This window comes from Campylobacter concisus (assembly GCF_002165815.1).
GTDB lineage: Bacteria > Campylobacterota > Campylobacteria > Campylobacterales > Campylobacteraceae > Campylobacter_A > Campylobacter_A concisus_BH.
The window spans coordinates 112299-169969 of the sequence record NZ_NDYN01000001.1; the positions used below are offsets into that span (position 1 = coordinate 112299).

Consider the following 57671-nt stretch of genomic DNA (forward strand, 5'->3'; position numbering starts at 1 on the left):
ACTCAAACTCTCTATGCGAAATTTCAAGCTCGTTTAGCGCCTTGTTTATGAGCTCTCCGCCAAGCTCCCTGCCCTCGCAGTGGTAGTGATAAAGCAGCACGTCCTCAATGGCTGGCTTTAGAGCTGCTAAAACTGCCTTGAAATCTTTATCTAAAAATGAGTTATAAACTAGCGTTAGTTTCTTGCCACTAAACTCTTCTTGGCTAAATTTCTTAGCCACAGCCTTAGCGCCAAGCTCGTTGTGACCGACATCCACATATAAATTTGAAGCGATCTTTTCACATCTGCCACGAAGCGATAAAGCACCAAGCCTTTTGATATCTATGCTACTATCTAAAATTTTAGCCGCGGCGTAGGCTAGAGTTAAATTTGAGCGCAAAAACTCTGGTAGATTAAATTTATCTGCGTAGTTTGCGATCTCGTTTAAATTCTCTCTGGTTAAAATTTCTCTTGGGAAGCTCAGAGTTGCGCCTTTTTCGCTTGCGATCTCTTTTGCGATAGCCACACTTATCTCGTTCATCTCATCATTTAAAATAGCTCTTTTGCCCATGGCTTCAAATTTCGTGCGTGAAATTTCTTCTAAGCTATTGCCTAATATCGCAGTGTGGTCAAAACCGATCGGAGTAAATATGCTTAGCTCTTTTTCAAAGACATTTGTCGCGTCCAGCACGCCGCCCATGCCAGCCTCACAGACAAAGTAGTCACAACCCTCAAAAAGCACCGCAGAAAGCAGCGTCATATACTCAAAATAGCTCGTTTTTATCTTGTATTCATCGCTCAAAAGAGCTTGCAAACGCTCGTGAGCTCTCTCTAAAATTTCATCGCTAGCAACCTCGCCATTTAGCCAAAATCGCTCATTAAATTTAAATATATGTGGGCTCGTGTAGTGGCCTACTTTTGCGCCTTTTTGGCTTAAAATTTGCGCTAAAAAGCGGCCTGTGCTACCTTTGCCATTTGTGCCGATGATGTGGATTATCTTAAAAGGCTTTAGATGGCCTTTGATCGTATCATAAGCCCTTATGATCCTGCCATAGTCGATCTCTTTGTAGTAAAGTGGCTTGCCGTCAAGAAATTTCGCTAGGCTCATTTTTCCTCGATTATCTTTGGCATGACTTGGTTTCTGCCGCCCTCTTTTGAAAGATAGAGCATCTTATCAGCGCCCTCAAGCGTCATCGTATCGCTTAAATTTGCGCTTCTTGTCGCCACACCAGAGCTAATGGTAACTTTGATGCGCTCGTTTTTATAGATAAATTTGAAATTCTCGATCATGCTTCTTAGCTTCTCGCCAAATCTAACTCCATCTTTTAGGCTCGTACTTGGTAGCAAAATGACAAATTCCTCACCGCCATATCTACCGACAAAATCAACCTTTCTAGCATTTTTCTTAAGCACCTGAGCCACGGCTGAAAGGATCACGTCACCAGCTTCGTGTCCGTAGGTGTCATTTATCTTTTTAAAGAAGTCAATATCAACAAAGCAGATCGAATAGTCCGTGCCGTAACGTTTATAAGCCTCTTCTATACGCTGAATTTCACTCATTAAAGCTCTTTTTGTAGCCACTTTTGTCAAAAAGTCCTCTTTGCTCTCAAGCTTAGCAGCTTCAAGCTCTTTTTCTAGGCTTGTGACCCTGTTTTGAAGCTCAGAAATGGTAGCTTGCTTGCTATTCATCTCAAGGCCAAGCTCCTTGCTCTCGATCTCCAAGGCACCTGCGATCTCGATAAGCATGCTCTTTACATGATCGATGCTATTTGCATTTAAATTTACATTTTTAAGATCATTTTTGATGCTTTGCACCTTAGCTGAGCTACTTTGAGAGCTAGCTGCGATATCTGAAATCCTCTCGCCTATGCTTTGCAAGATGTTGTTTAATGAGCCAACTTTTTCGATGATCTCAGTTCTATCTTCTTCGATCCTGCGATCGACAAAACCCTTTATCTTATCTTGAAATTCTTTGCTGTTTAGGCTTTGTGGATTTTGCTTTAAAACGCTTCTAATAGTACTAAGCTCGTCGCCAAGTTCTTTTGTTATAGAAGGCTCAAGGGCAAAATTTAAAAGCTCCACTAAAGCGTTTTCTTCTGCATTTTCATTTTTTTGAGATAAAAATTTCTCAAGCTCAGCGCTCATAGTCTTTAGATCGTCAAAGTCTCTCACGCCGTAATATTTCAAAAAGTCCAAAAATTCAGTATCGTAAGAGCTTACAAAGTCAAACCATTTAAGGCACATCTCTTCAAGATTTTTCTCATCATATCTTCTAGCAAGTAGCTGCATGCCTTGCTCTGCTAGAGCTTTTGCATCTTTGTTGTGAAGCATAGAGATGGCTTGGAGGATTCTTCTTGCAAAGGCATTTAGTGACTTTAACTTTTTATCATCGACCACTTGTGCTGTGCCATTTTTAGCACCATGAGAGAGCCTAGCGGTCATAAAAGCTACAAACTCATCAACCGTTTTTATATGAAGGCTTATAGCTTGCGCTTTATAGTCATCACCAAGCCTTGAGATATATTTTTCTATCTTTTTGCTCTCTTCAGTTGTAAAGCCATATTTTTTAGAAATTTCATTATAAACTTCGGTGTAATTTTCTGGCGTTAGCATCAAATGGCGATCTTTTATCTCGCTTAAGGCTTCCTTGACTATTTGACTAACGGTTACTGCTGCCATTTTTGTATCCTTTTACAGCTAAATTTGCGATGTACTCATCAAACGCCTCTTTTGAGGCCTCTTTTATAGCTTCATATTTTTGAGTATCACTAAGAACGCTATCTGCAAATCTTACATCTTTTTGACGTCTTGCCACGCTAAAATCATACTCGCCAGTAGCAGGTATATCTACGACACGACCATCTTTAAATTTGGTTTTATAGTTTAGAGTTAAAAGAGCTTTATAAGATGTGATATAGCCGTATTCATCATAGATGATCGCCTCGTAATTTAAACTTTTTACCGAAACTATTATCGAAGTATCAGCACTATCTTTGCTTGATAGTGATTTATGTAGCCTTGCGACCATGCCCTCTTTTACGGCGTCTTTTATCCAGACACTATTTTTTGGCTCTTCTTTGCTGATGATAACATCAACATAAACTCTATCTCCAACCAAATCCTGCGAGATCTTTGAAACTGGTTTATAGCCACATCCGCAGATAAATATAGCAATAAAAAACGCTAAAAAATATCTCAAAATTTATCCTTTAATGACAAAATTTACTAATTTGCCTTTTATATAAATCTCTTTTAAAATTTCTTTTCCTTCAAGCCATTTAGCCACATTTTGCTTAGCTTGTTTTAAAATTTCACTCTCACTCTCACTTGCTGCTACTTCAAACTCAGCCCTTTTTTTGCCATTAACTGTAACTGCAAGAGCGATGCTATCTTTTACAAAGACCTCTTCTTTTACAGCTATCTTTGTGAAATTTTTTCTGCCAAAAAGCTCTTCGCTAAGCTCATTTGCAATATGCGGCACGATAGGCTCTAGTAAATTTAAGATGATGAAAAAGCCCTCAGCATTTACATTCTCATTATCCTGCGCATTTATAGCGTTTAGTGCCTCCATACAAGCAGCGATTAAAGTGTTAAAAGCAAACGTATCGCCAAAAACCTCAGTTGATTTTTTAAGCGCTTCATAAATTTTAAGCCTTGCAAATTTCTCATCTTTGCTTAAGCTTTCGTGATCTATCTCAGGTAGTTTATCTATCTTTTTGATAGTTTGCGCCTTCTCCCAAAGCCTATTTAAAAACCTAAATGCACCTTCAACTGCGCTGTCGTTCCACTCAAGCTCTTTTTGAGGAGGAGCGGCAAATAGGATAAATAGCCTTGCCGTATCGGCGCCATATCTATTTATGATATCATCAGGGTCTACGACGTTGCCCTTACTTTTACTCATCTTTTTGCCATCTTTTAAGACCATGCCTTGAGTTAGTAAATTTTCAAACGGCTCATCGTCTCTTAGATAGCCAAGGTCTCTTAAGACCTTTTGGAAAAATCTAGCGTATAAAAGGTGCAAGATCGCATGCTCGATACCGCCGATGTACTGATCTACATTCATCCAATAATTCACGCTCTTTTCATCAAGCGCTTTTTGCTCCCAACTCTTCTCATCGCTTGCAAATCTAGCAAAATACCAGCTACTCTCTACGAATGTATCCATCGTATCAGTCTCTCTGATCGCGTCTTGGCCGCATTTTGGACACTTTGTAAATTTCCAAGTTGGATGTTTATCCAAAGGATTGCCCTCGCCTGTGATCTCGACATCTTCGGGTAGCGCGATAGGTAAATTTTCCTCTTTTTCTGGCACTACGCCGCAGCATTTGCAGTGCACGATAGGTATCGGCGCACCCCAGTATCTTTGGCGAGAAATTCCCCAGTCTCTTAGTTTGTAGTTTGTGATCCTTTTGCCAAGACTATCTTTTTCAAATTTCTCTATTATAAAGCTTTTGGCATCCTCTGAGTTAAGGCCGTTTATAAGCTCAGAATTTATAGCAACTCCGTATTCCGAATATGCTTTTGAGCCCTCACTCTCGCCCTCAAGTGGCTTTACGACATGTTTTATAGGCAGATTAAATTTGCTTGCAAACTCGAAGTCCCTTTGATCATGCGCAGGAACAGCCATGATAGCGCCACTGCCATAGTCAGCTAGTATGAAATTTGCAACCCAAACTGGGACCTTTTCATTTGTGAGTGGATGAACGACGTAAATTCCTAAAAATTCTCCATCTTTATCGCTTGCTTGACGCTCTCTTGGGCTTTGATTAAGTATTGCTTTTATCTTTGCCTTCTTGCTTTCATCAAATTTATCACTTTCAAGAAGCGCTTTTACGATAGGATGCTCTGGCGCAAGGGCTGTGTAGCTAACGCCATAAATCGTATCAGGTCTTGTTGTAAATACCTCAAAGCCGTCAAATTTACCACCTAAAGTCTCTTTTGAAGCCTCATCAAGGCTAAATTTAAACTCCAAGCCGTAGCTTCTGCCGATCCAGTTTTCTTGCATTGTGATGACTTGATTTGGCCACTTACCTTCAAGAAGTTTTAGATCTTCAAGTAGCTCGCTAGCGTATTTTGTGATGTTGAAGTAATATCCTGGAAGCTCTTTTTGCACAACATCATTACCGCATCTCCAGCATTTGCCGTCTTCAACCTGCTCGTTTGCAAGCACGGTTTGATCGTACTCACACCAATTTACGATGGCATTTTTTCTATAAACAAGCCCTTTTTCAAACATCTTTATAAAAAAGCTTTGCTCCCACTTTGTGTAAAGCGGGTCAGATGTAGCTAAAATTCTCTTTTTAGAAAATGAAAAGCCAAGGCTTGCAAGCTCCTTTTTCATATAGTCGATGTTTTCGTAAGTCCAAATTTTAGGGTGAATTTTATGTTTTATGGCTGCATTTTCAGCTGGCATACCAAAGCTATCAAAGCCGATAGGATGAAGCACATTGTAGCCGCTTTTTCTATATGATCTAGCCAGCGCATCGCCGATAGAGTAGTTTCTCACATGCCCCATGTGTATGCGTCCGCTTGGATATGGAAACATACTTAGGATATATTTTTTTGGCAAGCTTAGATCGTCTTTTGGTTCAAATTCTTCATTTTTATCCCAAATTTCCTGCCACTTTTTTTCTATCTTTAAAGGCTCATATTTTCTCTTCTCAGCCATTTTTTCTCCTAAAATTCTTCTTGTGATTTGCTTGATTCTATTAGTACCAAGGCTAGTGAAAAGATATTTGCAATAACCGCTCCAATAGCTAATGAATAGCTAAGCGTTGCATTTTCAGATACTTGCAAAATAACAAAAGCTGGTATAAGGTGCAAATCAGCAACCAGCGAGCTAGCAAAAAGCTCAGCTGATAGTAAATTTTTAACACCGATCTTAAGTAAAGTTGAAACCAAATTTATACTAGCTGCCACAAAAAGGGCGATCTCGTTTTTATCATATAAAAACTCCGCCGTAGTCGTAAGACTCATCAGCGCAAAAAATATGTAGATAACTTTTCCCCAGTTCATTATCTCTCCTTACACAACGCCTTTTTCAAACATAGCACGCTCTTTATCACGCTCTTTTTTGATCCTTTGCTTCTCAGCCTCTCTAGCTCTAAAATGCTCGATGCTAAATTTAAACCAGATAAGAAATGGTGATGAGATGTAGATCGAGCTGATCGTTCCTATAACGATACCAACGATAAGGATAAATGAAAATCCATGTATCATATCTCCACCAAATAAAAATAACACAACAACAGTCATCATCGTAGTGGCTGAAGTTAGGATAGTCCTTGAAAGTGTAGCTGAGACTGACTCGTTGATAACGCCCTCGATATCGGTTCTCTTGCTCTCTTTTATGCCTTCTCTTATCCTGTCAAAAATGATGATCGTATCGTTTAGCGAGTAGCCAAGCACCGTTAATACAGCAGCTAGCGTGTCCAAATTTACATCTATATCAAATAGCGAAATAGCACCAACAGTTATAACGATATCGTGAATTTCAGTTGCGATCGCAGCTAGCGCAAATCGCCATTCAAATCTAAATGTGATATAAAGAAGCACGCCAATTAGTGAAATTCCAAGAGCCATCAGACCCTTTTGCCTAAGCTCGTCACCAACCTTTGGACCAACGATATCAACACGTCTTACTTCAAAATTTCCAGTATCTTTTAAAATTTGCTTTATCTCAGTGCCGATGTCACCAGTTAAATTTGAACTTGATCCTGAAAATCTAATAACAGCCTCATCTTCGCTTCCAAACTCAGTAACAGAGGCGTTTTTAAGCACTTCATTTGCGCCAAAAGCGTCGCGAATTTTATCAAGTGGCGCTTTGGTGTCGTATTTTAACTGGATAAGCGTACCACCAGAGAAGTCGATGCCGTAGTTTAAACCCTTTGTTGCAAGCAAAAAGATCGAACCAACAAATAAAAATATAGAAAGTGCGAGTGACACAAATCTAAACCGCATAAAATCATAAACTTTTGCCTTAGTGAAAATTTGCATCCCTAGCTCCTTTTATAACCAAACCAAAGTCTGGTATTTCCGCTTTTTTCTATCTTATCCATGACTGCATCAAACATACCATGTGTGCCTAAAATGGCCGTTAGCATCGAAGCCATGATACCTATCGCCATAGTTACTGCAAAGCCTTTAACTGGGCCAGTACCATAAGCATAAAGCACTGCAACTGTGATGATAGTAGTTAAATTTGAGTCGATGATAGCACTCATAGCGTGCTCATAGCCCTTTTGAACGGCTGTCCTTATCGCCACGCCTTCACGTAAAAGCTCACGTATACGCTCATTTATGATGACGTTTGCATCAACCGCCATACCAATCGTTAGCACGATACCAGCCATACCTGGCAAGGTAAGCGTCGCTCCAAAAAGTGCCATGACGGCTACTAATATAACAACATCCGCAACCAGCGCGATATTTGCAAAAATTCCAGAAATTCCATAATAAACTAGCATAAATAGTACGACTAAAATAGATCCAGCAGCAAGCGCTACCATACTTTGATTGATGCTCTCTTGTCCTAAAGATGGACCAACGCTTCTTTTTTCTAGCATCTTAACAGGTGCTAAAAGTGCGCCACTTCTAAGCGCGATCGCTACGTCGTGAGCCTCATCAAGTGTAAAGCCACCGCTGATCTGACCACTGCCACCACCTATTCTTTCATTTATAACTGGAGCTGAATAGACCTTGCCATCAAGCACGATAGCAAGCCTTTTGCCGACATTTGCACCAGTAAAATCGCCAAAAATTCTAGCACCTTCTGAATTTAGTGTGAAATTTATGATCGGTAGGTTATTTTGCTGAGAAAATGCAACCTTTGCGTCAGTTAGCATCGAGCCATCAAGCACAGGGATATTTTTAACGACATATTTTACGCGGTCGTTTTTAGCATCCTTAAAGATCACGTCACCATAGCTTTCAGCCTCGGCCTCGCTCATGGTATTAGCCTGATCTTGTCTTTTATCATCAACTGCCATAAGCTGTAAGTGAGCAGCCTTTGCGATAAGATCTCTCGCTCTTTGCTCATCCTCTTCGGTTTTTATGCCAGGAAGCTCGACTAGGATATTGTCTTTGCCTTGTCTAGCGACTGTTGGCTCAGCTAGACCAAACTGATCAAGCCTGTTTCTAATGGTCTCAACAGCTTGTGAGATCGCATACTCGATCGTATCAAGCCTCTCTTGCTCTGTAAGAGTGATATGATAGTTTAGACCATCTTTTTTGATATCAAGCCCTTTTATCTCAGCAAGCGCCTTATCAACCTTTGGAGCCTCGTCACTATCAAGTAGCGCAAAATCAACACTATCTTCTTTTATCTTAAATTTATCAATAAGCACATCTTCTTTTTTGGCATAATAATTTATGCTTCCAGCGATTGACTTGATCTTAGAGTGGATGGCTTCGTTGGTTTCAACACCAAGAAGCATATGAAGACCGCCTTGAAGGTCAAGTCCTAGCGAAATTTTAGCTCCGCTTTGAGTCTGGAAAAAAGATGGCACCGAAAAGCCAAAACCAAAAACCAAGGCTAATATTAATATAATCAGCCTATATGTAACTCTTGCGTTACGCATTATTTATCTTCGATCTTTTTAGCTACAAACTCGCGTGCTATACGAACGATTACATCATCGTTAAGTTTAACTTTGATAAAATCATTTTCGGCTTTAATCACTTCACATATAAGTCCGCCATTAGTTACTATTTTATCGCCTTTGTCAAGAGCTGCAAGCATTGCTGCGTGGGCTTTTTGTTGTTTTTGTTGAGGTCTGATAACCAAAAAGTAAAATATGGCGAAAAGCACAACAAGAGGTAGTAATGATGTTAAAAAATCAGCGTTTTGCATGGATTTCCTTATTTGTAAGATTTTTAAACGGACATTTTAGCACTAAAATTATAATAAAAGCCTTTGTCGGTGCTTTTTTGCTTTCTAATTTCATTTTTTTAGCCATGGCTGAAAATCAAATTTTAAATTTCATCTCACCTTTTCTCACGCTAGCTGGAATTTACATAGTCATAAATTTAAGCAGGGCTGGATTTTTCGCGGCTGGATTTTTCACTGGAATTTTGTGGTTTTATTGGATCAGTTTTAGTTTTATCTACTATGAGCTTGTCTGGCTTATCCCATTTGTCATCCTCTTTGTAGCCCTTGTTTATGGACTTTTGTTTTGGATAGCCTCTTTTCCAAGCTTTGTGGCACTAAGAGCCGTTTTGCTATTTTTAATAAGCTACGTGCACCCATTTGGCTTTAACTGGTTTAACCTTGAGGCAACGCTTGTTTTAGGCGCTTTTGAGCCAAATACTAGAGGGCTTATATTTATATTTTTAGCAGCCATTTCTTTTAGTTTAAAAGGTAAAATTTTAAAATTTATCCTAGCTTTTATCTGCCTCATCGCCGCCTTGCAGTTTAAAAGTAACGAGGCAAAGACTCTGCCATTTGACGTGGAGCTAGTAAATACTAATGTCGCTCAAAGAGTGCGCTGGGATAAAAACTTGCGTATGAAATTTACAAATGAAAATTTAGACATGATAAATAGCGCTATCGCCGAGCAAAAGCGTCTCATCGTGCTTCCAGAGAGTGCGTTTCCACTATTTATGACAAATGAGCCACTGCTTGTTGATGAGCTAAAAGAGCTTTCAAAGCAGATAACTATCGTAGCTGGCGCGCTTGCTTATGAAAATAAGCAAATTTATAACTCTGCATTTTTGTTTCAAGATGGCACTCTTAGACGAATGGATAAGAAATTTTTAGTGCCATTTGGAGAAGAAATTCCTCTGCCAAAATTTATGCAAGATGCAGTAAATAAGCTATTTTTTGGCGGAGCTAGTGACTTTAAAAAGGCTGAAAATTTTAGCGACTACGAGATAGACGGGATTAAAATCAGAAATGCTATCTGCTACGAGGCGACAAGAGAGGAGCTTTATAAGGGCGAATTTGACGTGGTCGTGGCTATCACAAATAACGGTTGGTTTGTGCCAAGTAGCGAACCTGTGCTTCAAAAAGTGTTGATAAAACACCTTGCTACAAAGTATAATAAAGCGGTCTATCACAGCGTAAATGGCTCAAAAAGTGAGATCATTTTGCCTAAAAAAGCGTTTTGGGATGAGTTTTAAAAGAAATTTAAAGTGGCTTTTAGATAAAGCCACTTTTTTGATTATTTTTTCAGTAAAGCCTTGAAAGTATCGACTGCATCAAGCTTTTCCCAAGGGTATTTTGCATTTCCCACTTGACCTTTTGCAGCTACTTTTGCATATAAAAATGTCTCTTTACTTGGCTTATCAAGACCAAATTTATTTGTTATCCAGCGAGGTGTTAGAGAAAAATGCTCGCTTACAAAATTTGAAAGCATATCGTCATTTACGCCGTTTGCGTGAGTTCCCATAGTATCAACGCTAACTGAAGTTGGCTTTGCAACGCCGATCGCGTAGCTTATCTGAACGATACATTTTTTAGCAAGGCCAGCTGCAACTATATTTTTAGCTATCCAGCGCGCTGCGTAAAGTCCGCTTCTATCAACCTTTGTGTAGTCCTTACTTGACTGAGCACCACCACCTATCGGGCTATATCCACCAAAACTATCGACGATTAGTTTTCTGCCTGTTAGTCCGCTATCATGAAGTGAGCTATGATTTACATATCTGCCTGTTGGGTTTATATAGATGATCGTTTTTTCTTTATTATATAGCTCTTTTGGAAGGCCAGTTTCGTCTATTAAATTTTGTATTAGTGCGCGAAGCTCTTCTATCTTCATGCTCTCCACGCAAGGTGCAGAGACGACGATAGTGTGGATACTTTGCGGTTTGCAGTTTTCAAAGTTGTCCTTACTGCCGTAATCAATCGTAACCTGCGTTTTTATATCAACACCAAGTTTATCAGGGTTTGCTTTGGCAAATTTATATACTTTTTCACAAAGCATTCTTGCGTAAGTTATAGCTGCTGGCATAAATTCTTTCGCTTCGCAGCTTGCAAAGCCAAACATGATGCCTTGATCACCTGCTCCGATCTCACCATCACTTTGATCAACGCCTTGATTTATATCTGGGCTTTGTTGATTTAAGCAGACTTTGACCTCGATATCGTCTGGGTGCAAGCACTGCTCTTTTGTAAAGTTGCTCTTTCCGTCATATCCGATATGCGCAAGAGCGTCTTTTACGATCTTTTCGTAGTCTTTATAAGAGAGTTTTACTTTTGAGTTTATCTCTCCGCCTATTACTATGTTTTTTCCAGCTACAAAAACTTCGCTTGCGACGCGTCCATTTGGATCTTGCGTTAAGATAGTATCAACAATGCTATCAGCGATGATATCAGCGCATTTATCTGGATGACCTGGACTTACAACTTCAGAAGTAAATAGATACATTTTCGTCCTTTTCCTTGGTTAAATTTTCGTGCAATTGTAACAAATCTATATAAAAAACGAATTAATCTTTTTAAATTTCTTTATATTTAAAAATCATTTAGCTAAAATCAACAAAAAACTAATTTATTAAGGTGTCAAATGAATATGTTTAAAAACATTGCAAGAAGATACGCCGATGGAAATTTGATCGTTCAAATTTTAGTTGGTATCATCCTAGGTGCCCTAGTTGGCTTTTACACACATTATCAAGCAGCTCCTTACAACCAACTCTCAGCTAAAATTCAAACCATCCAAAAAGAGAGTGGCTTAAGCGTAGATGAAGTCATAAAAACTCACCTTAGCCAAGATGAAGCAAAACAGTTTGATGAGGTCAAAGCAAAGGCTAGTTCGGCTGATTCTATCGCTGCTTCAGCCTCAGTTTTAGGAGATTTGTTTAAAGGCGCTCTAAAAGCGATCGCACCTATTCTTGTATTTGTTTTAGTTGCAACCTCTATCATTTTAAAAGATTTTGGACACACAAAAGGCATGCAAAAGATCATCACACTCTACCTTGTTGGCACCTTTTTAGCAGCTGTTGTGGCGGTTATTGCTAGCTTTTTATTTCCTATCGAGATACCGCTAAAAGGTCTGCAAAGCGCTGATATGTCAGCACCTCAAGGCATCACAAACGTGCTAAAAGACCTTATCTATAAAATGGTAGAAAATCCGATAACCGCCCTAGCAAACGGCAACTATATAGGCATCATCACTTGGGCGATAGGCGGTGGCATCGCTATGAGATACGCTACACCTGAGACCAAAAAGGTATTTAAGGATATAAGCGACGGCGTAACTCACATCGTTAAATTTATCATTAGATTAGCTCCGTTTGGTATCTTTGGTATGGTTGCTATCAGCATTCATGACACTGGATTTGAGGCACTTGCAGGATATCTAAAACTGATCTTAGTTCTTGTTGGAGCGATGCTTGTAGTGGCATTTATCGTCTATCCAGCGATGGTTTTTGCACTAACTAAGAAAAATCCTTATCCACTTGTGATGATCTGCTTAAAAGAGAGCGCGATCTCAGCGTTTTTTACAAGAAGCTCAGCTGCAAACATCCCTGTAAATATGGCGCTTTGCAAAAAGCTTGGACTAAAAGAGGAGCTCTACTCGATCTCTATCCCACTAGGAGCCACCATAAACATGGGCGGTGCAGCTGTTACCATTAGCATCCTAGCGCTTACTGCGGTAAATTCTATCCCATCTATCACAGTTACATTTGGCGATGCGCTTCTTCTTTGCTTCATCTCAGCCCTTGGCGCGTGCGGCGCATCTGGCGTGGCTGGCGGATCACTACTTCTAGTGCCATTAGCGTGCGGTCTTTTTGGCATTGGCAACGATATCGCTATGCAGTTTGTCACAGTTGGCTTTACGATAGGCGTCATCCAAGACTCAGTTGAAACTGCGCTAAATAGCTCATCAGACGTGCTTTTTACAGCCGTAGCCTCGGAGACTTCAAACTAATCTTCATAAAATTTCAGCTAAATTTTGGCTGAAATTTTACTTTTATCCATTTTTTTGTAAAATGTCCCAAAAATTTAAAGGATAAATATGCAAATTTGGGATCTAAAAGCACTTTTTGCAAACGAAAAAGAGTGCGAGCAAAGCGCACTAAATTTACAAAAAGAGTGCGAGAAATTTAAAGATAAATACCTTGAAAATTATGAAAATTTAAAAACAGACCAGTTTTTAAAGGCATTTGGCGAATATGAAAATTTGATAGCTAAAATTTCAAAGGTAATGACTTACGCTTTTTTAAATTTTGCCAAAGATACAAGCAAAGGCGCATTTTACGCAAAGATCGATGAGATCGCGACAAAAGCAAATGAAAATTTGATATTTTTTGAGATCAAATTTAATGAATTTGCCCCTAAAAAACAAGAAGAGATCATCAAAAGCTCTAAAAAATATGGCTACTATCTAAGCAATCTCGCCAAAGCAAAACCGCACCAACTTAGCGTTGCCGAAGAGAGAGTGCTACTTCGCACGGCAAGCACCGGAGCCGAGGGCTTTTCAAGGCTTTTTGATGAGAGCATGAGCAAGATGAGGTTTAAATTTAAAGGCGAGCTTTTAAGTGAAGAAGAGATTTTAGCCAAGCTTCATGAGAGCAACCAAAGCGTGCGAAAACTAGCCGCCAAAAGCCTTTCAAACGAGCTTAGCAAGCACCAGCACCTTCTTGGCTACATATATAATATGATAAAAACTGATCTAAAAACGAGTTGCGAGTTGCGAAATTTCAAGCTTCCTGAAGAGCCAAGACACCTTGAAAATCAAATCAGTAAAAAAAGCGTTGATTCGCTCATCGCTGTAACTGAGAAAAATTTTGATTTAGTCTCTAAATTTTACGAGCGCAAAAGAGAGATTTTAGGCCTTAAAAAGCTTTATGACTACGATAGATACGCGCCTCTTAGCAGTGAGGGGGAGTATAAATTTGATGAGTGCAAAAAGATAGTTTTAAAGGCGTTTGGGACATTTTCACCTAAATTTGGCGATATAGCAAAAAGCGCCTTTAATGACGGCTGGATCGACGTTTATCCAGCGCAAAACAAGCGAGGCGGCGCATTTTCTCACTCAGGATCAAGCGACACGCACCCTTATGTTTTGCTAAATCACACAAACCAGCGAAGAGACCTTTTTACGCTAGCTCACGAACTTGGCCACGCTGTGCATCAAAAGCTCTCATATAGCGTAAGCTACCTAAACTCAGACACTCCGCTAACCACGGCTGAGACGGCTTCAGTCTTTTGCGAGATGCTAGTTTTTGACCACGTAAAAGACGGCCTTAGCAAAAAAGAGAAAATTTCACTGCTTGCTGGCAAGATCGAGGATATATTTGCCACGCTTTACCGCCAGATAAATTTCACCACCTTTGAAAGGGCCGTGCACGCACATGAGGGCGAGATCAGCCTAGATGAGCTAAATAAAATTTGGCTAAGAGAGAGCAAAAAGATGTTTGGCAAAAGCGTCACGCTAAATGACTACTACAAAATTTGGTGGAGCTACATCCCGCACTTCATTCACACGCCATTTTACTGCTACGCCTACTCTTACGCGCAGCTTCTTGTGCTTGCACTTTTTGGGCTTTATAAAAGCGGCAAATGCAAAAATTTTGTCGAAATTTACACCGAGTTTTTGAGCCTTGGCGGGAGCCTTAGCCCAAGGGAGCTTGTGGGTAAATTTGGCTTTGATATAGATGATAAAAATTTCTGGCAGATCGGCATAAACGAGGTCAAAAAACTAGTAGATGAGTTTTTAGAAATTTCAAAAGGAATAAAATGTTAGACGAAATTTTAGACGATGAGAAATTTGCACTTTTGATGAAGATGCACGTCTATGAGTGCATTGATTTTTTGCTTGAAAAGGGGATAAATTTCTCAGTTATGGCAAATTTGCCACTAGTTAGCTTCGAGCCTAGCTTGCCAGATGAGATAAGTGGCAGCTTTAGCATGCCAGTCATTATTTTCTCACTTGGTGGCTACACGCTTGAGAGTGCTAGGCTAACGCAAGATGAGCTTAGCTTTGAGGCTGGCTTTGGTAGTGAAAATTTCGCCTCAATGGTCTCTTTCCCACTTGGAGCGGTGGTTCAAATTTTGGTTGAGAATAGCCCGATCCTTGTAAATTTCTCTATCTACAAGCCAAAAGAGAAGCAAGTCGATCACGCTAAAAAATCAGCCTCAGTCTTTTTGCAAAACCCAAAAAATAAAGATATATTTAAGAAAAAATAGTAATTTTAAGCATTTTTGGCTAAAATCAAAAGAAAATTTAAAAAGCGAAAAATGGAAAATTTACTATCAAATTTAAACGAAGCCCAGCGCGAAGCGGCCACCCACATAGATGGCCCGATGCTCATCCTTGCAGGTGCTGGCAGTGGCAAGACAAAAACGATCACGACTAGGCTTGCCTATCTCATCGGCGAGGTCGGCATAGACGCGGCAAACACGCTAACTCTTACTTTCACAAACAAAGCCGCCAACGAGATGCGCAGCAGAGCCATGGCGATGCTAAGCCAAAGCGGCAAAAACTACTCGCCGCTACTTTGCACATTTCACAAATTTGGACTTTTGTTTTTAAAGCTCTATATAGAAAAGCTTGGCAGAAAAAATAACTTCGTCATCATCGACACAGACGATAAAAAACGCATCATCAAAAGCTTTGAAAGTCCAGTCGCCACGGCTATTTTGTCAAGTGAAATTTCAAACTATAAAAACTCACTTTTGAGCGTTGAAGAGGTCTATAAAAATGCAAATTTCTCTTCATTTGACAAGAGCAAGGACAACTTTTACAAGCAAGCAGCGCAAATTTATGAAAAGTACGAGGACTATTTAAAGGCGAACAACCTTGTTGATTTTGACGACCTGCTAGGACTTACATATAAAATTTTAGACGAAAACGAAGATCTTGCAAGAGAAATTTCAAACCGCTACAAATACATAATGGTCGATGAGTATCAAGACACAAACGATCTTCAGTATAAACTGCTAAAAAAACTCTGTCTATGCCACGAAAACATCTGCGTAGTGGGCGATGATGACCAGAGTATTTATGGCTGGCGCGGTGCAAAGATAGATAATATCTTAAATTTTAAAGATCAGTTTAAAGATGTAAAGATCATCAGACTTGAGAAAAACTACCGCTCGAGCGAGGCTATACTAAAGGCTGCAAACGAGCTAATAGATCATAACCGCAACCGCCTTGGCAAGAAGCTTGTGGGCACAAAGGGCGAAGGCGAGGCTGTAAATTTGATAGAGAGCTTTGATGAGAGTGTCGAGGCTGGCAAGATCGCAAAAAATATAAAAGAGCTTTTAATTAAAGGCGTGCAAGCAAAAGATATAGCGATCTTATACCGCATAAACGCGCTTTCTCGCTCGCTTGAAGATGGGCTAAACAAAGAGCAGATCGCTTATAAAATGGTTGGCGGAGTTAAATTTTATGAAAGAGCCGAGATCAAAGATATCATAAGCTACTTAAGGCTTATAAACAATCCAAACGATGACTTTTCAATAAGGCGCATCATCAACCGCCCAAAGCGAGGATTAGGCAAAGTAAGCCTTGATAAGCTAGAGAAAATGGCCTTTGAGGGCAAAATTTCCATTTTTGAAGCAATCTCAAACATCTCTGATAACGACGAAGCCTTTAGTAAAAAGGTAAAATCAGCCCTTCTTGAGTTTGCAAACAACCTAAAAGAGCTTCAAGAAAGCAGCTCAGTTTTTGACCTCATAGATAAATTTGAAGCTAAATTTGGCGTGAAAAAATACTACGAGAGCTTGCCAGATGGCGCTGAAAGAGCAGCGAACATCGACGAGTTTTACGCTGTTTTAAAAGATCAGATCAAGCAAAATCCAAGCTTTGATCTGGAGGAGTTTTTAAATGAGATCACGCTAACAAGCGAGCAAGACGGCATTAGCGACGAGGCTATTAGCATCATGAGCGTGCACGCGAGCAAGGGACTTGAGTTTGAGCACCTTTTTGTGATCGGCCTTGAAGAGGGATTTTTCCCGCTCATTGGCGATGGTAGCGACATCGAAGAGGAGCGCAGGCTCGCTTATGTGGCGATAACAAGAGCTAAAAGGACACTTAGCCTAAGCTTTGCAAATTCGCGCTTTTACAAAGGTCAGCGCACGAGGCTAAATAAGAGTAGATTTTTAAGCGAGAGCGGTATCACGCATGGCTCGCTAGTTATCGAACAGAGCAATGAATTTAAAAAAGGCGACCTTGTTAAACATAAAATTTTTGGTATCGGCCGCGTGAGTGCGGTTAGCAAGATCAAAAAAGAGTTTAAACTTACTATAAATTTTGGTGGCAATGTAAGAGAGATCATGTCAAGCTTCGTGGAAAAGGCCGTATGAACGCCATTTTCGTGGCAAACAAGCCTGCTGGCATGAGCTCAAACCACTTTTTAGGACGACTAAAGAGAAAGTATGGCGTTAAAAAGGCTGGATTTTCAGGCACGCTTGATCCATTTGCAAGTGGCTGTCTGATAGTCGCTTTTGGCTCGTATACGAAATTTTTTAGATTTTTAGACAAAAGCCCAAAGGTCTATGAGGCGACGATCTGGCTTGGGGCGAGTAGTCCTAGCATGGATAATGAAAATATCACTGAAATTTCAAATGTAAAAGAGCTAAATTTAGAAAAGCTTGAAGCCATAAGAGGCGAGCTAACTGGTAAGATAAGCTATATCCCGCCAAAATTTAGCGCCAAACATATAAATGGCACAAGGGCATATAAACTAGCAAGAAGTGGCGAAGAATTTGAGCTAAAGCCAGAGACAATGGAAATTTATGAGAGTGAAATTTTGAATTATTCACACCCTTTTTTGACACTTCGTTTAAGCGTAAGTGAGGGGAGTTACATCCGCTCTTATGCAGAAATTTTTGGGCAAAAAGTTGGTTATAATGTAACTTTAAGCTCATTAAAGAGGGTAAGCGAGGGTAAATTTCGCTATGAAAATGAAAAATTTTTAAATATTTGCAATTTTTTAAATATTGAGCAAAACACGTATTTTGGGGATATTAATAACATACTAGATGGCAAGAAATTAAAAATTAACGATTTTGAAACACAAACACAAGGAATTTATTTGCTAAATTATGATAAATTTATGAGCGTAATCCAAATCATGGATGATACTATAAATTACACTTTAAACAAGGTAGAAAAATGTTAATCTTAGCAAGAAAAGAAAACGAAGAAATTTTACTAGGTAACGACATAAAAGTCGTCGTAGTAAGTATCTCAAAAAGCACCGTTAAGCTTGGTATCGAGGCCCCGCGCAACACAATGATACTAAGAAGCGAGCTGGCAAACGATATCAAAAACGAAAATATCCACGCCACCAAAAAAGCAAGCGAAGCCGATATCCACGAGCTTGCGAAAAAAATCGAGAAATGAAAAGCTTTGCAAAGATCAACGTATTTTTGAAGGTAGTTGGTACCAGAGGCAACTACCACGAAATTTTGTCACGTTTTGTTCTTTGCGAGCAGCTTTTTGATGAAATTTATTTTGAGAGGTCAAATTCTTTTGCTATCGAATGCGACAACAAAGAGATAAAAGAAAACATCATCCAAAAAGCGATAGACGAGCTAAAAAAAGCTGGCTTTTCAAACGAGCTAGATGAGTTTTTTAGCTCTCATAAAATCATCATCAACAAACAAATCCCAATAGGTGCTGGTCTAGGAGGAGGTAGTTCAAACGCCGCCACCTTTTTACTTATGGTAAATGACGAGCTAAATTTAAATATAAAACGCGAAAATTTGATGCAAATAGCTTCCAAAATCGGCGCAGATGTGGCCTTTTTTGTAAGTGGCTACAAGGCAGCAAATGTAAGCGGCATAGGCGAGATCATAAAAGATTTTGACGATGAAGTGCCAAATTTAAATATCTTCACGCCAAATGTTTTTTGCTCCACACCGATGGTTTATCAAGAATTTAGAAGCAATTTCTTACAATACATAGACGTTAATGCTGCAAAAAAGATGCAAAATTTAAAGAGCAAAGAGCTACTTGAAATTTATAAAAACGAGGAGCTAAACGATCTTTTTGCCCCATGCTTTAAGCTCTATCCACAGATGAACGAGTTTAGGGATAAATTTCTAAGCGGCAGCGGCAGTAGCGTATTTAGCGTAAAATAAAAGGTAAAATTTTGATAAAAGATCTAGCAAAAAACAAAAAAGCTTTGCACGACTTTAGCATACTTGAGACCTTTGAAGCTGGCATCGTTTTAAAAGGCAGCGAGGTCAAGGCTCTAAGGGCTGGCAGAGCAAATTTAAAAGATAGCTTTGTGCGCGTCATAAAGGGCGAGCTTTTCTTACTAAACGCCCATATCAGCTATCTTGAGACTACACACAGCGCATTTCGCCCAAACGAGCGAGCAGCCAGAAAACTTTTGATGCATAGAAAGCAGATCGATAAAATTTTCGGTCAAGTCTCGCAAGATGGGCTTACTTTAGTCGTTTTGGCACTTTATCTAAGCGACAAAAATATCGTAAAAGCAAGGCTTGCGCTTGCAAAAGGTAAAAATTTACACGATAAGCGCGAGACTTTAAAAAGGCGCGAGGCAGACAAAGAGGCAAGAGCTGCTATAAAAAGATATGTTTAAGGGATAAGATGAAGAATTTACTCGTTTTAATAATCGCTTTATTTGCTTTTTTTGGTTGCGGCGATGACGAGAGCAGCAGCGTAAATTTTAAAGAATTTAGTCTAAATGAAGAGGTCAAACTTGTAGATGTAAGCGGCAAGGAGCTTACTTTGGTTAGAAAAGATCACGGCTTTGCTATCAAAAATGATGAAAATAAGGTTTTAATGATCGACATTTTTGGCACATTTTGCCCGCCTTGCCAAAAAGAGGCAGCTGAACTTACAAAATATCAGCTTGAAAACAAAGATAAATTTACACTAATCGGACTAACTCACTTTGAAAATGTCACAAATGAGTATGTTTTGCATGAATTTATGCAAAAATTTAATGCCTACTACTTCATAACAAACGACCAAAAGATAAATGACAGACTTTCCGAGCAGATCGTAAGAGATATTGAATACAAACATGAGATCGCACTACCTTTTAAGGTGGTGATAAAAAATGGCGAATATCAAATTTTAACAGACGTAGATAGCGTACAATACGGAGTAAAATACTATCTTGGCGGCATAAAAGTCACAAAAATGAAAGAAGATTTGGCAAAAATCTATGAAACAAAATAAATTTGCCTTATATTTGGAACATCATTTGCTTATAAATGTGTGAAATTTTAGAAGGACTTTAAATGTTTGTTTTAGATAGATCAAAATCTAGCCCACTCGTCGAATCAGCCCTTGCAGGCAGAGAGCTACGCCAAAAGCTCATCTCTGGCAACCTTGCAAATGTTGATACGCCATTTTACAAGGCTAGAGATGTAAGATTTGAAGATGTTTTAAGAGAAAAAGCAAATGAAATTTACAACGTTTCAGAGAGCAAAAAACTAAATTTAGCTAAAACAAACGAAGCGCACATGGCTGCGGTTGATTTTCCAAAAAGCGACACAGCTCAAATTTTCTTGCGCGATGGTCACATGGCTAGAAACGATGCAAACACAGTCGATCTTGATGTTGAGACAACAGAAATGGGTAAAAACACAGTTATGATAAACGCCCTTGATAGCGCCTACAAGGCTCAGGGCAATATCTTTAAAAGCGTAATAGACGCAAGTGCTAAGAACTAGGAGAGATGATGTCATACTTAAATGATTTTGATATTAGCGGATATGGACTAAGCGCGCAACGCTTCAGGATGAATGTCATCAGCTCAAACATAGCAAACGCTCAAACCACAAGAACAGCCGAAGGTGGTCCTTACAGAAGACAAGAGGTCATCTTTAAAGAGATGAACTTTGATAAAATTTTAAACGATCAGCTTAAAAACTCACAAAGTCTGCTTGACTATGAAAATCCACTCGATGATCCAAGCTCGCCTAAAAACGCTCACCCTGCCCTAACTAGCGTGATCGTAGATAAAGTGGTGCGTGATGATAAGGACTTTCAACTAAAATACGATCCTAGCCACCCAGATGCAAATGCAAATGGCTATGTCGCATTTCCAAATATAAACCCAGTCATCGAGATGGCTGACTTGCTCGAGGCGACAAGGGCTTATCAAGCAAATGTAGCGTCATTTCAAAACGCAAAAACAATAGCACAAAGTGCGATATCACTTATTTCAGGACAAGCATAATGATAAATAGCATAAATTTAGATAAGTTAAACAAAAGCGAAAATTCAAACAAAATAGCAAAAGCAGGCGAAGAAGGCGGCTTTGAAAACGCACTAAACGACTCTTTAAAAGAGCTAAACAAGGTTCAAATAAATGCCGATAAAGCCATAGCTGATCTCGCAACTGGCGAGGTAAAAGACTTGCACCAAGCAGCTATCGCCATAGGCAAGGCGGAGACCAGCATGAAGCTTATGCTAGAGATTCGCAACAAAGCACTAAGCGCATACAAAGAAATTTCAAGAACGCAAATTTAAGCCATTGAATGAATTCCAGAAAATCAAAAATAACCATACTTTTTTTATTAATTACTTTTGGAATTTCAATCTTTGTGCTTGTTATATTTTATAGAGCAAGCATCGAGCGAAAGCTTCCTAAGCTTCAAACAAGCGACGTAAATACCGCAATCCGAGGTAATATCGTCACGAAAGACGGCTTTAGCATCTCATCAAGCCAAAAACTCTACAAAGTGATGCTTGACACCAGAAACATTGATCCAAACAAAAAAGAGATGTTCATCAAGCTCTACTCGCTTTATAGCGGTGACGATCCAAACAAAGTAAGAAAGATCATAAACGGCACAAAAGGCCTTGTCACGCTCTCTTACAGCATCGACGCAAAGGGCGCTACCTATCTTCAAGAGCTCTCTAGAAAGCTAAACCGCAAGGGCATTTTGATCTCGTACCTTGATCCAAAGACTGGCCTTGCCTCATTTCAAGGTATGCGCGTGATGGAGAGCGGTCAAAACCGTAAATTTATGTCAAAAGACGCTCTCACGCCAGCTATTGGCTACGTGAGCAAAACAGAGAGCGACGCACTTACCAAAAGCAAAGGCGTAAAAGGGCTTGAGAGATACTACGAGGACTACCTAGCTCCGATACAAAATGCCAAAATCCTTGGCCCACGCGATATTGGCAACAATATAATTTTAACCAGCGATTCAAATTTAGCAACGAGGGTTGATGGCTACAACGCAGTGCTTTCTGTACCGCTTAAATTTCAAACCAAGTTAGAGCAAATTTTAGATGAAAAACGTGAATTTCTAGATGCAAAAGAGCTAATCATCTGCATAATGAATAGCAAAAATGGAGAAATTCTAGCCCTAGCTTCTAGCTCAAGATATGATCCATCAAATATAAGAAAGCAAGATTACAGCGCGCTAAATTCAAGCGCAAGCGAGTATGCATACGAGGTTGGATCGGTTTTTAAGCCATTTATCTTCTCCATACTGCTTCAAGAAAAAAAGGTAAATCCTTTTGAGCTAGTAAATACCTATAACGGTCGCTATCAGCTAGGAAAAAGAATCATCAAAGATACCCACCCAGAGCCATTTATGAGCGCTGAAGACATCATCGTACACAGCTCAAACATCGGTATGATCCAGCTAGTAGAACGCCTAAATGGTCCGCAAATTTATCAAGGGCTTTTAAATTTTGGCTTTTCAAGAAAGACTGGCATCGACCTGCCATACGAGCAAGTAGGCATGATGCCAACGGTTACAAAGCTAAATTCATCGACTTATAAGGCAACAGTTAGCTACGGATACGGCCTTCAAGCGACATTTATGCAGCTTTTAAAAGCCTATAACACCTTTAACAACAAAGGCATCGAGGTGACGCCGCACATGGTGGCATATCTTGAGCGAAACGGCAAGCGCTACGATCTGCCAAAAGCAGAGCCAGCACAGGTCATCTCGCAAGAGACCGCAAAGATAATGAAGAGAATTTTGATAAAAACAGTTGAAAAAGGTACTGGCTTAAAGGCATTTACGCCAGGTCTTGAGATAGGCGGTAAAACTGGCACCGCGCACATCGCTTCTGGAAAAGGCGGATATAGCAACACCTATAACGGCTCGTTTTTTGGCTTCGTAAATGACACAAGAGGCAACAGCTACACCATAGGCGTTTTGGCAAGAGATCCTAAAAAACCTTACTACTACTTTGGTGCGCAAAGTGCGTTGCCGACATTTAAAAAGGCCGTTGATCTAATGGTTGAAGATGGCTATTTATTCCCAGATCCTAATGTCATAGCTGAGTTTGAAGCTAAAAAAGACAAGCTCAAAAACGACAAAGCAAAACAAAAACCAGCGCTAGATTAAATTTAACTTTTAAGATATAAATATTAAATTCAAATTTAGAGTTTAAAGTAGAAATTTGGATCTAGGCAAGCGGCCTAAATCCAGAATTTATGCAAGTCCAAGTTCATTTAAGACAGAGCTTAAATTTACAGAATTATTTGTATTTTTGCCAAGGCTATTTTGCTTCTCAAGCAGTGTTTGGCTTGTAAGCGCCATGTTTAGCTCTTTGCGGTAGTCACTTAAAATTTTATCCATGATTTTAAGTAGCTCATTTTTTTGATCCTGCGTTTTGGTCGGATCATTTATGCTTAAAAGCTCAGTTAGCTCCTCTTTTTTCTGAGCTATTTTCTCTTCTATTTTGTTTGAATTTAGCTCATTCACAAAGCCAGCAGCACCGATCTCTGTAAGCCTTTTCTTAAACTGCTCAAGCTTGTCTGAAACCTTTGCCTCGCTTGTGATCTTATCAAGCGTTAGACTTAAAATTTCATCAAAACTATTTTTTTTATCTTTAGCTTTGCTTGAGCCTGACTGCAACAAATAATCGATAATATCGTTATTTTGAACCTTCATACATCTCCTTTTAAATTTGAGATGCTTTTTATAAGCAAGATTTATTCCTAAAGGCTAAATTCTCTAGCGTTTTTTGACTTTTCTAGGATAAAACTAGCAAATTCATCGCTAAAATTTGGACACTCTACCACTTTGTAAAAGCTAAAATTTAGCTCTTTTGCAAGCTTGGCGTACTCGATAACTAGCTCAAAAATGGTCTCAGAGTTATCTATGCAAAAAGATAGCGGATAGATAAGCGCTTTTTTATTTTTGCACTTTGCTAAAGCCTCATTTAGAGATGGCTCTAGCCATTTAACTGGGCCAAGACGCGACTGATAAGCAAGGCTCACATCTTTAAAATTTAGCCCCTGCTCTTTTAGCATTTTGCTTAAAATTTGCACATGTTCGTTTATGTGTTTTTCGTAGATATCGCCATTCTCTATGATCTTGCGAGGCAAAGAGTGAGCTGAAAAGATGAGGCTAACGTTGCTTATATCGGTATCTTTTACCGCTCCCTGGATATGAGAGATAATGATCTGATTGTAAGTGTCATCATCATAAAATGGCTCGCAAAGTGAAATTTTAGCTTTAAAATTAAGCTCCTCTTTTGCCTTTTTAAAATCAGCTAAGCTCGAAGTTATCGTAGTTTGTGAGTGATGAGGATAGAGCGGCAAAAGCACTATCTCATCAAATTTTTCATACTTTTTAAGCACATCTTTTACAAATGGCGAAGTGTAGTTCATCGCAAAATCAACCGCGTCAAATTCGCTTTTAAGGCTTGAAATTTTCTCACAAAGCTTAGCTGTAAGCTCACAAAGTGGAGACTTGCCACCTATTTGCTCGTAGTTGTGCTTCGCAGTTTTTAGCCTACCTTTTGTGATCATGAAAGCTACAAATTTTCTTAAAAATTTATTTTTTATACCCAAAATATATGGGTCATTAAACATATTTGTTAAGAAAATTTCGACATCATCAAGGCTGTTTGCACCGCCCATATTTAAAAGCAAAAGAGCTTTTTTCATTAAAATAGCTCTTTAATCTTTATAGCGTCATCGATGTTTGAAAGTTCGCTACTCTCGCCACTTTGGCAAAGATCGTAAAAGGCCTCGTATTGCGCTTTTAGCTCGCTATTATTAGTATCTATCTTTAAATTCATCTGTCCATTTTCGCTCACTTGATGAAGTTTGTGATCGATAAGATCGCCAAAATAGACGCCATTTTTCGCATTTACCTCTATCTTAAAGCGCTCTAGTGAGCCACAAAATGAGTCAGTGATATGCACTAGAATTTGATTTTTACTTTTAAAGCTTATCGCCACGTTATCGGCACTTTTGGCATTTGTCTTGTTTGTTTGAGTGTAGTAAAAGTCGCTGACTTCAGAATTTATGATATTTTTTGCTAGGTCGATGTCAGAAACTGAGAGCTCATTTATGATATTTCCGTCGCAAAGTGGCTTAAAATGTGCGATAGAAATGCTATAAATTTCCTCTTCTTTTAAAAGTGCTTTTTTAAGTGACAAGATAGTTGGATTAAAACGCTCTGAAATGCCTGTGCAAACCCTAGTTTTGTTTGTTTTGGCGGCATATTTTATCTCTTTAAGATCGGCGATACTTTTAAAAACTGGACGTGAGATGAGGATATTTTGGCAATATTTTGCACACTGGCAAAATGCCTCCACCATCTCCTCTCTTGGCGAGCAAAGCACGACTGCTTGAGGCTGGGCAACCTCTATAAATTCTTTAAAATCAGTATAAAAATCAGCTCTGCAAAACTCATCAACATTGTCTTTGTCAAAAATGCCACAAATTTCAAACTCGTTTGAGCGTCTAAGCTCTAAATAATGTTTTTTACCTGTGCTGCAATAGCCGATAATGCCGATTTTTAGCTTCACATTCACCCTTTAAAACTTTAGAAATTTTTAATTATTTTATTTACAAATCGCTTTTAAATAGATAAAACAAGAGATAGTTTTCAAAATATCACTATTTTTTCTCTTTTTAGAATTTCGCAAACGAATTTTGGCTAAAATCAAGCAAAATTTTAAAACTAACGAGGATAAAAATGCAAAATTTAGATATAAGAAAGGCATATCTTGATTTTTTTAAATCAAAAGGTCACGAAGTAGTAGCTTCTGCACCACTCGTGCCAAACGATGCAACACTACTTTTTACAAATGCTGGCATGGTGCCATTTAAGAGCATTTTTACAGGCGAAGTTCCACGCCCAACACCACCTATCCGCACTAGCTGTCAGACCTGCATAAGAGCTGGTGGTAAGCACAATGACCTTGATAACGTCGGCTACACAGCGCGCCACCACACATTTTTTGAGATGCTTGGCAACTTTAGCTTTGGCGAATACTTCAAAAAAGAGGCGATCTCTTACGCTTGGGAATTTGTCACAGAGGTGCTAAAACTGCCAAAAGATAAGCTTTATGTGACCGTTCACGAAAGCGATGATGAGGCGTTTGAAATTTGGAGTACTCACATCGCAAAAGAGAGAATTTACCGCTTTGGCGACCACGATAACTTCTGGCAGATGGGCGATACTGGACCATGCGGCCCTTGCAGTGAAATTTTTTACGATCAAGGCGCTGAGCACTTTAACACATCAGAAGATTACATGGGCGGCGATGGAGATAGATTTTTAGAGATCTGGAACCTTGTCTTCATGCAGTATGAAAGAAGCGCGGATGGCAAGCTAAGCCCACTACCAAAGCCAAGCATCGATACAGGCATGGGGCTAGAGCGCGTTACTGCCATTTTACAGGGTAAATTTAGCAACTACGACAGCACACTTTTTATGCCGCTAATTAGCGAAGTGGCAAAGCTTTGCGGCAAGCCATACGTCTATGAAAGTGGCGCTAGCTACCGCGTCATAAGCGATCACATCCGCTCAGTCACATTTTTGCTAGCTCAAGGCACGACGTTTGACAAAGAAGGCCGTGGCTACGTGCTTCGCCGTATCTTACGCCGTGCGATCCGCCATGGATACTTGCTAGGCATAAAAGAGCCGTTTATGTATAAGCTTGTCGATAAAGTTTGCGAGCTTATGGGCGGACACTACACCTATCTAAACGATAAAAAAGCGGCTGTAAAAGAGCAGATAAAACTTGAAGAAGAGAGATTTTTAGCGACTATCGCAAGCGGACTTGAGCTATTTGAGAGTGAGCTTAAAAATACAAAAGAAATTTTTAGCGGAGAGGCTGCGTTTAAGCTCTATGACACATTTGGCTTCCCACTTGATCTAACGGCTGATATGCTTAGAGAAAAGGGCTTAAAGGTCGATGAGGCAAGGTTTGATGAGCTTATGAGTGAGCAAAAAGCACGTGCAAAAGCTGCTTGGAAAGGCAGTGGCGACAAGAGTGCGAAGGGCGACTTTAAAGAGCTGCTTGAGAAATTTGGCGAGAATAAATTTATAGGCTACGAAGAGCTTAAGAGTAAAAGTAAAATTCTAGCCCTACTTGATGAGGAATTTAAAAATGTAGATAGCCTAGACGCTGGCAAAGAGGGCTGGGTGATGTTTGATGTCACTCCATTTTACGCTCAAAGTGGCGGTCAGTGCGGCGATAGCGGTAAGATAGCAGGCAAAGCAAATGTGCTTGATACGCAAAAATTCCATGGGCTAAATTTATCTTTAGTAAAAACTAGCGCGGTGCTAAAAGTTGGCGACGAAGTAGAGCTTGAAGTGGGCAGCGACAGAGCGGAGACTGCGCGACATCACAGTGCTACACACTTGCTTCACGCAGCCCTTAGAAGCGTGCTTGGCACACACATCGCTCAAGCTGGCTCAAACGTCGAGGCAGATAGGCTAAGATTTGACTTCTCTCATCCAAAGGCGCTTACTAGCGAAGAAATTTCAAAGGTTGAAAACATTGTAAATGAGTGGATCTTAAACGGTGCAAATGCAAAAACGCAGGTTATGGAGCTTGAAGAGGCTAAAAAAAGCGGAGCGATCGCACTATTTAACGAAAAATATGCCGACAAAGTAAGAGTTGTGAGCTTTGGCGATGTCAGCAAAGAGCTTTGTGGCGGCACACACGTGAAAAATATAGATGAGATCGGCTCATTTTTCATCACAAAAGAGAGTGGCGTAAGTGCTGGCGTTAGGCGTATAGAGGCTGTTTGCTCAAGGGCTGCGCTAAATTTAGCAAGATCATTTAGAACTGAGCTTGAAGAGCTAAAAGATGAGCTAAAAAGCACCGAGCCGCTAAATGCTATTAAAAAGCTAAAAGGCGAGATAAAAGGCTTAAAAGATAAGTTAAAAAACGCTAAAAGCTCTGGGGAGCTAGCCTTTATAAATGTAAATGATACCAAGCTTTGTGTGGCACACATCGATGGTGGCGACATAAAAACTTTGATAGATGAGTTTAAAAATGGGCACGAAAAGGCTGCTATTTTGCTGATCCAAACAGATGAAGAGGGTAAAATTTCTCTTGCAGCTGGCGTGAAAAATGCCTCACTAAAAGCTGGCGCTTGGGTTAAATTTGCAGCGCAAATCCTTGGCGGCAATGGCGGCGGCAAAGACGACTTTGCAACAGCTGGCGGCAAAAACGCTCTAGCCATCGAAGATGCCATAAAAAGCTCACTTGAGTATGCAAGGCAAGCTTTAGAAAAATGATTCATCAAGAGATCGCTTTTTTTAAATTTGATCAACTAATCATCTTCTTGCACATTAGCTTCGTAGCTCTTTTTATAGGGCTACAAGCTGGTTTGGTGCTTGCTGGAAGCTATTTTATAAAAAATAAATTTGAAGATAAAGAGCGCTATCACATCTTGCTTCACATCATAAGACGCTTTGGACTAGCTATCTTTGCGCTAATTCTTGGCATCGCGCTAACTAGCCTGATAATGATCTTTTTCTTTGATGATGGCAAAATGCAAAATCCTATGACAAGTGCGATAGTAGCGACCAAATGGGCGATAGAGCTATTTTTACTCTTGAATTTAAGCTATATCTTTTATAGATACAAAAAGGCTTTAAAAACTCTAAGATCACACGAGATGATCGAGCTAAACGAAAGCCTAATCGTCATCATCTACTACTTCACGCCGCTAAATTTACTAGCCTCGCTTGCGGCTGTCTATCTTGGCGTAAGCTATAGGAGCTTTTGATGATCACTCTTGCTTCTAGCTCGCCAACAAGGGCAAATTTACTAAAAAATGCTGGGATAGAATTTAAACAAATTTCTTGCAGCTTTGATGAGAGCATGATAGCAAAGAGCCTAAAACCAGAAATTTACGTCCAAAGCGTCGTAAAAGCTAAAAAAGAGCAGTTTTTAAAGGCAAATGGCAAGCTTTTAAATTTACTCTTTGCAGATAGCTGCGTGGCTTGTGGAGATAAAATTTTAGGCAAGGCAAAGGATGAAAACGAAGCACTTGCTATGTTAAATTTACAAAGTGACAATGAGTGTAGCGTCTATACGGCGATGATATTTTTAGGCGAATTTGAGCTTATAAATGTGAGCAAGACTACATATAAATTTGCTAAATTTAACGAGCAAGATCTAAAAAGCTACCTAGAAAGTGGCGAGTGGCGAGGCAAGGCTGGAGCCATGACGATAGAAAATTTTAATAAAAAATACATCACCTCCCAGCACGGCGAGACAAGCACGGCAATGGGGCTAAATTTAAAAATATTAAAGGCATTTTTATGAAATATATCTTGGCATTTATCTTTGTAGTTGCCATCGCACTTGGTGGAGCGTTTTTATACTTTTATTCGCAGGTGAGATTTGACGCTTATACCATCATCGACTACAAGCCAAAGCTTGCGACACAAATTTTTGATAGAAACAACGAGCTTATCGCAAATATCTTTGAAGAAAATAGAATTTACGTCAAATATAACGACATCCCGCCACGTGTCATCGAAGCACTCGTGGCTATCGAGGATACGAGCTACTTTGAGCATGGTGGTATCAACGTCGAAGCCATGGCAAGAGCGGCGATAAAGGACATCAAAGCTAGAAAGCTAGTCGAGGGCGCATCTACGCTAACTCAGCAGCTCATAAAAAACCTAGCCCTAAGCCGCGAGAAGAAATTTACAAGAAAGATAAAAGAGGTCGTGCTTGCTATGAAGCTTGAAAGCGAGCTTAGCAAAGAGGATATCATCGAAAGATACCTAAATCACGTATATTTTGGGCATGGCTACTACGGCATCAAAACTGCTGCAGAGGGCTACTTTAGAAAAGAGCTAAATGAGCTAAGTATAAAAGAGATAGCGATGCTAGTTGGCATGCCAAAAGCGCCAAGCACTTATGATCCTACAAAGCACCTCGACCTCTCTCTTAGCCGCGCAAACAGGGTTCTTGAGAGGATGTATAGCATCGGCTGGATAAACGAAGATGAGTACCGAAAGGGCGTGCTTGAAGAGCCAGCAGTCTTTGACGATACGCTCACACGCAACAAAGCCCCTTACGTGGTCGATGAGATCATAAAAGAGGCTTCAAAGAAATTTGACGATATAAAAACTGGCGGTTACAAGATACAAAGCACAGTCGATCTAAACGTGCAAAAGATCGCTCAGGACGCCCTAGTCTATGGCTACAATGAAATTTTAAAAAGAGATAAAAAGGCAAATCCAGAGATGCTAAATGGCGCTATCGTCGTCACTCATCCACAAAGCGGACAAATTTTAGCTCTAATTGGCGGCATCGACTACGCAAAAAGCAGCTACAACAGAGCGACACAAAGCAAACGACAGCCAGGATCAAGCTTTAAGCCATTTATCTATCAAATAGCCCTTGATAGCGGCTACTCTGTCGTCTCTCAAGTAGCTGACATCGCTAGGACGTTTGATATGGGCAATGGCAAAGAGTGGACGCCAAAGAACTATAGCGGCGGCTTTCAAGGCTACATCACGATAAAATCAGCCTTAACCCAGTCTCGCAACCTCGCAACCATAAATTTACTAAACGATCTTGGTCTTAGCTCGGTTCGCAAACAGCTTACAGATATGGGCTTTAACGACATCCCTGAAAATTTATCAATCGCACTTGGTAGCTTTGGTATTTCGCCACTTGACTTTGCGAAATTTTACTCGATGTTTCCAAACGATGGCGAAGTGGTCGAGCCTACGCTCATTAAGCATATAGAAAATAGCTTTGGCGCGTCGATGGACTATGAGCCTCAAAAGAAGCAGGTGCTAAAACCTGAGCAGGCATTTTTGATGACTACCTTGCTTCAAAATGTCGTAAATAACGGCACTGGGCGCAACGCAAAGGTAAATGGCATCCAGATCGCTGGCAAAACTGGCACGACAAACAACAACATCGATGCTTGGTTTTGTGGCTATTCGCCTGATATCGAGGCCATCATCTGGTACGGAAACGACGATAACAGCCCTATGAAAAAGGTCGAGGGCGGCGGCAGGACAGCTGCACCTGTCTTTAAGAAATTTATGGAGGGCTACATCAAGCTCTACCCTACCCTAAGACGTGCGTTTGAGCAGCCTGATGGCGTCTATAAAGGATACTACAACGGCGCTGATGAGTACTACACAAACGACTCGCCGTTGCCGCAAAATACGCCAACAAATGACATCATTCAAGATCAAGAAAACGATGGATTATTATTTTAGGAGATAAGATGAAAAGTTTAAAAATTTTACTTTGTCTAGCGCTTGCAAGCCTTGCGTATGGCGCTGATCTAAACACAGCTAGCAAGAGCGAGCTAATGAGCCTTGGACTAAACAAAAGTCAAGCACTAAACGTCATAAAGTATAGAAAAGCTCATAAATTTACAAGTGTCGAGGAGCTTGAGAAGGTTCAAGGCATCGGCTTTAACGACATGCAAAAGGTCAAAGAAAAACTTAGTGTAAAAGATAGCCAAAAGGCGAAAAAAGCTGAACCTAAAAAGAAGTCAAAAAGCAAAAAGCTAAAAAGTAAGAAAAAGAAAAAATAGTTTTTCTCTTATAAATTTCTAGCCATTTACATTTTAGCTCTATCATTACGCCCCTGAAAGAAGGTGGCTAGAAATGCTAAACATCGACAAAATAAGACATATAAGCTTTTTGTAATTTTTAATTTTATTTGTAGCTTATATGTTTTTCATAAACTACATATGCTCTTTGCTGGAGTTTTTTGCATTTTGCTTGTGCCATTTTTGTTAAAACCTCTTGTTATCTTTTTCATCATGATTAGTAGCATCTGCCTACTTTATGCAAACTTATGGCGTCATTATAGACAAAGGCATGCTATTAAACGTCTTGCACACTGACACAAGAGAGGCATTTAGCTGTTTTAATGCCAGCTTAGCCATTTGGCTTATTTTTGCAACCATCCTGCCTTGCGTATATGTAGCGCTTGTAAAGATTAGCTATGGAGGTTTTAAAAGTGCGCTTAGATCAAGGCTAAAAATAGCCCTTAGCACTTTAGTAAGTGCAGCTGTAATCTTTGCACTCATGTCTAAAATTTTATAACATTTTTTAAAGAGCCGCAACGCCTCAACCATAAGCGTTTTACTCCCATACTACCCCATCTACTCTAGCATAAGACTAGCAAAGTCTTTGACGCAAAAACCGCTGCTTTTTACCTACGTGGCAGATGACGCAACGCTTACTAACGATAAAAAGAAAATTTTAGTTTTGATAGTTGGCGAGACACAAAGGAGCAAAAACTACTCGCTAAATGGCTACGCTAAAAATGATACAAACAAATTTACCAAGCAAAAAGATGTAGTAAGTTTTACAAATTTCTACTCATGCGGAACCGCGACAGAGACTAGCGTGCCTTGCCTATTTTCAGACTTAAAGCGAGAAAATTTTAGCAACCGCGAGGCTAAGGCTCGTGAAAATTTAGTTGATATCATCAACAAACTTGGCATAAAAACATACTTTTTTGGCAACAATAGTGGCGGCTGCAAGGGCGTTTGCGACAATCTTGATCAAAACCACACTTCAGAGCACAGAGCAGCTGGCTTTGATGAAGTGATATTTGATGAGGCAAAAAAGGTCATAAAAGATGCAAATTCCACTACATTTATCGTGCTACATTTGCAAGGCTCACATGGCCCTATCTACTACAAAGGCTACCCAAGCAAATTTAAAGAATTCACCCCAACATGCGACACTGCCGAGCTAAACAAATGCACGCCAGATGAGATAGCAAACACCTATGACAACACCATTTTATATGAGGACTATCTACAAAGCGAGCTGATAAAAGCCCTTGAAGCAAGAAAAGATAAATTTGAGGTTGCCATGTTCTTTTTCTCAGATCACGGAGAGAGTCTAGGCGAAAATGGCATATATTTACATGGCCTGCCTTACTCCATCGCTCCAGATGAACAAAAACACATCCCAGCCATCGTCTTTTCAAGCGATAGTGAGCTTTTAAAAAGACTAAAAGCTAGAAAAGACGAAAGCCTTTCGCATGATTTTGTCTTTAGCTCAGTTCTTGGATATTTTGGGGTAAAAACTAAGGCTTACGAGCCAGAATTTGATATTTTTAGGGAGTAAATTTAAAGCCAGCCTAGGCAAAGCCCGAAGCTGGCGCAAATTTAAAAGCTGATCTCTTTTATATCAGCTACTTTTAGTATCTCGCTATAAATTTGACCGATGATCGCGACGCGGTTATTTCGCACTTTCTCGTTTTCAACGTTTATCATAACTTTGTCAAAAAACTCATCTATCTGCGGTTTTAGAGCAAATAGCGCTTTTAGTCTTGGCTCGTATGCTAGGCTCTTATCGACCGCTTTAAACGCCTCATTTAAGGCCTTTTCAGCATCTATCTCAAAGAGGCTCTCATCGACCTTGCTAAATTTATCATCTTTTATGATGTTTGCAAGGCGCTTAAATGTCGAGAAATTCTCTCTAAAATTTGGCTCACTTGAAATTTTAGCAAGCGCCTCTATCATCTTAGTTAGCTCCAAGATGTCCTTTTCTCCGCTTTTTATGCAAGCTTTTACGATAGAAGCGTTTACGTCAAAGAAGGTATAGAGCCTATCAAGGATGAAATTTATAAGCACTTCAACGTCAAATTTCTTATAATCTTTTGCGATATCTTCTAAAATTTCTTTTACGTTAAATTTCAAATTATGCGCCAAAACGATCTTTATCACGCCATTTGCCGCGCGTCTTAGAGCGTATGGGTCTTTCGTGCCGCTTGGGATTTTGCCGATACTAAAGAGCCCCATTAGCGTATCAAGCTTATTTGAAAGCGCAACAACCGAGCTAAAGACCTTGCTTGGGCACTGCGCCTCCTCGCCGTCTGGCAGATACTGCTCTTTTATGGCTAAAACGACGTTTTCATCCTCATTTTTAGCCTTTGCGTAGTAAGCACCCATGATACCTTGAAGCTCGGTAAATTCATAAACCATCTGAGTTGTAAGATCAGCCTTGCTTAGCATCACAGCTCGCTCTAGCTTAGCTCCGTACTCGCCAGCTTCTTTTTTAAGTAGCTCACCATAGTTGCTAGCTAGTTTTTTAGCCACTTTTAGCTCTCTAAGCTCTTTTTCATAGATACTTCCAAGCTCTTTTAGGTAGGTTATATTTTTTAGTTTTTCTGGGCTAAATTCGGCCTTAAGGTCGCTTTGCCAAAAGAACATCGCGTCGCTTAGCCTTGCTCTTAGCACCTTTTCATTGCCCTTGATGATGAGCGAGTAATCTTTTGTGATGGCGTTGCTAACGACAACGAAGCCATTTGCAAGCTTGTCATTTTTAAAAACTGGGAAGTAGCGCTGATTTTCTTTCATAGAGGTGATGATGACCTCACTTGGCACTTCCAAAAACTCCTCTTCAAACGAGCCAAGAAGCGCTGTTGGGTACTCGGTGATCGCCACGACTTCAGCCAGCAAGTCTTTATCGATCTCGATCTTTAGCCCACTTTTTTGGCTGATCTTTTCAAATTCATCAAGTATGATCTTCTCTCTCTCGTCCGCTTCAAGCACGACCCCACGGCTCTTTGAGCCATCAAAATACTCTTTTATATTTGAAATTTTTATCTTGTCGTAGCTAACGCTTCTGTGCGGATAGGTAGAGTTACTGCTCTCTACGCCAAATTTGCTAAATTTAATGACCTCATCGCCGAGCAAACACAAAAACGATCTTATCGGTCGGATAAACTCAAATTCGCCATTGCCCCAGCGCATAGACTTGCCAAAATTTAGACTCTTTAAAAACTCCTCGACCATGTCACCCATTATCTTAGCGACTGGCTCGCCCTTTACCTCTTTTTCGTGATAAAGCACCTCTTTGCCGTCTATCTCTTTAAATTTAAGCTCACTCTCGCTTATGCCACATTTGCTAGCAAAGCTAAGCGCAGCCTTTGTAAAAGCTCCGTCTTTTAGCGCTACTTGCTTTGGTGCGCCAACGAAACTAGCCACACTATCTGGCTGAGCCTGCGGGAATTTCTCATGGAAAAAGACCAAACGGCGCGGCGTGTAGTAAAATTTAAACTCGCTTTTGATGTTATATTTTTCAAGCACAGCCTGCCATTTAGCGTTGATGTTTGGCAGCTCCCTTAAAAATGGTATCGCTGGGAGCTCCTCGACTCCGATCTCTAGTAACAACTCTTTCATATCTCACTCTTTTTATTAAAATTTTCTCTTTTTTCTCTTATCATCTCTCTTGCTCTCTCCTTCTCTTGCGCCTGCAAAATGACGCCTCTTATCATAAATATCACAAACAAAACAAACGCTGCGATCATAAAAATATCTAAAATTTGCACCATCTACTCCACAACGATCTCTTTTTCGTTTTTATAAATTTTCACCCTCGCCCGCTCAAAGCTATACTCGCCATCTTTTAGCCTTTTTTTGCTATAAACTCTGATCTTGCCATGCGGCGTATGCAAGTAGCCGCTCTCTAGCCTACCTGAAATTTTAGCGATCACGTCGCCACTTCTTGCAATGCTTAGCTTTGAGCTATCTAGCAAATTTTCGCTCACATCTTTTGTGCCATGCTCATTTATGATCTCATAAGAGCTTATTTCAAGCGCCTCTTTGTAAAATTTCACTCGCCTGATCAAAATGTCAAGCTCATCGCCCACACCGACGCTATTTTTAGGATCATATACGTAAATTCCACGGCGATTTTTTGAGATGATAAAGCCATGCTTATCTTTTAAGATGACAACGGCTCGCTCCACAAGTGCTGGCATGGCCTCAGGACGCTCAAAAAGCGTCTCTATGTCAGCTTTTTTGTAGTTTTGATCATCTACTTTTTTAGCTTCTTTTTTTAAATTTTCATTTGATTTAGCAGGGCTTGGTTTGGTTGAGATTTTAAATTTAAGTGCAAAGTGATCTGAGTAAAGATCGCTCTTTGCAAAGCCATGCTCATCAAGCACAAAGCTTGGCTTAAAGACCTCAAAACTGCCATCAACATAGCTTAGATCGCCATTTGCTATAAAGCTAGGCGAGAGCAAAACGTGATCAATGGCTCGCTTTTTGCCATGGACTGCATGAGAGTATCTATCTTTTGGGGCTAAAAAGCTATAAAGATCGTAATATCCACGAGTTGCGATGATATCGTTTAAGATGGATTTTTGCCCATAAGGTGAGTTAAAATCACCTAAAACTATGGCATTTTGTTCATTGCCTAGAGCTGCTCTTAGCGTTCTTTCGGCCTTTTTTTGCATATTTATGCCGTTTTTATAAGCTGGGAAGTGATTAACAAAAACGCTAAATTTCTTACCCTCCACCTCAAAAACGACCTTTAAAATGTTTCTAGTTTTTACATTTGGCACTTCAAAAATTTCACTGCCACTTGGCTTTATCTTTGATATGAGAGCTAGCCCAACTGGAGAGTTTTTTGCCTTGCTAAAGGCTATAAATTTATACTCACTGCCATCAACCAAAGCCTTTAAAACCTGCTCGTTTTCGATCTCTTCAAGTGCGATGATGTCAGTATCTATGGCGTCTATGACCTGCCTTGTTCTTTTTAGTTTTGAGCTAGCCGCCTCGCAGTCCCACTTTGAAGTGCTAGATTTAAAGTCAGGATATTCGCTGCCATCATCCTTGCAGTCAAATAAATTTTGCACGTTATAAGTTGCGATGCTTATCTCGCTAGCAAACGCCATCAAAACGGCAAAAACTAATGCAAAGAGTGCTCTCAAACCTCGCTCCTAAAGTCGAATTTAGAGATGTTTTGTCTGATCGCCTCATACGCGATGATGCCAGCACTCATGGCTAAATTTAAGCTCCTGCCCTCTTTTCCCATCGGGATCGTTATGGCATTTTTAAAATTTATATCCATAAAATCTCTTGGCAGCCCAGTGCTCTCTCCGCCAAAAAATATAAAATCTCCTGGCTCAAATTTAGCGTCATAGTAAAGCCTGTTTGTCTTAGTCGTAGCAAAGAAAAATCGCTCTTTGTGGTTTAAATTTGCCTCCAAAAATTCATCCAAACTCTCCCAAATTTTTGGATCTAAAATTTTCCAATAATCAAGCCCAGCACGTCTAACAGCCTTTTCGCTCAGGTCAAAGACAGTTGGCTTAACAATGTGCAGCTTTAAATTTGCATTTACGCACATTCTGCCGATAGCTCCAGTGTTTTGCGGTATCTGAGGATGGACTAGGACTATGTTAAACATAAGTTTTTCTTGCCTTAAAAAGTGTTATAAACTGCCTTATTCTAGCCAAAATGGGCTTTTAAGAGTTTTAAAAAATTAAATTTTACTTATCTATAAATTTAGCGTTTTGCAAGAGTTTCAAGGTGCTTTGTGATGGCAAGCAACTGCCTTCGTTTTATCTCAGCGGCGATCATCTCATTTTTAAAGCCAGCCACCAAGATCTCGCTCACATCGACCTTTGCGTCAAATTTAGCTTCATAAACTCCAAGCTCTTTTGCACGCCCTATGCGCTCTTTATTATAAGCTCCCAGCCACGATTTTAAGGGCATATTTAGAGCAATTTCTAGTAGCTCATTGTCGCTTGACATCTCTTTAAAATAGGGCTCTTTTAAGATAGAAAAGTAGCTCTTTGGCAGGCGCATTTTCTCTAAAATTTCCTTTGCGTCAAGCTCAAATTTACCAAAAAGCATATACAAAAACAGCCTCTCGTCATCTACAAATTTCCTAGCACTTTTAAGTTCGCTCAAAAACTCATCACTCCCATAAATTTGCACGCCAAAAATTTGCTCAAAAAGTGAAAGCTTAAAAAGATAAAATGCCCCTTTTTCAAGATGCTCTGATCGAAAAAATTTAATGAGTTCGGTATTTATCCTATCCTTGCTTAGATGCGCTAGATCAAGCGTTTTCATAAGCTCTAGCGTCTCATCAGCTATGCTAAAATCAAGCCTAGCGCTAAACTGTACGCCCCTAAGCACCCTTAGAGGATCTTCTTTAAATTTCTCACTATCGATGTGCCTTAGCGTCTTGCTCACAAGGTCCTTTTTGCCGCCATAAAAGTCTAAAATTTCGCCGTCAAAGATGTTCATCATCATGGCATTTACCGTAAAATCGCGCCTAAGACTTGCAAGGCTTGCATCATTTATGTAGCTTACGGCAAAGTCTTTGTGCGAATTTCCGGTCTTACTCTCGCTTCGTGGCAAGCCAAGATCGTAGTTTTTGTATTTGTAGATGAAGTAGCTTTTGCCAACGCCACTAGCCTTTATGCTAGCCATCAGCTCGTCAAATTTAGCAGGCTCGATGTCATAAATTTCGATGTCGTAGTCATAAATTTCTCGTCCCAAAAGCGCGTCTCTCACGCAGCCACCGACTAGATATACGCGCTTAGTAAATGGGGCAAATAGCGATCTAAAAAAGTCTAGTTCGCTATTTTTGTAAATTTCTGTCCCAGTTTTTGCCTCAAATTTATTATTTTGAGAGATTTTGGAGTCTATTTTCGATGTTTGCAAGGGTAAATTCTAAAAATTTAGTCGTTAGCTCGAGCCTTTGGCTAAGGTCTTGCTCACTAGTTTGCTTAAGCCCTTCAAAAAGCACCTCGATGCGCTCAGCAAGGTTTGCTAAGAAAATTTCCTCCTCGCTTATCTCTCTGCTCTTTGGCAAAATTTGCACTATCTTTGGCTCTAGCTCGCTTTGCGCGCTTATCTCAAGCTCTGGCTCATCAGCCGCCTCTTGCCCCCTAGCCTCCATAGCCAAAAGCTCTTTTTTTAAATTCTCCCTTTCAAGCTCTTCTTGCTTTTTGCTTTGCAGCGCCTCTATCTTCTCAAGCTCGGCGCTAACCTCACTAATGGCCATCCTAGCGATATCATCAAGCTTCATAATCTTATCAACCACCTTTTAAATTCATTTATCTCTTCGTCACTTTTCATCCTGATAAAAAACTCTTTCATCTGCTCATTTTTTATCACGCGCTCCTTGCGAAGTCCGCTCAGACGGTTTATCGCGCTAAGGGCGTCCTTGTTTGATGGGTCTTGTTTTAAGATATTTTTATAAATTTCAAGCGCATCATCTTTTAACCCCTGCGCCTCGTAGATCAGTGCTTCAGTGATCGTGTTTTTCATTTTTTGATAAATCCTGCTATCACGTCGCCTATCTCGCTTGTTGAGCAAATTTCAACTGCGTTAAATGCGGCGATATCTTTTGTTCTATATCCCTTTGCAAGCGCTGTTTTTACGGCACTTTCTATCGCATTTGCAGCCTCGCTCTCGCCAAAAGCGTATCTTAGCATCATCGCTGCACTTAAAATGGTCGCGATCGGATTTGCTATGCCCTGCCCTGCGATGTCTGGCGCTGAGCCGTGGATAGGCTCATAAATTCCCACTTTGCCGCCCATGCTAGCGCTTGGTAAAAGTCCTATCGAGCCACAAACCATGCTCGCTTCGTCACTTAAAATGTCGCCAAATAAATTTTCAGTAAGTATGACGTCAAAATTTGCTGGCGCTCTTACTAGCTGCATCGCTGCGTTATCGACATACATAAAGCTAAGCTCTACTTCAGGATAGCCTTTTGCCACCTCGCTAGTCACCTCGCGCCAAAGCTGGCTTGTCTCAAGCACATTTGCCTTATCGACCATGCAGACCTTTTTCTTGCGAAGCATAGCCGTCTCAAAGGCGATCTTTGCGATGCGCTCGATCTCAAATTTATAATAAATCATCGTATTAAACGCTCTATCTTCGCCTTTTTCACGTGGCTGTCCAAAATAAAGCCCCCCAGTTAGCTCGCGAACCACGACAAAATCAACGCCCTTTAAAACCTCTGGCTTTAGCGTGCTAGCATCCACTAGCTCGTCAAAGATGATGGCTGGGCGTAAATTTGCATAAGCTTCTAGCTCTTTTCTGATCTTTAAAAGCCCGCTCTCTGGCCTTAGGTGTCTTGGCAGGCTGTCCCATTTCTCGCCACCGATCGCTCCAAAAAGCACAGCGTCGCTACTAAGCGCTGAGCTTAGCGTCTCATCTGGCAGTGGCTCGCCAAAAACGTCGTAGGCTGCGCCGCCCATAAGCTTGTAGTCATACTCAAATTTGATACCAAACTCAGCGCTTACAACGTCTAAAACCTTTATCGCCTCGTCGATGATCTCAGGGCCGATGCCATCGCCTTTTATAACGCAAATTTTATAGTTTTTCATCGCCGCTCCTTAGTTCATCTTCGCTTTTGCGTATTCGATAAGGCCGCCAGCGTTTAAAAGCTCTTGCATAAATGGCGGGATAGCGTTAAATTTATACTCTTTTTTTGTGCTTTCATCTACAATGACGCCGTTATCTACGTCGATCTTTAGCGTATCGCCCTCGTTTATCTCCTCAGTCTCTTTTATCTCAAGTATCAAAAGCCCTGTGTTAAAGCTGTTTCTATAAAAAATCCTCGCAAAGCTTTTAGCCACAACAGCTGCTATGCCAGCCTCTTTTAGCGCTAGTGGGGCGTGCTCTCTTGAGCTACCGCAACCAAAATTTTCGCCAGCTACGATGATGTCGCCTTTTGCTATTTTTGAGCTAAATTTAGGATCGGCGTCTTCCATGATGTGTTTTGCTAGCTCTTTTTCGTCTGAAGTGTTTAAATATCTTGCGGCGATGATGATGTCAGTGTCGATGTTATCGCCAAATTTCCAAACTTTGCCTTGTTTCATTTTTAACCTTTAGTTTTGTAAATTTGGGCTGATTTTAACCAAAAGAAGCTAAATAAATAATCAAAACTCGGCAGCTATCGGTTAGTGTGGGTAAATTTAAGGTCTTTTAAGCGATGCGTATGAGCTAAGAATTTAAGTCTTACTAAATTTAGCGGCAAAATGGCTAAAAAGCAAAAATAAAAACATGCACCGCCCAGTTTAGCAGTTAATGTCGATGCTCAGTTTTATCAAGCCAGCTAGCCTCCGCCAGCAGGATTATAAATTTAAGAGCGGTTATTTTATTCGTAGTATTCGTAGCTGATTTGTAGTTTTTTGTATAGACCGATCTCTTTTATGTCGCCGTTTTCGTAGTATTTGTCCGCGGGCTTAAATTTAACAGAAGTTTTATGCGTCAAATTTCCCCGCTCGTCCCTCATTATGTCTTTAAACTGCAAAATTTGCCAGATTTTTGCCTCAGAGCCAAAGTAATTTACCGACGTATACTCCATTTCATCGCCATTTGCGGCGTAGTAATAAACCCATTTTGAGTTCGGAGTTTGCGTGATTTTTTCGTATTCGCCGTTTGGCTTGCGCTCGAAGCTTATCTCTATGCCGTGCCGCGGCTCCATATTATCTTCTATCCGCGTTAAAACGCCCTTTTCGTCGTAGACGTAGCTATCGTCTATCACTAGTTCCCTGCCCGAATACACAGCCCGAGCGATCATTTTGCCATCCTTACCGTAAGTAGTTTTCTCCGTGCGCGGGTAAAATTTATCCTCGATATACTGCTCTTTGGCTGTTGCGACTAAATTTTCGCCGTCAAATTCGTATTCGTATAGATAAACGGCGCTGTCTTGATATTTTTTGCGGACTAGCCCGTCTTTGCCGTACTCAAACAAAACCGAGCTGTTCGGCACGCCGTTTATGTGTTCGGTTTCTTGCACTATATAGCCGTTTTCGTTAAACTCCGTCCGCTTCACGCGCGTATTTTCTAATGCGCCAGAGCCATCCATAGAGTATTCATACTCCGTAGCCGTCATGCTTTTGACCTTGCCTTTTAGATCCTTTTTGCTCCAGTCGCTTTCTGGCAAAATGGCCGAATTTAGAAAGCAAATCGCTGATGCCACCGCTAAAATAGCCTTTAAAATTTTCATTTTTATCCTTTTTAAACCATGCGTATCATACTCAAAAAGCGGCATAGTCAGTAAAATTCTGGCTTTTATGAGCTTAAAAATGCGCTTGAACTGGCTTAAGTTTTAAGCAAGTCTTAGGTGAATTTACATTTTTTTGGTGTTTAATAAATTTATGCCTTAGCCTTTTGCAAAATTTCTTTCATCTCATCTTCGCTAAGTGGCTCAACAAGCACGTTTGCAGCGTCAATGAAGCGGTATTTTTCTTTTGGCAAATTTGCCATAAAAGCTCCATATTCACACTCATCAAGCACGTGAGCGTCACTATCATCCACGCCCACAACTAGCGTAAGCACCCAGCGCGATACCTTGCGATCCCCAAGCGCTTCTTGTGCCTGCCACGACGGAGATGGAGCATAAGGCAAGATGGTCGGTAAATTTTCACTAAGCGTATATGTGCCAAGAATTTCGTTGCCGTCTTTGTCTTGATAGAGGTGCTCTCTTGCGCTGTATGCGTCAAGATACTGCACCTGCCTCATCATCTCATCAAATTTAGCCGCAGGGCTGGCACTTGCAAAGATTTCATCTACCATAACCGCGTCAAACGCCACGTCTCGCTCCACGCCAGAGATATAAAGCGTTTGATTTTTCTCTTTTATATCTTTTAACGCCTCAAGCCCCCACATGATGTCAGTCTCGTAGTCAAATTTTAAAATTTGCTCACTATCATAAATTTTTTCGTTATCGCACTCTATTTTTGAGCCAGTTTGGGCTGAGAGCTTTGAGAGTAGCTCAAGTGCGATCTGCCAGTCGCCGACGCCACTTGGAGTATAAACGCGCACGATATACTCGCCATCTTCGTAGTTTAGCTCAAAGCCACGAACGCTCTTTTGCCACACGCCTGCTATCATCACGTCAGCGCCCAGCTCATTTGCGCTTGGCTCCTCTTGCTCGCTGTTAAAAAAGAAAAGTCCCTCAACAAGAGCTGAAATTTCACGCTCGCTTAGCGCCTTTGCGTATCCGCCAAGCAGCTTCTTTTTATTTTTTACACTAAATGTCAAACTCATAAATTCTCCTTTTTGCTCTAAAATGTCATCACCTGATCGCACTCTCTCACCCACTCGGACAAGATATCCATGCTGCCTTTCACCTCAGCCTCAAAATAAGGCTCTCCCACATGCAAACCGCACCTTGTTTGGCAGCTGCCACAAACTTTTAGCATCACGCCACCAGCGTAAAGCTCTTTTAGCATCGCCACTAGATCAACGTCGTAGTTTTCTGGCTTTTTGGTGCTATTTCGCGCAAGATCGACTGCGTCGTTCATAAGAAATATCCTAACCTCTTCGCCCTTTTCTTTTAGCGCTCTAGCTAACCTTAGCGCGTTGTAAGCGTTGTCCGTGCCGTTATATGGCTGATTTGTAAATATAAATAGAAATTTTTTCATCTCTTATCCTTTTGCTAAAAATGTAGTGCAAACTGGGCAAATTTTAGCCAAGCTAGGTAAAAAGGGGATAAATTTATCTAAAAAGCAAGAGCACGCCGATCGTGCAGACGATGATGGCGGTGCAAATTTCAAGTAGCCTTAGGTGAGTTTGTAAAAATTTCTTTAGCATAGCTCCGCCAAGCGCGTAGATATTTAGCGCGCAAAACTCGATGAAAACAAGCGTTACAGTGATAACGCACATACGAGCTAGGCTAAAAGGGTCATCTTTATCCAAAAATGTAGGCAGCAAGGCTGAGAAAAATATCCACGCTTTTGGGTTTGAGACGCTAACGATGAGACCATTTATAAACATCTGCTTTTTGCTTGGCAAATTTGAGACGTTTGTGATGCTAAGCTCGCCCTTGCCAAAAAAGAGCATCACGCCAAGATAGAGCATATAAAGGCCTGCGATGATATTTAGCGCCTTAAATGCGTATTCAAAATGATGCAATACCGCGCCCACGCCAAGCATACAGCTAAACGAGACAAAAGCGATCGCTAAAAGCTGCCCAGCCATCACGAAAAACGAGTGCTTGTAGCCAAAGCTCATACCAACGCTCATCGCATAAGTCATGTTGATGCCTGGCATCATCGAGATAGGCGCAAGGGTGATAAAAAATAGCAAGAAATTCATGAGATGCCTTGAAATTTTAATGAAATGCTAAATCAAAATCTATAAATTTATGATAAAAGAAGGCTTTATTAGCAAATTTAGCTTGCTTTTGGACGTGAGAAATTTGACTTTTGGCGCTAGGTATATAAATTTAATAAATTTAGCGCAAAATAAAGGCGATTTAGTGTGTGTTTCGTAGCCTAGATAGCAAATTTATCTTTTGCCACGTAGGCGCTCTATAAATTTAATTGCCTTCAAAGCTAGCTAAATTTAGAGCAAAATAGCTCACCTTTCATTTTTAAATTTATAAATTTAGGCTATTACTGTTATCACGCCAAGCCCTTTGTCGGCGGCATTTTGGTAAAAATTTAAAAGCCCAGTAAAGTGCTCTTTTAAACTCGCCCTTATATCTTCAAATTCGCTCTGCCGCCCAAAGATATCAGGATACGTGTTTGAGCTAGCAAATTCTTTTAAATTTATCTTTGCTAAAAGTGCGCTAATATCAACATTTTTCAACGTCTCAGCCACCTCTTTTACATCCGAAGCGTTAGTATAAGAGATCATCTCGCTTAGCTCTTCATTTAAGGCACTACGCCCAAAAATAGCCCAGCTAAAAGGCTCATTTGAGCTAAAAATATCGCCAGTCTTAAGCCTCTGCTTGAAATTTCTACCAGTTAGCATCTTGCACATGGCGTCCCACAAATTATTCAAGTCGTATTCGTACAAAAGCTCGCCGACGTCGCCATTTTTTATCTTTTCTATATCATCTTGCAAGTAGGCGTAGTAGTGTGCGCTAATCCCCATTTTAGAGCCTTAAATTTAATGTGAATTTGAAAAAAGAGAGGGCGGAGCTATAAATTTAACAGCTCTGCACAATAAAAAGCGGATATCGTGAGATGATTTTAAATATTACGCGTAATTTTTCTACCAAATGAGAAAAATCAAAGCTCACTTAAAAGCACTCGCGATATCTCCGCTAAAATTAAGCTTAGTGAGTTAAGAAAAACTCTTGAATTTTAGCTTTGTCGCTTGTTTTTGTAAGAGCAAGCATCAAAAGCACTCTAGCTTTTTGAGCGTTTAGATTGTCGCATGTTAAAAAGCCGTATTTTGCGTCATCAACTTCGCCGTTCATAGTTGTCTCGCCGCTTCCCACACGTGAGTCGCGAACTACCACTACGCCAGCTTTTGAAGCCTCGCCAAGAGCCTCTAACACGCTAAAGTAAGGGTTGCCGTTGCCAAGGCCAGCGCTAACGATACCTTTTGCGCCGTTTTTAACAGCTACATTTACAAAGTCAGGATTGTCATTTGCGTGAGAGTAGATGATATCAACCCTTGGAAGCTCTTTTACGCCAGTTAGATCAAAAGCTGAGCTTGCTGTGTGTTTTCTGATCGGATTCATATAGTATTTTACGTTGCCATAAAAGACTGTGCCGATTTTGCCGCTGTTTGGTGATTTAAATGTATCAACGCCTGTTGTGTTAGTTTTTGTCACCTCACGAGCCGCGTGAATTTCGTCATTCATAACAACTACAACGCCCTTGCCTACGCTATCTTTGCTGATAGCAACGTTTACAGCGTTAAATAAATTTAGTGGGCCATCAGCGCTTAGTGAGCCACTATTTCTCATCGCACCTACAAGCACAACTGGCTTGTCGCTTTTAACGACTAAATTTAAGAAGTAAGCTGTCTCCTCCATAGTGTCTGTGCCGTGAGTAACGACGATACCATCGGCTTTGCCGCTGTTTAGAAGCTCATTTATTCTATTTGCAAGCTTAAGCCAAACTTCGTTGTTCATATCTTGTGAGCCGATATTTGAAATTTGCTCGCCTTTTATGGTAGCGATCTTGTTGATATCTGGCACGGCTGCGATTAGTTTATCAACCGTAACAGTTCCAGAAGTATAGCTTGAATCAAGCGAGCCTGAGCCGCTTCCCGCTATCGTTCCACCAGTAGCTAGGATGTAGATGGTTGGCTTAGCAACCGCTAAAGTAGCACCTAAAATCATGAGTAACACCGCCTTAAAGATTAAACGCATTTTAGCTCCTTTGCATTAAAATTTGCTAGAGCATTATAACGTCATATATTTAAAAAATTTATTAATTTTTAAAATTTATATTTATTTAAAAAATTCTTATCAAAAGCATATAAATTCCAGTTGAAACGACTATGCTAAGAAGGGCATTTTTGAATTTCAAATGCACTAAAACAGCCGTAAATACCGCCACTATCTCGCTTAAGCCGTATGGAAACTCGCTAAATTTCGTATCTTTTAGCCCGTAGCAGACCAAAATGACCATTATCATCATACCCATGTGCTTCTCGATAGCGTCCAAATAAGGATTTGACTTATAGTTTCTTAACGCATAAAACGGCGTCGCTCTCGTTATAAAAGTAGCCAAGGCGCTTAAAAGCACCGCCACAAAAAGCACCATCTCACTTGAGCTTACACTTATCAAATTTTATCCTTAAACAAAAGCAAAAATACAAAACAAAGCGCCATCGAGCCAACAAGCACAAATTTAGCTGGAAACAGGCTCACTCCAAGCACTCCAAAAAAGACCGCCGCAAAGAGCACGCGGTAGTTTTTATCATTTTTAAACATCTCGATGACGACTACTGTAAAAAGCGCTGTTAAGCTAAACTCAAGCCCTCTTGTATCGGCCTTGATAAAGTCACCAAGTATCGCACCAAGCAGCGTTCCAGCCGCCCAATAAGACCAAGATAGGATATTTAGCCAGGTAAAGACAAAACTTCGATCACTAGCCTCTTTTAGCCCCAAATTTTTAAATATCGCAAAGGTCTCATCTGTTAGCAAAGCGATGTTTAAAAGCTTAAATTTGATCCCGCTATACTCTTTTAAAAGTGAAATTCCATAAAAAGTGTGGCGCAAATTTACAAGGTAGCTCACGATAAAGACCTCAACATAGCTCGTGCCAACGCTAAAGAGCGAGAGCATCATAAACTGCGCTGCGCCGCCGTATGCTAGCGTGCTAAGTGCCACAGCAATAAATGCGCTCACTCCCATGCTTTTTGCCAGCACACCAAAAGCGACACCAAGCGGGAAATAGCCCATAAAGATAGGAATGGATAGTTTAAAAACATAGTTAAATGTCAAATTTTACCTTCATAAAAAGCCAAAATGTTAGCAAAAATTTAAAAATTTAGGATAAAGGCTAGAAATTCTAGCCTTGTAGGGTAAAATTTGAGATTAAAATTTGATGATTTCGCCGTCATTTGGGATAGTGATCTTGCTCTCTATACCTTCTTTTTTAACAAATTCACGAAGATCCTTACGGCTTACGCTCGTGTGATTTACGGCGTCCATATGCACTGCAATGATAGTCGCGCCATTAAGCACTTTTGCAGCGTGAGCTACGTCGGCTTTACCCATTATGATACCGTTGTCAGGAAATGCTAGCACGCGAGCGTCGCCCGTATTCATCACGACTACACTAGGATTAAATTTGTTTAGAGCCTTATTTACGTCCGCAGTCCAAAGCGTATCGCCCATGACGTAAAGCGTTTTGTGCCCCTTTGCCTCAAACACGACGCCCATCGCATCGCCCGAAATAGCAGCAAACTGCTTATTTTCATACATCTCTGCTGTGCCGTGAGCGCCGCCTGCTTTATATAGTTTCACTCCTTTAAATTCAGCCGATTCGTCTAGCACTCTTACGTCTTTAAAGCCTTGCTTTTTGATTAGCGCCGCATCATCGTTATGCTGAGCAAAGATAACGATATTTTTAGGTAAAATTTCAGCCGCGACCTCATCCCAGTGATCAGGATGCGTGTGCGTAACGATGATCGCATCGACGCCCTTATACACCTCTTTTGCATCCATAGGAAGTTCTATCAAAGGATTTCTAAGGTGTGAGTTTAGCGTCCCCTCAAAGCCAGGATATTTACCCTTTGGTGCAAGATACGGATCGAGCAAAAAGTTCACTCCCGCATAGTTTATCTTTGCGGTAGCGTTTCTGATATGCTGAAAGCTGTCTTGTGCGTTTGCCACGCCAAAGCCCAAAAATAGAGCGACTAAAAATAAAATTTTGTTTATTTTCATTATTTCTCCTTGTAAAATTTACTAGCTCAAAATACCAAAAAAGACTAAAAATATATTTAAAAGAGTTAAATTTAAAGAATAGATTTTGCTCTTTAAAATTTAATGACCTTTTCGCATTTTAAAACTAAATTTTATAAAATAACCACAAAATTTATAAAGAAAATTTATATGAAAAAGATAGTTTTACTAATATTTTTAACACTAAATTTAATAGCTCTAATGACAAATCCAAATATCAAAATCCCTCAAGCAAATAGCTGCAACATCGAGGATAACTGCATTGATTTTAGCCGCAGATACAGCGATGATGAGTATAAAAGACTATTTGGAGTTTATAAAAGTGAGTGCGAGGTTAAAAATTTAGACGCATGCATCTATCTGGCTGAGTTTTACAAAAGCGGACTTGGCGTAAAAAAAGACGCGACAAAATCACTAGAAATTCTTAACAAAGCTTGCGATGAAAATAACAAATTTGCCTGCCACAACCTTGGTGTTGAGTATCAAGAGATGAAAGATCACAAAATGGCTTTAGAAGCTTTTAAAAAAGGCTGTGATCTAGCTTTTATACAAAGCTGTTTTAATGTCGCAGTTTTATATAATAACGGCACCGGCGTAAAAAGAGATTATAAAAAGGCAAGTAAAATTTACAAAGAAGTTTGCGAGCAAAATTTCTATGAAGGATGCTACAATCTAGCAGTTTTATACCACAACACGCCAGGCGTAAAGTGCGACTACAAAGAAGCGGTAAAGCTTTATAAAAAGGCTTGTGATAGCGACTTTAGCATATCTTGCTACAACCTAGCGAGCTTATATCAAGAGCAAAAAGAGTATGAAAAGGCCAGTAAGCTCTATTTTAAAGCTTGCAAGCTTGACTTTGCCGATGCTTGCAATAACCTAGCCAGCCTTTACGACGACGCTCTTGGCGTAGAAAAAGATGATGAAGTGGCGTTTAGATATTACAACAAGGCATGCAGACTAGATAGCGCAAGTGGGTGCAAACATCTTGCATACTTTTACTATCATGGCATAGGGACAAAAAAGGATAAAAAGCTGGCAGAAAAAGAGCTTAAAAAAGCTTGCAAGTTAGGCCTTAAAGAGGCTTGTGAGATAGTTAGAGATTTTCACTAAAGAGCATTTATGAAAAATTTGATTTTGTTTTTATCTCTCATTGTGCTTTTAAATGCAGAAAATTTAGACGAGATGTGCCAAAGCGAGGGCGATATAAGAGCAAATTTAACGAGCTGTTACAAGGCTGCTGCAAAAATTTATAACTCTTCAAGCGATGATAAAGATTTTAAAAAGCTAAAAGAGATATTTTTACTAGCTTGCGAAAATGATATAAAAGAGGGTTGCTACAGCGCTGCGCTCATCTATATAAATGGCTACAATAACGTGGGTAGCGAGCTTAATCAAACTATCATATTAAATAGATACGCTAGATTTTTAAACTACGCACTTTTAGATAATGGCAAAAAAGAGGACAAAACGACTGCCAAAAGCTACTTTCAAAGATCATGCAAGCTAGGCTTTAAAAAGGGCTGTGATATGAGAAATTTATTAGAGAAGCTTGGGTATTAAATTTGATATTTACTATAAATTTAAACCTTTTTATCTAAACTTATTTAAATTTTTAAAAGGACAGGTAATGAAAAAGGTCGTTTTATTTTTAACCTCTGCGGTGCTTTTGTGGGGCGCAAATTTAGAGACAAAAACGCTTGAGTCTAGGTGCGAAAACAAAGAGGCTAAAAGCTGCTTTGAACTTGGTAATAAATTTGAGGAGAGCAAAAACTACCAAAAAGCGGGCGAGTTTTACAAAAAAGCTTGCGAGCTAAAACACGCAAGTGCTTGCAGCAGCGTGGGCGTACTCTACGACATGGACTACATAAAAGATGTAAATAACAAAAATACAGCCAAATTTTACCAAAAGGGCTGCGAGCTAAACGACGGCTTTGGCTGCGCAAGGCTCGGCTTTGTCTATACGCTAGATAAAAACTATAAAAAGTCAAAAGAGCTGTTTTTAAGGGCATGCGAGCTAAAAGATGGCGACGGATACTACGGCCTTGGCCTTTTATACTATGACGGAAATGGCGTAGAGCAAGACGTCAAAAAGGCAAAAGAGCTCTTTGAAAAAAGCTGCGACATAGGCCACCCTGCTGGCTGCAATAGCCTTGGCATGATGCTTCATAGCGGAAAATACGTAGAAAAAGATCAAAAAAGAGCTAGCAAACTCTTCATAAAAGCTTGCGAAATGGGCTTTGGAGATGGTTGCCACAACCTTGGGGTTATTTATTATGAAACAGAAGGAGATAAAAATTTAGCTAAAAAGTACTTTGGCAAGTCCTGCGAGCTAGGCAACGACGAAGACTGCCAAATTTACAATGCATTATAAATTTAATGCACCTGCCCTTTTGGACCCTTGCCCTTTGGGGTCCTATCTGAAAAGTAAAAAACATCAAGCGTAAAAGCAACGAGTATAAGTCCAACAATAGCCAAAGTCGCGTCCATATTACCTACCTTTTAAGTCCATTTACTATCTCTAACATCGAGTCACTCGTAGTTATCGCCTTTGAGTTTGCCTCGTATGCGCGCTGGCCGGTGATAAGGTCGGTCATCTCTTCAACAAGCTGGACGTTACTCATCTCGACAAAGCCTTGTCTAATGGTGCCAAGTCCGTCAAGGCCAGCCACACCTACCACCACGTCGCCGCTAGCGCTTGTCTGGAGGTAGTTATTATCGCCCATCGAGTGAAGACCGGCTGGGTTTATGAAATTTGCTAGCTCGATCTGACCTATCTGAGCCATGTCTGTTTCGCCAGCTTGCAAAACTGAGACGGTGCCGTCTGTGCCTATTGAAATTTGTGTCGCATTTGCAGGGACAGTGATCTGCGGGATGAGCTGGTAGCCGTCGCTATTTACGATCGTGCCGTTTGCGTCAAGCTTAAATGCGCCGTTTCTAGTATAAGCCGTCGTGCCGTCAGGGAGCTGAATTTGAAAAAAACCGTTGCCAGCTATGACCATATCTAGGTTGTTGCTAGTCTCTTTAAAATACCCCTGAGAGAAAATTTTATTTATCGCTGTTGGGCGCACGCCAAGACCAACCTCGATGCCTGTTGGGCTTGTGGTAGTCTGGCTTGTCGCAGTGCCTGCGTACTCCATGACTTGATACATAAGATCGGCAAATTCAGCTCTATTTTTCTTATATCCATAGGTATTTACGTTTGCAATGTTGTGTGAGGTTACGTCTATCTGCGTCTGCTCGGCGATCATGCCAGTGGCCGCAGTGTAAAGTGATCTCATCATAGTTTTATCCTTTTATTAAGCTTTTAGGGCTAGTTTTTGAACAGCATCTTGGTTAAGGTCAGTCATGTGGCTTGTCATAACCTTTTGATACATATCAACTAAGCGCTGGGTTTCTATTAGACCCACCATTTCTAAGACTGGATTTACATTTGACATCTGAGCGTAGCCTTGCATCACGCTATCAGCCTCGTCAAGCTCGGTTATGTCGTCAAAATTTCTCGTTTCAAAGAGATTGTCGCCGACCTTTTTTAGATCTCTTATCTCTCTTGGCTGAGCGATGTAAAATTTAGAAAATTGATTGTTATTTGAGTATAAATTTCCATTTTTATCAACGGTTAGCACCTCGCCTTGTGGCACTTGGATGCCTCTTTGACCAGGATTTTGCGCCTCATAGCCACTTGGCAGCACCCTATAACCCTCTTTTGTGACGATATATCCGTCCGCGTCAAGGCTAAAAGAGCCATTTTTGCTTAGTTTTACGCCATTTAGAGTATCAACTAAGAAAAAGGCATCGTCTCTTTTTATCGCAAAGTCAAGCGTGTTTGAGCTGTATTTAAAGCCACCAGCGCTAAAGTCGGTATATTCTTCGCTCACTTGTGGCACACGATCAAGCGTTCTATTTAGAAATTTAGCTCCATCTTTTGTGTGATTTTTAAGTGGAAGCTCATCTTGCGTCTCTTTAAAAATTCTCGCAAAGTCACCGATAACTACGTCATTTCGCTTGTAGCCGATCGTATTTACATTTGCAAGGTTGTTTGAGATGACATTTAGTCTGTTAAACTGCGTTACCATGCCAGCAGTGGCTTGATAATAACCATTTTGCATAAATTTTCCTAATCAAAATTTGATTTTTTAGAATTACTAAGCAATCATCGTTCCAACTTTCTTTTTATAGACATTTAAAAAATTTTGGGTATAATCCACTTTCTTTTAACCAATACTTAAATCACAATGATACGATTTGAAAGGAATTTTATGAGCGCCGCAAAAGACTCTTTTTCTCAGATAGAAGAGCTTTTTGTTGAAAATGCAAAAGGCTTTTTGACATACGAAAAATTAGTAAAATTATTAGACAAAGCTCCGACGGCTACGGTAGTAAAAAAGATAGAACAACTAGCAAAAACAAACAAAGTTCAGCTCATTACATCTGCTGAGGCTGCAAAACTTAGAAATTTAGCTGATGCTAAAAAACGTCAAGAAAATGCTCAAAAAAGCGACCAAGATATCGACGAAGACCTCGATCTTTCAGGCGAGAGCGACCTTTTAGAGTGGTCAAGATCAGATAGTCCAGTAAGGATGTATCTAAGAGAGATGGGCCAGATCGCGCTTCTTACAAAAGAAGAAGAGGTCGAGATCAGCAAAAGAATCGAGCTTGGCGAGGATATCATCATCGACGCATTTTGCTCGGTGCCGTTTTTGATCGATTTTATACTTGATTACAAAGAGCCGCTTATTAACAGAGAGCGCCGTGTAAAAGAGCTTTTTAAAAGCTTTGAAGACGAGAGCGAAAACGAAAATGAAGATGGCGAAGAGGATATAGACGAAGAGGATGAGGAGAACGAAGAGAACGAAACTCCTAAAAAATCAGCCAAAAACGACAAACGCGCAGAAAAAGTTATAGAGAGCTTTAAAGCCCTTGAAAAGGCTAAAAAAGAGTGGCTAAAGACTGCAAATAAGCAAGATAAAGTTGAAAGCGACGACACAGCTTCGAAGATGACGCTTGCATTTAAAAAGAAAATTTTAAAAGAGAAACTGATGGACCTTGGCCCAACAAGCAAGCTAATTAGCGAGATCGTAAAATCAATGGAGACAGCTCTGAAAAGCGACGATGAATTTGACAGAGAGCTAAAACGCTTGGAGTATCGCTTGCCGATGTTTAGCGACGAGCTTAAGAAAAATCACAAAAGCATCTTAAAAGATATCATCAAGCTTAGCAAAGAAGAGATTGCAGCCCGCGTGCCAGAGGCTACGATGGTCTCAACATACGTCGAGATCAAGAAGCTTTTTACGACAAAAGAGGCCAGCAAACAAGGCTTTGACCTTGAGCCAGCAAGACTAAAAGAGATTTTAGAGCAGATCAAACGCGGAAAGAAAATTTCAGACGAAGCAAAAGCTAGAATGGCTAAGTCAAACCTCCGTCTAGTCGTAAGTATCGCAAAACGCTATACAAACAGGGGATTGCCATTTCTTGACCTCATCCAAGAGGGCAACATCGGTCTTATGAAAGCGGTTGATAAATTTGAATATAGAAAAGGCTATAAATTTTCAACCTACGCCACATGGTGGATCCGCCAGGCTATCTCACGTGCGATCGCTGATCAGGCAAGGACGATTAGGATACCTATCCACATGATAGAGACGATCAATCGTATCAACAAAATCAACCGCAAATACCTCCAAGAAGAAGGCAAAGAGCCTGACGTAAGCGTCATCGCAAAAGAGGTCGGACTAAGCGTTGATAAGGTAAAACAGGTGATCAAGATCACAAAAGAGCCTATCAGCCTTGAAGCTCCTATCGCAAATGAAGAAGACGGTAAATTTGGAGATTTTGTTGAAGACAAAACTTCACTATCGCCGATAGATCAAATTTTAAAAAGTGACCTTAGAGAGCAGATTGATGATGTGCTTTCACAGCTAAATGAGCGTGAAAAGGCGGTTATTTCGATGAGATTTGGCTTGCTTGAAGACGAGAGCGACCGCACGCTTGAAGAGATCGGCAAGGCGCTAAACGTCACTCGTGAACGCGTCCGCCAGATAGAAAGCTCGGCTATTAAGAAGCTAAAACACCCAAAAGTTGGTAGAAAACTCAAAAACTATATCGAGGGCTAACAAGCCCTGCCCTTTTGGGCATCTGCCCTAAACTCTATAAATTTCTAAAATTACTCTCTAGTCTATAATTAAGTTATTCTTGCGACCAAAGTACCAAAAGATACAAGTAAAAATTTAATGTTTTTGTATAGCGTTTTGCCCTACTTTGGCGTATATACTCTTGCCTAGACGGCTTTTCTTTTGGTAAATTATTAGCATCTATACCATTTAAAGGACTTTCTCTTTGAAAAATTTATAGCATCCATACTCAAAAATTGTTTTAAACATTACATATAGCTCTCATCTTAAAGTATAATTAATCTAACCTTCGTTTTGAGGGCAGGCTTGCTATAAAATTTCAAACGAGAAATATCAAATTTTTGATTTGAACATATATTCTAAAATCAAAAAGTAAAGCATAAAAATAAAAAGAGAGTTTTACCGGCACAAGACCGGTAAAAATTTATTCGCCTAGAAGTTTATCTAGTTTTGCAGCCAAGCTCGTAGTGTCGTGAGCTTTAGCCAAAGAGGCAGCATGTAGCTTTAAATTTGCTTGTAAATTTTCTTCCAAGCTCTTTGCGATGTCTCTGCTATCAAGATTTTCTACGCTATTAGCGTTTGCTACGCTTCTAGCAGCTAGAGCGTTCATGCCCTTAAATACAGCATTTTGTGTCGAGCCGATCTCTGAGCGAAGTGAATTTATGTTTTTCAAAATATCGCCAGAATTTGAGCCATCCTCTTTAACATTTAAAAGAGCATTTGTGCTTAAATTTATATTTTTTGTACCTTCACCTGTGAAAAAGCCAAGCTCGGCGTCAAAAACGTTTTTGCCGTTAAATTTAGCCTCTTTTACGCTGTCGCTCATCGCATTTTTAAGCGCATTTATCTCGCCTTTTATGCCCTTTTGCTCGTTCGCTGAAAGAGCTGGGTTTGAAAGCTTGCTTGATAGCTCGCCGATCTTGTCCGCACTCTCGCTTAAATTTAAAAGCGTTGAGTCGGCGATCTGAAGCATACCGATCATATCGTTTGCATTTGCCATGCCCTCATTTAGGACATTTGTTTGCGAAAGTAAGCTCTCTGCGATTTGCAAATTTGCACCTGATGCTTTGATCTCGCTATTTGCAGAGATGGCGTTTAGCGCCTTTTTCTCGCTATTTTTAGCTTGATCTAAATAATAGTTTCCTGAAGCCTGGTTTGCAGTATAAGTTCCTAACTTCATATCAACTCCTTTTTAGTAGTTTTGGGATGGATTTTACTATAAATTTCATAAAAAGTTGCAAAAATATTTCTTAAAGCAAAAAATAATCTCTATAATGTGCATTTCTATCCTATATTTAGACATTCTAGTGATCTTAGAAATTATCCTAAGACTAGTAGTATTTCTAAAACTTGGCACAAATTATGGCACACTAGGGGGAAATCCCCTAGTATTATTTAAAGTATTGAAAACTAGCTGGTGTCATTGCATTACCTAGTTGGGTGATAGGATTAGAGAATAGGACATCATAATTCTTCTCAATTACTGAAGAATCGAATGGTGTTTCTAAATCTAAGCCAGCCTTAGAGTTCAATAGTATACCGAATAAAGCTTGAGCTGGTTTCTCTTTTAGTATATCACTAGTTAATACTTTCTGTATTCTAGTAAAGAACTTAGAGAACATCAAGAAGCCTCTCTCTTCTAAAGCCTTTCTAGCTGGAGACATAGGTATATCGTAGTTAATGAAGCTATCTATAATCCTATTATATATCTCGTCTTTAGGCAGACCTTGTCTCTCTAACTCTTTTTTAAGAGCATACCTAGCTACGAAGTCAGATGCACTTAGTATCTTAGCTAGAGTCTGATACATTGTAGTCTCTTTAGTTATAAACATAGTCTCTAATGCTGTTCTTACAGGATAAGGTAACTTAGCCTTAATAGCATTTATCTTCTCGTCTATAGCATCTTTACTATCCTCCATAGATATATCCTCTACGATCGAAGTAAATAGACCTTTCTGAATCATCTCTTTAATAGGAGAGTCATTAAGCCTTCGCTTGATATTCTCTATCTCTGCTTTATTCACTCGTTTACCAGACTTTTCTAAAGTCTGAAGCTCTTTTAATCTATAGACATTCTTTCTATATTCTTCTAGTAGGTTTACTCCCTCGACATGATCATCCCACATCTGTTTAGGATTACCGCCTTGCATTAGTATAAGGTTGAAGTTACTAATAATGTTAGAAGTGATTGTCTTAGTATTCTTAGCCACTACATTACTCTTAGCTATCTTAGTTGCCTTTTTAACTAGTGTATCTGCCATTAGGGCTATTCGTTTTAATTGTCCAGAAGAGAGTGAAGAGAATGCTTTAGTCTTCTTAATATCTATATCTCTAAAGCCGAATACCCAGTTAAGCATATCTGCTCTAATCATTATAGGTCTATCAGCAAACTTTTCTTCTAGCTTATCTAAGAAAGGTTTAGGTAATAGTCTATAGATCTCTTGTATTCTCTCATCTTTAGAATGTTTAGATAGTTCTACGAATGGTATCTTGAATGGATTGACTTCAGAAGCATGATCTATATAATAGTTATATAGACTTGTAGCTACCTCTTCATTATGCTTAATAGTAGCAATTTTATCTTGAGTTGTAGAAGCATACTGGGCTAGAGATTTAAAGATATTAGTATCCATACCTACTATCTCACTCTTGACACCTTTATTCATAGTATATCTAAACTGATCGAAATGTCCTGTAGCATCTAGTGTAGGAACTAATGAAGGTTGATCACTAAGTACTCGTTGAGTTCTCTTAAACATTGCATCAGCGTTAGCTCTATGTTTTTGTTCTACAGCTTTTAGAGTAGCTAAGAATTGCTCATTACTTACTCCATTACCACTAGTTATATCTTGTACATAAAGATCATTCAAGGTATGACCTCTAGATTGTAAAGATGTAAGCTTAACAGCAGCCTTATTCCACTTAGGTGCATTACTTACCCATTCATTTACATAGAATGCTCTAGGAGCAGAGAATGTATCTGCATCGTCTTTAGTAGTAATATTGGCTACTAGTTTATACCCTTCTGTCTTTAACCTATCGGCTTCATCTACTCTTGCTATAACTACATCAGTATCTGCATTATATACCTCAGATCTATAGCCTTTAATAATATTAAACTCTGATCCATTAAATAACTTCTTACGAGCTATCTCATTTTGAGTTTCTAAGAATGAGAATAATCCTTGCATAGCAGATTTCTCATTAGCTATCTTATCTATAACTAACTCTTTAGACTTCTTAGGCAATCTATCTATAGCTTTCAGAGATACTAATTCATCTATTAGATCTACTATTAATGAATTAGAAGAAGTGATAGCCTTAGATGAACCGAGCATCTTAGCTATATTCTCTGCATTAAGGAGTTGTCCATCTTGATCAGCTTGATTAGTTGCCATATAAGTAGCTAGACCACTAGCTTGAGCTTCAATGAAGTTATAATACTCTTCAGGCTTAACTTTAGATAGAGCTTCATATCCTTTAGCTATATCCATAATCTCTTGCTTGATCTTAGCTTGTCTATCTTTTATTTTATCCTTATC

The 57671-nt window shown here is 39.9% G+C and carries 59 protein-coding genes (2 of these 59 cut by a window edge); 25 read left to right on the plus strand and 34 right to left on the minus strand.

The features are described from left to right. The 8 genes in view from B9N65_RS00625 to yajC are tightly spaced (at most 9 nt apart) and all read right to left on the minus strand, a layout consistent with a single transcriptional unit that may run on beyond the window. Window positions 1-1087: the 5' portion of a Mur ligase family protein gene (locus tag B9N65_RS00625; RefSeq protein WP_087582385.1), read on the minus strand. The gene continues 116 nt to the left of window position 1, outside the view; only the first 1087 of its 1203 coding nucleotides appear in the window; its start codon is at window positions 1085-1087; the stop codon falls past the left edge of the window. Further along, on the minus strand, window positions 1084-2658 hold the full coding sequence (locus B9N65_RS00630; protein WP_087582386.1) for a GGDEF domain-containing protein: 1575 nt from the start codon (window positions 2656-2658) through the stop codon (window positions 1084-1086). The genes B9N65_RS00625 and B9N65_RS00630 overlap by 4 nt, the downstream gene beginning before the upstream one ends. Next, window positions 2639-3178: an LPS assembly lipoprotein LptE gene (gene lptE, locus B9N65_RS00635; protein WP_087582387.1), complete on the minus strand. Its 540-nt coding sequence runs from the start codon at window positions 3176-3178 to the stop codon at window positions 2639-2641. The genes B9N65_RS00630 and lptE overlap by 20 nt, the downstream gene beginning before the upstream one ends. A gap of 3 nt (window positions 3179-3181) precedes the next feature. After that, window positions 3182-5647 (minus strand): leucine--tRNA ligase, encoded by a 2466-nt coding sequence (leuS, locus tag B9N65_RS00640; protein ID WP_087582388.1) that lies wholly within the window; start codon window positions 5645-5647, stop codon window positions 3182-3184. Between the two features lie 8 nt (window positions 5648-5655). Further along, a complete protein-coding gene (locus B9N65_RS00645; RefSeq protein ID WP_002942000.1) occupies window positions 5656-5994 on the minus strand; it encodes a DUF6394 family protein in 339 nt (112 codons plus the stop codon). 9 nt (window positions 5995-6003) lie between these two features. Beyond that, complete coding sequence (secF, locus tag B9N65_RS00650; RefSeq protein WP_087582389.1) at window positions 6004-6975, minus strand: protein translocase subunit SecF; 972 nt, start codon at window positions 6973-6975, stop codon at window positions 6004-6006. A gap of 2 nt (window positions 6976-6977) precedes the next feature. After that, window positions 6978-8558 carry a protein translocase subunit SecD gene (gene secD, locus B9N65_RS00655; RefSeq protein WP_087582390.1) on the minus strand — a complete coding sequence of 527 codons (1581 nt, stop codon included), beginning with the start codon at window positions 8556-8558 and terminating at the stop codon, window positions 6978-6980. After that, window positions 8558-8830 (minus strand): preprotein translocase subunit YajC, encoded by a 273-nt coding sequence (gene yajC / locus B9N65_RS00660; protein ID WP_002941849.1) that lies wholly within the window; start codon window positions 8828-8830, stop codon window positions 8558-8560. The genes secD and yajC overlap by 1 nt, the downstream gene beginning before the upstream one ends. On the opposite strand from yajC, the gene B9N65_RS00665 reads away from it, so the two are divergent. Next, window positions 8806-10098 carry an apolipoprotein N-acyltransferase gene (locus tag B9N65_RS00665; RefSeq protein ID WP_180385104.1) on the plus strand — a complete coding sequence of 431 codons (1293 nt, stop codon included), beginning with the start codon at window positions 8806-8808 and terminating at the stop codon, window positions 10096-10098. The genes yajC and B9N65_RS00665 overlap by 25 nt on opposite strands. 41 nt (window positions 10099-10139) lie before the next feature. Here B9N65_RS00665 and metK read toward each other — a convergent pair whose 3' ends face one another. Continuing rightward, window positions 10140-11345: a methionine adenosyltransferase gene (gene metK, locus B9N65_RS00670; protein ID WP_021084435.1), complete on the minus strand. Its 1206-nt coding sequence runs from the start codon at window positions 11343-11345 to the stop codon at window positions 10140-10142. A 138-nt stretch (window positions 11346-11483) separates the two neighbouring features. On the opposite strand from metK, the gene sstT reads away from it, so the two are divergent. The 13 genes from sstT (at window position 11484) to B9N65_RS00735 (ending at window position 23227) form a co-directional block, all read left to right on the plus strand. Next, window positions 11484-12851, plus strand: a complete 1368-nt coding sequence (gene sstT / locus B9N65_RS00675; RefSeq protein ID WP_374220065.1) for a serine/threonine transporter SstT — start codon at window positions 11484-11486, stop codon at window positions 12849-12851. A gap of 87 nt (window positions 12852-12938) precedes the next feature. After that, entirely contained in the window at window positions 12939-14669 is a 1731-nt protein-coding gene (locus B9N65_RS00680; RefSeq protein ID WP_087582392.1) for a M3 family oligoendopeptidase, read from the plus strand. Continuing rightward, window positions 14663-15112: a hypothetical protein gene (locus tag B9N65_RS00685; RefSeq protein WP_087582393.1), complete on the plus strand. Its 450-nt coding sequence runs from the start codon at window positions 14663-14665 to the stop codon at window positions 15110-15112. The genes B9N65_RS00680 and B9N65_RS00685 overlap by 7 nt, the downstream gene beginning before the upstream one ends. 51 nt (window positions 15113-15163) lie before the next feature. Beyond that, window positions 15164-17233: an ATP-dependent helicase gene (locus tag B9N65_RS00690; RefSeq protein WP_087582394.1), complete on the plus strand. Its 2070-nt coding sequence runs from the start codon at window positions 15164-15166 to the stop codon at window positions 17231-17233. Next, a complete protein-coding gene (gene truB / locus B9N65_RS00695; protein ID WP_087582395.1) occupies window positions 17230-18051 on the plus strand; it encodes a tRNA pseudouridine(55) synthase TruB in 822 nt (273 codons plus the stop codon). The genes B9N65_RS00690 and truB overlap by 4 nt, the downstream gene beginning before the upstream one ends. Beyond that, on the plus strand, window positions 18045-18275 hold the full coding sequence (csrA, locus tag B9N65_RS00700) for a carbon storage regulator CsrA (protein WP_002941828.1): 231 nt from the start codon (window positions 18045-18047) through the stop codon (window positions 18273-18275). Before truB ends, csrA begins: the two co-directional genes overlap by 7 nt. Next, window positions 18272-19015 (plus strand): 4-(cytidine 5'-diphospho)-2-C-methyl-D-erythritol kinase, encoded by a 744-nt coding sequence (locus B9N65_RS00705; protein ID WP_087582396.1) that lies wholly within the window; start codon window positions 18272-18274, stop codon window positions 19013-19015. The genes csrA and B9N65_RS00705 overlap by 4 nt, the downstream gene beginning before the upstream one ends. 14 nt (window positions 19016-19029) lie before the next feature. Then, window positions 19030-19482: an SsrA-binding protein SmpB gene (gene smpB / locus B9N65_RS00710; protein ID WP_035142320.1), complete on the plus strand. Its 453-nt coding sequence runs from the start codon at window positions 19030-19032 to the stop codon at window positions 19480-19482. Between the two features lie 8 nt (window positions 19483-19490). Beyond that, window positions 19491-20087 (plus strand): thioredoxin, encoded by a 597-nt coding sequence (locus tag B9N65_RS00715; protein WP_087582397.1) that lies wholly within the window; start codon window positions 19491-19493, stop codon window positions 20085-20087. A gap of 62 nt (window positions 20088-20149) precedes the next feature. Then, complete coding sequence (gene flgB, locus B9N65_RS00720; protein WP_009294075.1) at window positions 20150-20584, plus strand: flagellar basal body rod protein FlgB; 435 nt, start codon at window positions 20150-20152, stop codon at window positions 20582-20584. A gap of 8 nt (window positions 20585-20592) precedes the next feature. Next, window positions 20593-21093, plus strand: a complete 501-nt coding sequence (gene flgC, locus B9N65_RS00725; RefSeq protein WP_012139981.1) for a flagellar basal body rod protein FlgC — start codon at window positions 20593-20595, stop codon at window positions 21091-21093. After that, on the plus strand, window positions 21093-21386 hold the full coding sequence (fliE, locus tag B9N65_RS00730; RefSeq protein ID WP_009294077.1) for a flagellar hook-basal body complex protein FliE: 294 nt from the start codon (window positions 21093-21095) through the stop codon (window positions 21384-21386). The genes flgC and fliE overlap by 1 nt, the downstream gene beginning before the upstream one ends. Before the next feature lie 8 nt (window positions 21387-21394). Next, entirely contained in the window at window positions 21395-23227 is a 1833-nt protein-coding gene (locus tag B9N65_RS00735) for a peptidoglycan D,D-transpeptidase FtsI family protein (RefSeq protein ID WP_021085499.1), read from the plus strand. Window positions 23228-23314: 87 nt separating this feature from the next. On the opposite strand, the gene B9N65_RS00740 is transcribed toward B9N65_RS00735, so the two are convergent. From B9N65_RS00740 to B9N65_RS00750, 3 genes are read right to left on the minus strand one after another with little or no spacing between them, the layout of a single operon-like run. Beyond that, on the minus strand, window positions 23315-23776 hold the full coding sequence (locus B9N65_RS00740; protein ID WP_012139983.1) for a hypothetical protein: 462 nt from the start codon (window positions 23774-23776) through the stop codon (window positions 23315-23317). A gap of 47 nt (window positions 23777-23823) precedes the next feature. After that, window positions 23824-24777 (minus strand): ferrochelatase, encoded by a 954-nt coding sequence (gene hemH, locus B9N65_RS00745; RefSeq protein WP_087582398.1) that lies wholly within the window; start codon window positions 24775-24777, stop codon window positions 23824-23826. Beyond that, window positions 24777-25646 carry a Gfo/Idh/MocA family protein gene (locus B9N65_RS00750; RefSeq protein WP_087582399.1) on the minus strand — a complete coding sequence of 290 codons (870 nt, stop codon included), beginning with the start codon at window positions 25644-25646 and terminating at the stop codon, window positions 24777-24779. Before B9N65_RS00750 ends, hemH begins: the two co-directional genes overlap by 1 nt. 170 nt (window positions 25647-25816) lie before the next feature. On the opposite strand from B9N65_RS00750, the gene alaS reads away from it, so the two are divergent. From alaS to B9N65_RS11195, 7 genes are all read left to right on the plus strand, one after another. Further along, a complete protein-coding gene (alaS, locus tag B9N65_RS00755; RefSeq protein ID WP_087582400.1) occupies window positions 25817-28375 on the plus strand; it encodes an alanine--tRNA ligase in 2559 nt (852 codons plus the stop codon). Continuing rightward, window positions 28372-28869, plus strand: a complete 498-nt coding sequence (locus tag B9N65_RS00760; protein WP_087582401.1) for a 3-isopropylmalate dehydratase — start codon at window positions 28372-28374, stop codon at window positions 28867-28869. The genes alaS and B9N65_RS00760 overlap by 4 nt, the downstream gene beginning before the upstream one ends. After that, window positions 28869-29411: a septum formation inhibitor Maf gene (gene maf / locus B9N65_RS00765; protein ID WP_087582402.1), complete on the plus strand. Its 543-nt coding sequence runs from the start codon at window positions 28869-28871 to the stop codon at window positions 29409-29411. Before B9N65_RS00760 ends, maf begins: the two co-directional genes overlap by 1 nt. Further along, window positions 29408-31336 carry a transglycosylase domain-containing protein gene (locus B9N65_RS00770; protein ID WP_021087919.1) on the plus strand — a complete coding sequence of 643 codons (1929 nt, stop codon included), beginning with the start codon at window positions 29408-29410 and terminating at the stop codon, window positions 31334-31336. Before maf ends, B9N65_RS00770 begins: the two co-directional genes overlap by 4 nt. A gap of 8 nt (window positions 31337-31344) precedes the next feature. After that, window positions 31345-31659 (plus strand): helix-hairpin-helix domain-containing protein, encoded by a 315-nt coding sequence (locus tag B9N65_RS00775; protein WP_087582403.1) that lies wholly within the window; start codon window positions 31345-31347, stop codon window positions 31657-31659. Window positions 31660-31915: 256 nt separating this feature from the next. After that, window positions 31916-32176 carry a DUF1705 domain-containing protein gene (locus B9N65_RS11190; protein ID WP_257640004.1) on the plus strand — a complete coding sequence of 87 codons (261 nt, stop codon included), beginning with the start codon at window positions 31916-31918 and terminating at the stop codon, window positions 32174-32176. Between the two features lie 87 nt (window positions 32177-32263). Further along, the gene (locus B9N65_RS11195) at window positions 32264-33214 is read left to right on the plus strand and encodes a phosphoethanolamine transferase (protein ID WP_257640005.1); all 951 of its coding nucleotides are present in this window, start codon (window positions 32264-32266) and stop codon (window positions 33212-33214) included. Window positions 33215-33255: 41 nt separating this feature from the next. On the opposite strand, the gene glyS is transcribed toward B9N65_RS11195, so the two are convergent. The 18 genes from glyS to B9N65_RS00865 all read right to left on the minus strand — a co-directional run bounded on the left by glyS (window position 33256) and on the right by B9N65_RS00865 (window position 47983). Further along, window positions 33256-35274 carry a glycine--tRNA ligase subunit beta gene (glyS, locus tag B9N65_RS00785; RefSeq protein ID WP_087582404.1) on the minus strand — a complete coding sequence of 673 codons (2019 nt, stop codon included), beginning with the start codon at window positions 35272-35274 and terminating at the stop codon, window positions 33256-33258. Then, window positions 35271-35423, minus strand: a complete 153-nt coding sequence (locus tag B9N65_RS10940; protein ID WP_162141601.1) for a hypothetical protein — start codon at window positions 35421-35423, stop codon at window positions 35271-35273. Before B9N65_RS10940 ends, glyS begins: the two co-directional genes overlap by 4 nt. Before the next feature lie 3 nt (window positions 35424-35426). Next, window positions 35427-36809 (minus strand): endonuclease/exonuclease/phosphatase family protein, encoded by a 1383-nt coding sequence (locus tag B9N65_RS00790; protein ID WP_087582405.1) that lies wholly within the window; start codon window positions 36807-36809, stop codon window positions 35427-35429. After that, window positions 36806-37285 carry a tRNA (cytidine(34)-2'-O)-methyltransferase gene (locus B9N65_RS00795; RefSeq protein WP_087582406.1) on the minus strand — a complete coding sequence of 160 codons (480 nt, stop codon included), beginning with the start codon at window positions 37283-37285 and terminating at the stop codon, window positions 36806-36808. Before B9N65_RS00795 ends, B9N65_RS00790 begins: the two co-directional genes overlap by 4 nt. A 98-nt stretch (window positions 37286-37383) precedes the next feature. Further along, window positions 37384-38550 (minus strand): CCA tRNA nucleotidyltransferase, encoded by a 1167-nt coding sequence (locus B9N65_RS00800; RefSeq protein ID WP_087582407.1) that lies wholly within the window; start codon window positions 38548-38550, stop codon window positions 37384-37386. Beyond that, window positions 38510-38932, minus strand: coding sequence for a CiaD-like domain-containing protein (locus B9N65_RS00805; RefSeq protein ID WP_180385105.1), 423 nt, complete (start codon window positions 38930-38932; stop codon window positions 38510-38512). Before B9N65_RS00805 ends, B9N65_RS00800 begins: the two co-directional genes overlap by 41 nt. After that, the gene (locus B9N65_RS00810) at window positions 38914-39159 is read right to left on the minus strand and encodes a hypothetical protein (RefSeq protein ID WP_002941772.1); all 246 of its coding nucleotides are present in this window, start codon (window positions 39157-39159) and stop codon (window positions 38914-38916) included. The genes B9N65_RS00805 and B9N65_RS00810 overlap by 19 nt, the downstream gene beginning before the upstream one ends. Beyond that, a complete protein-coding gene (leuB, locus tag B9N65_RS00815) occupies window positions 39156-40223 on the minus strand; it encodes a 3-isopropylmalate dehydrogenase (RefSeq protein ID WP_087582409.1) in 1068 nt (355 codons plus the stop codon). The genes B9N65_RS00810 and leuB overlap by 4 nt, the downstream gene beginning before the upstream one ends. A 9-nt stretch (window positions 40224-40232) precedes the next feature. Further along, the gene (locus tag B9N65_RS00820) at window positions 40233-40718 is read right to left on the minus strand and encodes a 3-isopropylmalate dehydratase small subunit (RefSeq protein WP_087582410.1); all 486 of its coding nucleotides are present in this window, start codon (window positions 40716-40718) and stop codon (window positions 40233-40235) included. 278 nt (window positions 40719-40996) lie between these two features. Continuing rightward, window positions 40997-41851 carry a hypothetical protein gene (locus tag B9N65_RS00825; RefSeq protein ID WP_087582411.1) on the minus strand — a complete coding sequence of 285 codons (855 nt, stop codon included), beginning with the start codon at window positions 41849-41851 and terminating at the stop codon, window positions 40997-40999. Between the two features lie 149 nt (window positions 41852-42000). Next, window positions 42001-42894, minus strand: coding sequence for a DUF4299 family protein (locus B9N65_RS00830; protein ID WP_087582412.1), 894 nt, complete (start codon window positions 42892-42894; stop codon window positions 42001-42003). A gap of 17 nt (window positions 42895-42911) precedes the next feature. After that, entirely contained in the window at window positions 42912-43271 is a 360-nt protein-coding gene (locus tag B9N65_RS00835; RefSeq protein WP_087582413.1) for a DsrE/DsrF/TusD sulfur relay family protein, read from the minus strand. Between the two features lie 73 nt (window positions 43272-43344). Beyond that, window positions 43345-43944, minus strand: coding sequence for a LysE family translocator (locus B9N65_RS00840; protein ID WP_087582414.1), 600 nt, complete (start codon window positions 43942-43944; stop codon window positions 43345-43347). Between the two features lie 291 nt (window positions 43945-44235). After that, on the minus strand, window positions 44236-44727 hold the full coding sequence (locus B9N65_RS00845; RefSeq protein WP_087582415.1) for a DUF1877 family protein: 492 nt from the start codon (window positions 44725-44727) through the stop codon (window positions 44236-44238). A gap of 184 nt (window positions 44728-44911) precedes the next feature. Next, a complete protein-coding gene (locus B9N65_RS00850; protein WP_087582416.1) occupies window positions 44912-45958 on the minus strand; it encodes a type II asparaginase in 1047 nt (348 codons plus the stop codon). 85 nt (window positions 45959-46043) lie between these two features. Next, a complete protein-coding gene (locus B9N65_RS00855; protein ID WP_087582417.1) occupies window positions 46044-46379 on the minus strand; it encodes a branched-chain amino acid transporter permease in 336 nt (111 codons plus the stop codon). Further along, window positions 46376-47038, minus strand: a complete 663-nt coding sequence (locus tag B9N65_RS00860) for an AzlC family ABC transporter permease (protein ID WP_087582418.1) — start codon at window positions 47036-47038, stop codon at window positions 46376-46378. The genes B9N65_RS00855 and B9N65_RS00860 overlap by 4 nt, the downstream gene beginning before the upstream one ends. Before the next feature lie 93 nt (window positions 47039-47131). Then, the gene (locus tag B9N65_RS00865) at window positions 47132-47983 is read right to left on the minus strand and encodes an MBL fold metallo-hydrolase (RefSeq protein WP_087582419.1); all 852 of its coding nucleotides are present in this window, start codon (window positions 47981-47983) and stop codon (window positions 47132-47134) included. A gap of 168 nt (window positions 47984-48151) precedes the next feature. Here B9N65_RS00865 and B9N65_RS00870 point away from each other — a divergent pair, with 168 nt between their 5' ends. The 3 genes from B9N65_RS00870 (at window position 48152) to B9N65_RS00880 (ending at window position 50372) form a co-directional block, all read left to right on the plus strand. After that, complete coding sequence (locus tag B9N65_RS00870) at window positions 48152-49111, plus strand: tetratricopeptide repeat protein (protein ID WP_087582420.1); 960 nt, start codon at window positions 48152-48154, stop codon at window positions 49109-49111. Between the two features lie 9 nt (window positions 49112-49120). Next, window positions 49121-49561 (plus strand): sel1 repeat family protein, encoded by a 441-nt coding sequence (locus B9N65_RS00875; RefSeq protein WP_087582421.1) that lies wholly within the window; start codon window positions 49121-49123, stop codon window positions 49559-49561. A 67-nt stretch (window positions 49562-49628) separates the two neighbouring features. Further along, window positions 49629-50372 (plus strand): tetratricopeptide repeat protein, encoded by a 744-nt coding sequence (locus B9N65_RS00880; RefSeq protein WP_087582422.1) that lies wholly within the window; start codon window positions 49629-49631, stop codon window positions 50370-50372. Window positions 50373-50493: 121 nt separating this feature from the next. Here the strand turns inward: B9N65_RS00880 and flgG are convergent, their stop codons facing one another. Both flgG and B9N65_RS00895 read right to left on the minus strand, forming a co-directional pair. Then, a complete protein-coding gene (gene flgG, locus B9N65_RS00890; protein WP_002942100.1) occupies window positions 50494-51282 on the minus strand; it encodes a flagellar basal-body rod protein FlgG in 789 nt (262 codons plus the stop codon). A gap of 15 nt (window positions 51283-51297) precedes the next feature. Beyond that, complete coding sequence (locus B9N65_RS00895; RefSeq protein WP_087582423.1) at window positions 51298-52107, minus strand: flagellar hook-basal body protein; 810 nt, start codon at window positions 52105-52107, stop codon at window positions 51298-51300. Between the two features lie 150 nt (window positions 52108-52257). Between B9N65_RS00895 and rpoD the strand changes: the two genes are divergently transcribed. Beyond that, complete coding sequence (gene rpoD, locus B9N65_RS00900; protein ID WP_087580910.1) at window positions 52258-54111, plus strand: RNA polymerase sigma factor RpoD; 1854 nt, start codon at window positions 52258-52260, stop codon at window positions 54109-54111. Window positions 54112-54553: 442 nt separating this feature from the next. Here rpoD and B9N65_RS00905 read toward each other — a convergent pair whose 3' ends face one another. Both B9N65_RS00905 and B9N65_RS00910 read right to left on the minus strand, forming a co-directional pair. Continuing rightward, complete coding sequence (locus tag B9N65_RS00905) at window positions 54554-55309, minus strand: flagellin (RefSeq protein WP_087582424.1); 756 nt, start codon at window positions 55307-55309, stop codon at window positions 54554-54556. A 211-nt stretch (window positions 55310-55520) separates the two neighbouring features. Beyond that, window positions 55521-57671 carry the final stretch of a hypothetical protein gene (locus B9N65_RS00910; protein WP_087582425.1) on the minus strand. It continues 8115 nt past the right edge of the window, so only the last 2151 of its 10266 coding nucleotides appear in the window; its start codon lies off the right edge, out of view; its stop codon occupies window positions 55521-55523.

What these genes read in the sequence shown, in the direction of transcription:
- B9N65_RS00845 (WP_087582415.1), bottom strand. Translation starts at nt 44,727, where the DNA reads ATGGGGATTAGCGCACACTACTACGCCTACTTGCAAGATGATATAGAA.
- yajC (WP_002941849.1), bottom strand. Translation starts at nt 8,830, where the DNA reads ATGCAAAACGCTGATTTTTTAACATCATTACTACCTCTTGTTGTGCTT.
- B9N65_RS11190 (WP_257640004.1), top strand. Translation starts at nt 31,916, where the DNA reads ATGCAAACTTATGGCGTCATTATAGACAAAGGCATGCTATTAAACGTC.
- B9N65_RS00840 (WP_087582414.1), bottom strand. Translation starts at nt 43,944, where the DNA reads ATGAATTTCTTGCTATTTTTTATCACCCTTGCGCCTATCTCGATGATG.
- B9N65_RS00830 (WP_087582412.1), bottom strand. Translation starts at nt 42,894, where the DNA reads ATGAGTTTGACATTTAGTGTAAAAAATAAAAAGAAGCTGCTTGGCGGA.
- B9N65_RS00690 (WP_087582394.1), top strand. Translation starts at nt 15,164, where the DNA reads ATGGAAAATTTACTATCAAATTTAAACGAAGCCCAGCGCGAAGCGGCC.
- sstT (WP_374220065.1), top strand. Translation starts at nt 11,484, where the DNA reads ATGAATATGTTTAAAAACATTGCAAGAAGATACGCCGATGGAAATTTG.
- leuS (WP_087582388.1), bottom strand. Translation starts at nt 5,647, where the DNA reads ATGGCTGAGAAGAGAAAATATGAGCCTTTAAAGATAGAAAAAAAGTGG.
- truB (WP_087582395.1), top strand. Translation starts at nt 17,230, where the DNA reads ATGAACGCCATTTTCGTGGCAAACAAGCCTGCTGGCATGAGCTCAAAC.
- B9N65_RS00760 (WP_087582401.1), top strand. Translation starts at nt 28,372, where the DNA reads ATGATTCATCAAGAGATCGCTTTTTTTAAATTTGATCAACTAATCATC.
- B9N65_RS00810 (WP_002941772.1), bottom strand. Translation starts at nt 39,159, where the DNA reads ATGAAAAACACGATCACTGAAGCACTGATCTACGAGGCGCAGGGGTTA.
- hemH (WP_087582398.1), bottom strand. Translation starts at nt 24,777, where the DNA reads ATGAAAAAAGCTCTTTTGCTTTTAAATATGGGCGGTGCAAACAGCCTT.
- glyS (WP_087582404.1), bottom strand. Translation starts at nt 35,274, where the DNA reads ATGAAAGAGTTGTTACTAGAGATCGGAGTCGAGGAGCTCCCAGCGATA.
- B9N65_RS00770 (WP_021087919.1), top strand. Translation starts at nt 29,408, where the DNA reads ATGAAATATATCTTGGCATTTATCTTTGTAGTTGCCATCGCACTTGGT.
- fliE (WP_009294077.1), top strand. Translation starts at nt 21,093, where the DNA reads ATGATAAATAGCATAAATTTAGATAAGTTAAACAAAAGCGAAAATTCA.
- rpoD (WP_087580910.1), top strand. Translation starts at nt 52,258, where the DNA reads ATGAGCGCCGCAAAAGACTCTTTTTCTCAGATAGAAGAGCTTTTTGTT.
- B9N65_RS00795 (WP_087582406.1), bottom strand. Translation starts at nt 37,285, where the DNA reads ATGTTTAACATAGTCCTAGTCCATCCTCAGATACCGCAAAACACTGGA.
- metK (WP_021084435.1), bottom strand. Translation starts at nt 11,345, where the DNA reads ATGTATCTATTTACTTCTGAAGTTGTAAGTCCAGGTCATCCAGATAAA.
- B9N65_RS00775 (WP_087582403.1), top strand. Translation starts at nt 31,345, where the DNA reads ATGAAAAGTTTAAAAATTTTACTTTGTCTAGCGCTTGCAAGCCTTGCG.
- csrA (WP_002941828.1), top strand. Translation starts at nt 18,045, where the DNA reads ATGTTAATCTTAGCAAGAAAAGAAAACGAAGAAATTTTACTAGGTAAC.
- B9N65_RS00875 (WP_087582421.1), top strand. Translation starts at nt 49,121, where the DNA reads ATGAAAAATTTGATTTTGTTTTTATCTCTCATTGTGCTTTTAAATGCA.
- B9N65_RS00630 (WP_087582386.1), bottom strand. Translation starts at nt 2,658, where the DNA reads ATGGCAGCAGTAACCGTTAGTCAAATAGTCAAGGAAGCCTTAAGCGAG.
- flgC (WP_012139981.1), top strand. Translation starts at nt 20,593, where the DNA reads ATGTCATACTTAAATGATTTTGATATTAGCGGATATGGACTAAGCGCG.
- B9N65_RS00850 (WP_087582416.1), bottom strand. Translation starts at nt 45,958, where the DNA reads ATGCGTTTAATCTTTAAGGCGGTGTTACTCATGATTTTAGGTGCTACT.
- B9N65_RS00865 (WP_087582419.1), bottom strand. Translation starts at nt 47,983, where the DNA reads ATGAAAATAAACAAAATTTTATTTTTAGTCGCTCTATTTTTGGGCTTT.
- B9N65_RS00825 (WP_087582411.1), bottom strand. Translation starts at nt 41,851, where the DNA reads ATGAAAATTTTAAAGGCTATTTTAGCGGTGGCATCAGCGATTTGCTTT.
- maf (WP_087582402.1), top strand. Translation starts at nt 28,869, where the DNA reads ATGATCACTCTTGCTTCTAGCTCGCCAACAAGGGCAAATTTACTAAAA.
- B9N65_RS00645 (WP_002942000.1), bottom strand. Translation starts at nt 5,994, where the DNA reads ATGAACTGGGGAAAAGTTATCTACATATTTTTTGCGCTGATGAGTCTT.
- secD (WP_087582390.1), bottom strand. Translation starts at nt 8,558, where the DNA reads ATGCGTAACGCAAGAGTTACATATAGGCTGATTATATTAATATTAGCC.
- B9N65_RS00905 (WP_087582424.1), bottom strand. Translation starts at nt 55,309, where the DNA reads ATGAAGTTAGGAACTTATACTGCAAACCAGGCTTCAGGAAACTATTAT.
- secF (WP_087582389.1), bottom strand. Translation starts at nt 6,975, where the DNA reads ATGCAAATTTTCACTAAGGCAAAAGTTTATGATTTTATGCGGTTTAGA.
- B9N65_RS00835 (WP_087582413.1), bottom strand. Translation starts at nt 43,271, where the DNA reads ATGAAAAAATTTCTATTTATATTTACAAATCAGCCATATAACGGCACG.
- B9N65_RS00895 (WP_087582423.1), bottom strand. Translation starts at nt 52,107, where the DNA reads ATGCAAAATGGTTATTATCAAGCCACTGCTGGCATGGTAACGCAGTTT.
- B9N65_RS00820 (WP_087582410.1), bottom strand. Translation starts at nt 40,718, where the DNA reads ATGAAACAAGGCAAAGTTTGGAAATTTGGCGATAACATCGACACTGAC.
- B9N65_RS00685 (WP_087582393.1), top strand. Translation starts at nt 14,663, where the DNA reads ATGTTAGACGAAATTTTAGACGATGAGAAATTTGCACTTTTGATGAAG.
- B9N65_RS00665 (WP_180385104.1), top strand. Translation starts at nt 8,806, where the DNA reads ATGTTAAAAAATCAGCGTTTTGCATGGATTTCCTTATTTGTAAGATTT.
- B9N65_RS00735 (WP_021085499.1), top strand. Translation starts at nt 21,395, where the DNA reads ATGAATTCCAGAAAATCAAAAATAACCATACTTTTTTTATTAATTACT.
- B9N65_RS00715 (WP_087582397.1), top strand. Translation starts at nt 19,491, where the DNA reads ATGAAGAATTTACTCGTTTTAATAATCGCTTTATTTGCTTTTTTTGGT.
- B9N65_RS00880 (WP_087582422.1), top strand. Translation starts at nt 49,629, where the DNA reads ATGAAAAAGGTCGTTTTATTTTTAACCTCTGCGGTGCTTTTGTGGGGC.
- flgG (WP_002942100.1), bottom strand. Translation starts at nt 51,282, where the DNA reads ATGATGAGATCACTTTACACTGCGGCCACTGGCATGATCGCCGAGCAG.
- alaS (WP_087582400.1), top strand. Translation starts at nt 25,817, where the DNA reads ATGCAAAATTTAGATATAAGAAAGGCATATCTTGATTTTTTTAAATCA.
- B9N65_RS00705 (WP_087582396.1), top strand. Translation starts at nt 18,272, where the DNA reads ATGAAAAGCTTTGCAAAGATCAACGTATTTTTGAAGGTAGTTGGTACC.
- B9N65_RS00740 (WP_012139983.1), bottom strand. Translation starts at nt 23,776, where the DNA reads ATGAAGGTTCAAAATAACGATATTATCGATTATTTGTTGCAGTCAGGC.
- B9N65_RS00870 (WP_087582420.1), top strand. Translation starts at nt 48,152, where the DNA reads ATGAAAAAGATAGTTTTACTAATATTTTTAACACTAAATTTAATAGCT.
- leuB (WP_087582409.1), bottom strand. Translation starts at nt 40,223, where the DNA reads ATGAAAAACTATAAAATTTGCGTTATAAAAGGCGATGGCATCGGCCCT.
- B9N65_RS00680 (WP_087582392.1), top strand. Translation starts at nt 12,939, where the DNA reads ATGCAAATTTGGGATCTAAAAGCACTTTTTGCAAACGAAAAAGAGTGC.
- flgB (WP_009294075.1), top strand. Translation starts at nt 20,150, where the DNA reads ATGTTTGTTTTAGATAGATCAAAATCTAGCCCACTCGTCGAATCAGCC.